Raw genomic sequence first — 54,593 nt, forward strand, 5'->3', positions numbered from 1 at the left:
AGCTAAGCCTTTCAGCGCCGATGGTACTGCAGGGGGGACCCTGTGGGAGAGTAGGACGCCGCCGAACAATCATTGTGGGAAAGCCCCGCACCAGGTAACTGGTGCGGGGCTTTTCTGCGTTTACGGGCCGCTCGGGCGACTCGTGGACTCCTGTAGGGTCAGGGGGCACCGATTCGACCATTTCTAGCGTCACAGTGGAGGCCCCCGGGTGGAGGTCCAGGAGACTCGGGTTCAGACTGACCGAATTTTCACCATTCCGAACATCCTGAGCATGGCTCGTCTCGCCGGCGTACCCCTGTTCCTCTGGCTGATCCTGGCGGGTCACGACGGGTGGGCGCTGGCCGTCCTGATGTTCAGCGGGATCAGTGACTACCTCGACGGGAAACTCGCGCGGCGCTGGAACCAGATCAGCAACCTGGGGCGGGTGCTGGACCCCGCGGCGGACCGGCTCTACGTCCTGACCACGCTGTTCGGCCTCACCTGGCGGGGAATCCTGCCCCTGTGGCTCACCGGATTGCTGCTCGCCCGGGAGGCAATGCTGCTGGTCATGGTGTGGATCCTGCGCCGGCACGGCTATCCGCCGCCCCAGGTGAACTTCCTCGGGAAGGCCGCGACCTTCAATCTGATGTACGCCTTCCCCTTGCTGCTGCTGAGCGACGGGTCCGGCTGGCTGGCCTGGGCGGCGTCCGTTTTCGGATGGGCGTTCGCAGGATGGGGTACAACGCTCTATTGGTGGGCAGGAATCCTATACGTGGTGCAAGTCCGTCGTCTCGTGAAGGCGGACGCCACGGCCGATTGAGCTTGCTCGGCGCCGGTACTGACGCGGAGGAGTAGCGGAAAGTCACCGTCCGGGACGGGTGAGGTCGGCCAGACCGTCATCTCTCTAGGAGGACTCTTCCGACATGAAGGCCGTCGTGATGGCCGGTGGCGAAGGTACGCGGCTTCGCCCCATGACCTCAAGCATGCCCAAGCCGCTCCTGCCGGTGGCGAACCGGCCGATCATGGAGCATGTGCTCAGGCTGCTCAAGCGGCATGGGCTCAGCGAGACCGTGGTCACCGTTCAGTTCCTGGCCTCGCTCGTCAAGAACTACTTCGGTGACGGCGAGGAGCTCGGAATGGAGCTCACCTACGCCAACGAGGAGAAGCCCCTCGGCACGGCCGGCAGCGTGAAGAACGCCGAGGAGGCCTTGAAGGACGACACCTTCCTCGTCATCTCCGGCGACGCGCTGACGGACTTCGACCTCACCGATCTCATCAATTTCCACAAGGAGAAGGGCGCACTGGTCACGGTGTGCCTGACCCGGGTGCCCAATCCGCTGGAATTCGGCATCACGATCGTGGATGAGGAAGGGAAGGTCGAGCGCTTCCTGGAGAAGCCGACGTGGGGCCAGGTGTTCTCGGACACCATCAACACCGGCATCTACGTGATGGAGCCGGAGATCTTCGACTACGTCGAAGCCGATGTGTCCGTCGACTGGTCCGGCGACGTCTTCCCCAAGCTGATGAAGGAAGGCCGGCCGATCTACGGCTACGTGGCCGAGGGCTACTGGGAGGACGTGGGCACCCACGAGAGCTACGTCAAGGCGCAGGCCGACGTGCTCGAGGGCAAGGTCCAGGTCGACATGGACGGCTTCGAGATCTCTCCCGGCGTGTGGATCGCCGAGGGGGCCGAGGTGAGCCCCGACGCCGTCCTGCGCGGGCCCCTGTACGTGGGGGACTACGCCAAGGTCGAAGCCGGGGTGGAGATCCGCGAGCACACCGTCATCGGCTCGAACGTCGTCGTCAAGAGCGGCGCCTTCCTGCACAAGGCGGTCGTGCACGACAACGTGTACATCGGGCCCCACAGCAATCTGCGCGGCTGCGTGATCGGGAAGAACACCGACATCATGCGGGCCGCCCGGATCGAGGACGGGGCCGTCATCGGTGACGAGTGCCTGGTGGGCGAGGAATCGATCGTCCAGGGGAACGTACGGGTCTATCCCTTCAAGACCATCGAGGCCGGTGCCTTCGTCAACACCTCGGTGATCTGGGAGTCGCGCGGCCAGGCCCACCTCTTCGGTGCGCGCGGCGTCTCCGGGATCCTCAACGTGGAGATCACGCCCGAGCTGGTGGTCAAGCTGGCGGGCGCCTATGCGACGACCCTGAAGAAGGGCGCGATCGTCACCACCGCTCGTGACCACTCCCGAGGCGCGAGAGCGCTCAAGCGCGCGGTCATCTCCGCCTTGCAGGCCAGCGCCATCGACGTCCGGGACCTGGAGAACGTACCGCTGCCGGTCGCCCGGCAGCAGACGGCCAGGGGGGCCGCCGGCGGCATCATGATCAGGACCTCTCCCGGAGTGCCCGACTCGGTGGACATCATGTTCCTCGACGAGCGGGGAGCGGACCTCTCGCAGGCGCAGCAGCGCAAGCTGGACCGGGTCTACGCGCGCCAGGAGTACCGGCGTGCGTTCCCCGGTGAGATCGGTGACCTCCAGTTCCCCTCCAGCATCTTCGACTCGTACACGGGCTCGCTGCTGCGCCGGGTGGACACCACCGGGATCGCCGATTCCGGCCTCAAGGTCGTCGTGGACGCCTCGAACGGCAGCGCCGGCCTCGTCCTGCCCAGCCTGCTGGGCCGGCTCGGGGTGGACGCGCTGACCATCAACCCCGGTCTGGACGAGTCCAGGCCGACCGAGACGCGGGAGTCCCGGCGGGCCGGGCTCGTGCGGCTCGGTGAGATCGTGGCCTCGGCGCGGGCGGCCTTCGGCGTGCGCTTCGACCCGGTCGGCGAGCGGATCTCCCTGGTCGACGAGCGCGGGCGGATCATCGAGGACGACCGGGCGCTGCTGGTGCTCCTCGACCTGGTGGCCGCGGAGAAGCGCAGCGGCAAGGTGGCGCTGCCGGTGACGACCACGCGCGTCGCCGAGCAGGTGGCGGCGTACCACGGCACCCAGGTGGAGTGGACGACGACCTCGCCGGACGACCTGACCCGGGTCGGCCGTGAGGAGACCACCATCTTCGGCGGGGACGGCCGGGGCGGATTCATCGTTCCGGAGTTCAGCAGCGTCTTCGACGGGTCGGCCGCGTTCGTGCAGCTGATCGGTCTGGTGGCGCGCACCCAGCTCACGCTGAGCCAGATCGACGCGCGCATCCCGCGGGCGCACGTGCAGAAGCGGGACGTGCCGACCCCGTGGGCGACGAAGGGTCTGGTCATGCGGCAGGTCGTGGAGGCGGCCGGGGACCGGCAGGTGGACACCACGGACGGGGTGCGTGTGGTCGAGACCGACGGCCGGTGGGCGCTGGTGCTGCCGGACCCGGCGGAGGCGGTCACCCACCTGTGGGCCGAGGGCCCCGACGACGCGTCCGCGCAGGCCCTGCTGGACGAGTGGGCCGCGGTGGTGGGCGGCGCCGGCGAGCACTGACCGGCGCCCGCGCCCGTACGCGGGTATGCGGGAGCCCGAGGTGGGCGGGCCGGGTACGGGGAGTCACCCGGCCCGGCCCGCCTTCGGGCGCATTCGGTGCGGGCGGCGGCGACATGCGACGATGTGGGGCATGTCGCAGCCGCCCAACAACCGGAGTTCGGCCACGCCGCCCGCGCGCCCGGACGCATCCATGTCGCTGCTGACGCACGTGATGGACCACAGTCTCGACGAGGGCTATGCGGAGGCGTCGGACCGCCGCCGGGCGGACGGTACGGCGGGTCTGCCCCGTACCCTCAAGGCCAAGCTGGCGCTCGCCGCCGGGCTCGTGCTCGCGGCGATGGTCGTCACCCTGGGTGCGGCCCAGGCGCGCATAGCGGCGCCCGTGCTGGCCAAGGAGCGCCAGGAGCTGATCGACCGGGTCGAGCGGGCCGACAGCCATGCGAACGGGCTGGAGCGGGACGTCGAGCGGCTGCGGACCGAGGTCGCGGACCGCCAGGGCGAGGTGCTCAAGCAGCCCGGCGGGGACCAGGCCCGGCTGCTCGCCCTGCTGTCGGGTGCAACCGAAGTGCGTGGTCCGGGCGTCAAGCTGGTGGTGGACGACGCGAAGGGATCTTCGCCGGGAGGTGGCGGCGGCCCGCGCGAGAGCGCCGGGTTCTCGGACACTGGACGGGTGCGCGACCGGGACATGCAGCGGATCGTCAACGGTCTGTGGCAGGCGGGAGCGGAGGCCGTCTCGATCAACGGACAGCGGCTCACGGCGCTGTCGGCGATCAGGGCCGCCGGTGACGCGATACTGGTCGACAACAGGCCTCTGGTGCCGCCGTACGAGGTCCTCGCGGTCGGGGACAAGAAACGGCTGGGCACCGCCTTCCAGGACTCCGTGGACGGCCAGTACCTGCACGTGCTGCAGGAGAGCTACGGGATCCGCTACACCTTGTCCGCCGTGGACCAGGTGAAGCTGCCGGCCGCGTCGAGCCTGACCGTCCACACAGCTACAGCAGCAGAGCAGAAGAAGGGTGCATCGTGATCGCGGTACTGGGCCTCGTGGCCGGAGTGGTGGTCGGACTGCTGGTCCGCCCCGAGGTGCCGGCCGTGGTGGAGCCTTATCTGCCGATCGCCGTGGTGGCCGCGCTGGACGCGGTGTTCGGCGGTCTGCGCGCGATGCTGGACGGCATCTTCGTCGACAAGGTCTTCGTGGTGTCGTTCCTGTCGAACGTGGTCGTGGCGGCGCTGATCGTCTTCCTCGGTGACAAGCTGGGCGTCGGCTCGCAGCTGTCGACGGGTGTGGTCGTCGTCCTCGGCATCCGGATCTTCTCCAACGCCGCGGCCATCCGCCGGCACGTCTTCCGGGCGTGAGGCCGATGAGTACGGACAACACCCCGCCGCAGGAGCCGAACGTCCCGCAGCCCCCGCCGCAGGGCGCGGGGGAGCCGGAGGAGACCGGGCGCCAGCGCCTGGCGGCCGGTCTGTGGCCGCCCCGGGTCAGCCGGGCCCAACTGATCGTCGCGCTGCTGCTGTTCGTGCTGGGCCTCGGGCTCGCCATCCAGGTACGGTCCAACAGCGACTCCAGTGCGCCGCTGCGCGGCGCCCGTCAGGAGGACCTCGTACGGATCCTCGACGAGCTGGACGGGCGGACCAAACGCCTGGAGGACGAGAAGCAGAAGCTGGAGGACCAGCGCAAGGAGCTGGAGAGCAGCTCGAACCAGGCGGAGGAGGCGCGTCGCCAGACGGTGGAGAAGGAGCGCCAACTGGGCATCCTGGCCGGTACCGTGGCTGCCCAGGGGCCGGGGATCACCTTGCGGATCACCGACACCAAGGGCCAGGTGCGCTCCGACCAGCTGCTGGACACGTTGCAGGAGCTGAGGGCGGCCGGGGCCGAGGCGATCCAGATCAACGGCGTGCGCGTCGTGGCGGGCTCGTACTTCTCGGATGAGGGAGGAGGGGTCTCGATCGACGGTAAGAAGATCACACAACCCTATGAGTTCAGGGTGATCGGCAAGCCGCAGGATCTGGAGCCGGCGCTCAACATCCCGGGCGGTGTCGTGCAGACCATGGAGAAGGAACAGGCCACGGTCGCCGTCACACGGTCGGCGAAGATCATCGTGGATGCCTTGCGGGCTGCGAAGCAGCCTGACTACGCTCGGTCGTCATCGTCGTGAGGCGGAGCGGAGTGTGGACAGGCTCACGTGGGCGGATGCCTGCGGGGGGTCGACGCACGGAAGTCGCCGTGCGTGGTGGAAACTGTCTGGTGGTTACGGACGTTGTGAGAATGTCCGGGTCGGCAGGTGTGTGCATGCAGAGTTCGTCCTGCCCCACGGGCGGGTCTGTTTCGGTCAAGGGGAATCGCCCGTGAAGTTGTTTGAGAAGTTGTTCGGCAAGAAGAACCGCGAGGAAAGCGGTTCGGCTCGGCACCGTGCTGGGCACGGCGACGTGGAGGGGCAGGGCGACCGGCCGCTCTTCCGTGACGAGGTGGCCGGTCCGGGAGACATTTCGGGCGCGCAGGGCGCGTCGAATGTTGACCCTGCCGGTTCCGGACGCATAGGTTTCGGTGAACCATCAACCTCAAGTGCGGGTGGAGGGTTTGCGCCCGACCCGTATGCCACCAACGCCTCCGCGGGGCACCCGCGGCGCGAGGAGCCGTCCATGTCGGCCGAGCAGGTTTGCAGCAGGTGTGGCCACCGCAGCGATGCGGCGAGCCGCTTCTGCTCCAACTGCGGGGCGCCGCTGCGGGCGGGTCTGACGCCGGAGCGTGCTTCGGAGACCACGTCCACCATCTCGATCTCGGGCCTTGAGGCCTACGAGGCCGAGGTGTCCGGACAGGCGCATGCGTCGTCCTCGCTGTCCCCCGAGGCCCAGGCCGCGGTGGAAGCGCTGCCGCCCGGTTCCGCCCTGCTGATCGTGCGGCGCGGCCCCAACTCCGGCAGCCGTTTCCTGCTGGACGGCGAGCTGACCACGGCGGGCCGGCACCCGCAGAGCGACATCTTCCTGGACGACGTCACCGTCTCCCGGCGCCATGTCGACTTCCGCCGGGGCCAGGACGGTGGCTTCACCGTCTCCGACGTGGGCAGCCTCAACGGCACGTACGTGAACCGAGAGCCGATCGACTCCGTCGCCCTGCACAACGGCGACGAGGTGCAGATCGGCAAGTACCGGCTGGTCTTCTACGCGAGCCTGCGGGGCGTCTGACCCTCTCCCGGACTCCGTCCGGGAGAACCCGAGGGAAGGTCCCATGCTGCGTACCCCGACCGGCGGTGCCCCGAAGAACGGCACCGCCGGGACCGGCGGGCGGCTGGTGAGCATCGGCACGGTGCTGACCATGCTGCGCGACGAGTTCCCCGAAGTCACCATCTCGAAGATCCGCTTCCTGGAGGCGGAGGGGCTCGTCGAGCCCGTGCGCACCCCGTCCGGATACCGCAAGTTCAGCACGGGCGACGTGGAACGGCTGGGCCGGATCCTTCGGCTCCAGCGGGACCACTACCTCCCGCTCAAGGTCATCAGGGAGCAGCTCGACGCCCTGGAGCGGGGTGAGCAGATCCGTATCCCCGGGCCCGCCGCGCACGGGGAGTCGATGGATCCGGCCGGTCCCGCCGCCCTGTACGGGGAGGTCGGCCGGGAGCGGCCCACCGTGGCCCGGGTCGGCCGCGCCGAGCTGATCGCCGCCGCCGAGGTGGACGAGGTGCAGCTCGTCGAATGGGAGTCGTACGGGCTCATCTCCGAGCTGCCGGACGGCGGGTTCGACGCCGAGACGGTGACCGTGGCCCGCCTGATCGCGGATCTCGGCCGGTTCGGGCTGGAGCCGCGCCACCTGCGTGCCATGAAGGCCGCCGCGGACCGGGAGGCCGGTCTGATGGAACAGCTCGTGGCACCGTTGCGCCGTCACCGCAACCCGCAGACCCGGGCGCACGCCGAGGCCACGATGCGGGAGCTCGTGGGACTGTCCGTACGGCTCCACGAGGCGCTCGTGCAGACGGCTCTCGGTGCCCGGCAGCACTGACCGGACCGGCAGTCGGGGGGCCCCGACTACCCAAACCGGCCGGGCAGGTCCTAGGGTTGCTGTGTGAACGAGCTCGACGTTGTGGGTGTCCGGGTGGAAATGCCCTCCAACCAACCGATCGTGCTCCTGCGTGAAGTGGGAGGCGACCGGTACCTCCCCATCTGGATCGGTCCTGGGGAGGCGACCGCCATTGCCTTCGCGCAGCAGGGGATGGCCCCTGCCCGGCCGCTGACGCACGACCTGTTCAAGGACGTGCTGGAGGCGGTCGGTGAGGAGCTCACCGAGGTCCGGATCACGGATCTGCGGGAGGGCGTCTTCTACGCGGAGCTTGTCTTCGCCAGCGGGGTCGAGGTGAGCGCGAGGCCGTCCGATGCCATAGCGCTGGCCCTGCGCACGGGGACGCCGATCTACGGCAGTGACGGCGTGCTCGACGACGCCGGCATCGCCATTCCCGACGAGCAGGAGGACGAGGTGGAGAAGTTCCGCGAGTTCCTCGACCAGATCTCGCCCGAGGACTTCGGCACCGGCCCGCAGTGAGGGCGGGGGGCGGAAGAAGGCGCGGCGGCCGCGAAACGCGGGCCGTGTTGCCCACCGGGAACTTTCAGCCCATTCGAGTAGCCTTTCCCCGCAATGGGGTACGGGAAACCACTCTCAGGGTGATTATCACTCGGCGTGCCGAGTGTGGCGATCGTTGACGCACCCCTGGTCACTGCCTACCTTCGAGGTGGCAGGTCAAGGACGGAGGGTCGGCGTGAGGATCACGGGCGACGGTACGACCGGGGGCATCCCCGCACGGAGTGATGGTGGGCCGTACCCGCTGCACGGCGGCGCGGCGAGTTCCGCGCACCGTCAGCCGGCGTCGACGCCGGTCGGACCGGTGAACGACGCCCCGGCGCCCGAGCAGGTCGGCTACCGGGGACCGACGGCGTGCGCCGCCGCCGGGATCACGTACCGGCAGCTGGACTACTGGGCGCGGACCGGGCTGGTGGAGCCCAGCGTGCGGCCCGCGTACGGGTCCGGCACGCAGCGGCTCTACAGCTTCCGGGACGTGGTCGTCCTCAAGATCGTCAAGCGCTTCCTGGACACCGGGGTGGCGCTGCAGAACATCCGCACCGCCGTCCAGCACCTGCGCGACCGGGACTTCTCCGATCTGGGCCGGATGACGCTGATGAGCGACGGCGCGACCGTGTACGAGTGCACCTCCCCGGACCAGGTGGTGAGCCTGCTGGAGGGCGGTCAGGGCGTCTTCGGGATCGCCGTGGGCGTGGTGTGGCGGGACGTCGAGAACGCCCTGTCCCAGCTGCACGGGGAGCGGGTGGACACCGGGGAGACCCTGGTGGGCCACAACCCCGCCGACGAGCTGGCCGCGCGCCGCAACCGGGCCGTCTGAGCGGCGCGGACGCCGCCGTCACCGCGATGTCAGTGGCGTAGGGCAGCATCGGTGCGGTGAGAGCCGCCCCGACCATCATGCATCTGGACATGGACGCCTTCTACGCCTCGGTCGAGCAGGGGTCGAAGCCCAGTCTGCGGGGCAAGGCCGTCATCGTCGGCGGCCTCGGGCCGCGCGGGGTGGTGGCCACCGCCTCCTACGAGGCCAGGCGCTTCGGGGTGCACTCGGCGATGCCGACCGCCCAGGCCCGCCGGCTCTGCCCGAACGGCGCGTACCTGATCCCCCGCTTCAGCCTCTACCGCGAGGTCAGCGAGACGGTCATGGGCCTGCTGCGGGAGCTGTCGCCGCTGGTGGAGCCGCTCAGCCTGGACGAGGCCTTCGTGGATCTGGAGGCGGGCGGCACGGCCTTCGATTCGGCGGGTGCCCGCGCGGCCGGGGAGCGGCTGCGGGCCGACATCACGGCCGCCACGGGGCTCAGCGGATCGGTGGGGCTGGCCGGCTCGAAGATGCTGGCCAAGGTCGCCTCGGAGGAGGCCAAGCCGGACGGGCTGCTGCTGATCGAACCGGGGACCGAGCGCGAGCTCCTCGCGCCCATGTCGGTGCGGACGCTGCCCGGGGTGGGGCCGGCCACCGGGGAGCACCTGAGGCGGGCCGGGATCACCACCGTCGGGGAGCTGGCGGAGGCCGGCGAGGACGAGCTGGTCCGGATGGTGGGCCGGGCCCACGGGGTCGGGCTGTACCGGATGGCGCTCGGGCTGGACGACCGGCCGGTGGTCGCGGAGCGGGACGCGAAGTCGGTGTCCGTGGAGGACACCTTCGACGTGGACCTGCACGACCGGGTCCGGATCCGCTCCGAGGTGCAGCGGCTCGCCGACCGCTGCGTGGGGCGGCTGCGCGCCTCCGGGCACTCGGGGCGGACCATCGTCCTGAAGGTGCGGCGGTACGACTTCTCCACGCTGACCCGGTCCGAGACCCTGCGCGGGCCGACGGATGACCCCTCGGTGGTCCGGGAGGCCGCGGCGCGGCTGCTGGAGGGCGTGGACACCACCGGCGGGGTGCGGCTGCTGGGGGTCGGCGTGACGGGCCTCGCGGACTACACGCAGGAGGACCTGTTCGCCCAGGCGCTCGGCGCCGGGGCCGATGCGGACGGGGAGGGCGCGGAGGCGGAGGCGGAGGCCGTTGCGCCGGACGGGGCGGCCGGGGCCGCTGATGCCGGTGAGGTGGGTACGGCTGGTGGGGGCGAGGGCAGTGCCGGTCCCGTGGTGGCCCTCGCGGCGCCGGGGGAGGCGGGGCGGCAGGCCGCTCCCGTACGGCACTGGGCCGCGGGGAGCGACGTACGGCACGCGGTGTACGGGCCCGGCTGGGTACAGGGCAGCGGGGTCGGGCGGGTCACCGTACGGTTCGAGCAGCCGGGATCGCCGCCCGGGCGGGTGCGCACCTTCCGGGTGGACGATCTCGAACTGGAGGCCTCCGACCCGCTTCCGCTGGTGGGACGGCGGCCGGAGGGCGGGGACTTTGCGGAATCGCCCTAGGCCCGCTGCTCGGGGGGCGGGTGGTGGAAGCTGCCGGGCAGGGTGACGTCCAGGCCGTAGTGGTGGTAGAGCTGCAGCTCCTGTTCGGGGGAGAGGTGGCGGCCGACGCCGAAGTCGGGGGCGTCCTTGATCAGGGAGCGCTCGAAGGGCACCCGCAGGGTGTCGTCCACCACCTCGCTGGGCTCCAGCGGGACGAAGGCGTCCCGGCCGAAGAGGCCGGTGCGGACGGCGGCCCATTCCGGTACGCCCGTGGCGTCGTCGAGGTAGACCTCGTCCACGGTGCCGATCTTGGCGCCGTTGCGGTCGAACGCCTTGCGGCCGATCAGGCTGCGCGGATCGATGTCGGTCTGCACGGTCCCTCCGTACGGTCGCAGTGGTACAACTCATCCGTTATCACTACAGAAGTGCATATTGGGAGAGGGGGCCACTCGAGGGAGTCGCGAGATCCTCGCTGGTAGGCTGGGTGATGGCTGTTGACCCTGTGCGGGAGAGTCCTCCGAGTGAGTACGACGGGGGCGCCGAAGGAGCAAATCCTCCCCGGAATCTCTCAGGCATACGTACCGCACGTGGTGAGGCCACTCTGGAAAGCAGGGGCGGGTACCGGGCACGCAGTACCGGTCCCTCTCCTCACCGACGGTGAAAGCCGGACCTCAGGGGCGATCCCCTTGCGGCCCGGTGAAGCTCTCAGGTTGAGATGACAGAGGGGGAGGCCGTCCGGGTGCCCGCGCCGTGGTGCCCCTCGCAGGTCATACGACCAGGAGGCCTCCGTCATGACCGCCAACCGCATTCCGCTCTCCCAGCTGGAGCGAGGCATCCCCTTCGAGCAGCGCCACATCGGCCCGGACGCCGAGGCGCAGGCCAAGATGCTCGCCCACGTGGGCTACGGCTCGCTGGACGAGCTCACCGCCGCCGCGGTGCCGGATGTGATCAAGACCGCCGACGCGCTGGACCTGCCCGACGCGCGCACGGAGGCGGAGGTGCTGGCCGAGCTGCGCTCGCTCGCCGACCGCAACCAGGTGCTGTCGTCGATGATCGGCCTCGGTTACTACGGCACCTTCACGCCCCCGGTGATCCTGCGCAACGTCATGGAGAACCCGGCCTGGTACACGGCGTACACCCCGTACCAGCCGGAGATCTCGCAGGGCCGCCTGGAGGCGCTGCTGAACTTCCAGACCGTCGTCGCCGAGCTGACCGGGCTGCCGACCTCCGGCGCCTCCCTGCTCGACGAGGGCACCGCCGCCGCCGAAGCCATGTCCCTGGCCCGGCGCGTGGGCAAGGTCAAGGGCGGTGTCTTCCTGATCGACGCCGACGCGCTGCCGCAGACCATCGCCGTGATCGAGACCCGTGCCGAGCCCATCGGGATCGAGGTCGTCGTCGCCGACCTGTCCGGGGGCATCCCGGCCGAGATCGCCGAGCGCGGCGTCTTCGGCGTGCTCCTGCAGTACCCCGGCGCCTCCGGTGCCGTGCGCGCGATCAAGCCGGTCATCGACCAGGCCCACGAGCTCGGTGCCATCGTCACCGTCTCCGCCGACCTGCTCGCGCTGACCCTGCTCACCTCCCCGGGCGAGCTCGGCGCCGACATCGCGGTCGGCACCACCCAGCGCTTCGGCGTCCCGATGGGCTTCGGCGGACCGCACGCCGGCTACATGGCCGTCCAGCAGAAGCACGCCCGCTCGCTGCCCGGCCGCCTCGTCGGCGTCTCCGTGGACGCGGACGGGAACAAGGCCTACCGTCTGGCCCTGCAGACCCGCGAGCAGCACATCCGCCGCGAGAAGGCCACCAGCAACATCTGTACGGCCCAGGTGCTGCTCGCCGTCATGGCCGGCATGTACGCGGTCTACCACGGTCCGGACGGCCTGCGCACGATCGCCCGCCGCACCCACCGCTACGCCACCCTGCTCGCCGCGGGCCTGACGGCCGGCGGGGTCGAGGTGGTGCACGGCTCCTTCTTCGACACCGTCACCGCCCGGGTGCCCGGCAAGGCCGCCGAGGTCGTCGCCGCGGCCCGCGAGGGCGGGGTCAACCTCTTCCAGGCCGACGCCGACCACGTCTCCGTCGCCTGTGACGAGACCACCCTGCGCGCCGACCTCGACGCCGTCTGGGCAGCCTTCGGCGTCAGCGCCGACATCGAGGCCCTGGACGAGGCCACCGCGGACACGCTGCCCGGGGAGCTGCTGCGCTCGGACGCGTACCTGACCCACCCGGTCTTCCACCAGCACCGCTCCGAGACCGCGATGCTGCGCTACCTGCGCAAGCTCGCGGACAAGGACTACGCGCTGGACCGCGGCATGATCCCGCTGGGCTCCTGCACCATGAAGCTCAACGCGACCACCGAGATGGAGCCGGTGACCTGGCCGGAGTTCGGCCAGCTGCACCCGTTCGCCCCGGTGGAGCAGGCGGAGGGCTACCTCACGCTCATCACCGAGCTGGAGGAACGTCTCTGCGAGGTCACCGGCTACGACAAGGTCTCGATCCAGCCGAACGCCGGTTCCCAGGGCGAGCTCGCCGGTCTGCTGGCCGTGCGCGCCTACCACCGGTCGAACGGCGACGAGCAGCGCACCGTCTGCCTGATCCCCTCCTCCGCGCACGGCACCAACGCGGCCAGCGCCGTGATGGCCGGCATGAAGGTGGTCGTCGTCAAGACCGCCGACGACGGCGAGGTGGACGCGGAGGACCTGCGCGCCAAGATCGAGCAGTACCGCGACGAGCTCGCCGTGCTGATGATCACCTACCCGTCCACGCACGGCGTGTTCGAGGAGCACGTCGCCGACATCTGCGCCCAGGTGCACGAGGCCGGCGGCCAGGTGTACGTCGACGGTGCCAACCTGAACGCCCTGGTGGGCCTCGCCAAGCCGGGTCACTTCGGCGGCGACGTCTCGCACCTGAACCTGCACAAGACCTTCTGCATCCCGCACGGCGGCGGCGGCCCGGGCGTCGGCCCGGTGGGTGTCCGGGCGCACCTCGCCCCGTTCCTGCCGAACCACCCGCTCCAGTCGACCGCCGGCCCGGAGACGGGCGTCGGGCCGATCTCGGCCGCTCCCTGGGGTTCGGCCGGCATCCTGCCGATCTCCTGGTCGTACGTGCGCCTGATGGGCGGCGAGGGCCTCAAGCGCGCCACCCAGGTGGCGGTGCTGGGCGCCAACTACATCGCCAAGCGCCTGGAGCCGCACTACCCGGTGCTCTACACCGGCCCGGGCAACCTGGTCGCGCACGAGTGCATCATCGACCTGCGTCCGCTGTCGAAGGCCACGGGAGTGAGCGTCGACGACATCGCCAAGCGTCTGATCGACTACGGCTTCCACGCCCCGACCATGTCCTTCCCGGTGGCCGGCACGCTGATGATCGAGCCGACGGAGTCCGAGGACCTCGCCGAGATCGACCGTTTCTGCGACGCGATGATCGCCATCCGCGCCGAGATCGAGCGGGTCGCGGGCGGCGAGTGGCCGCTGGAGGACAACCCGCTGGCCAACGCCCCGCACACGGCGGCGGCGCTCGGCGGCGAGTGGAACCACCCGTACAGCCGCGACGAGGCCGTCTTCCCGGCCGGTGTCACGCCCGCCGAGAAGTACTGGCCGCCGGTCCGCCGGATCGACGGTGCCTTCGGCGACCGCAACCTGGTCTGCTCCTGCCCGCCGCTGGACGAGTACGACAACTAGTCCCGTGACGGCATGAAGGGGCCGGTCCGCGGAGCTCGCGCTCCGGGGGCCGGCCCCTTGTCGTTCGTCCCTCGCTCGTCGGTTCCTTCGTTCGCCGGTTCGCCGGTTCGCCGGTTCGTCCGTGCTCCGTACGAAGTCTCCTAGGCCGCCGCGAGCGGGCGGTGCGGGGCGATGATCTTGCCGTCGGGCAGCAGTTCACCGGTGTCCTCGAAGAGCAGGACCCCGTTGCACAGCAGGCTCCAGCCCTGTTCCGGGTGGTTGGCCACCGGGCGGGCGGCCTCCCGGTCTGCGGACTCTGACGACGGGCAGGCAGGCTGGTGCTGGCACATGGATGCGTTCTTTCGCTGCGGTGTGGTCTGTTCGCTACGGCTCGATGCGTGATTCATGGCCGTCCCCCTGTGTCGTCCCCGCACCTGCGGGGAGGATGTCCTCAGTGTTCCCCCACGACGGCTGCTTCGCAGGTATTTCCCGGCAGCTGTCCTCATGGATTGAGGACGCATCACCCGTGCGGGCGGTTCAAGCCAACTCCCCTGTCATTTCGGATGGTTCGCGGGTGGCCCATCCGGGCTAGGCCGTATGGGCCGACCGGGTCAAGCCGAACAGGCCACCGCCGGGCAGCGGCTCAGGCCGCCGGCGCGGCCAGCGACGGCGGTACGGGTGGGGCGGGCGGGGTCAGCCGGTGGGTCAGTACGGGCAACAGTTCCGAGACGGGGTGCGGCCGGAACGGGGCGATCCCCGGCGGGGCCGGCGCCAGCGGGACCAGCAGGTCGGAGGCGGCGGGCAGGCCGGCGGAGGCGTCGGCGCCGACCGCCCCGTGCAGCCACAGGGTCAGCATGTACAGCTCCGGCACGGACAGCAGCCGGGGCTGGTACCCCTTGCCCAGCGACTCGGCCTGGCGCAGGGCCCGTTCGGTGGCGGCGACGTAGGGGCCCTCGAAGAAGTGGGAGAAGGCCCAGCCGTCCGGGGTCAGCCGGGTGTCGGCCGCCGCGACGAAGCGGTCGCCGCTGCGGATCAGGAACCGCCAGCCGGTCAGCCTGGTGCGGGGAGGGCGGCCGCCGGCGGCGAGGCCCCCCACGTTCAGCCGGTCGAGCACGTGCACCGGGAGCGGGAGTTCGGCGGTGAGGGGTCCCTGGATCGCGCGCAGGGACGGGGTGTGCGCCTCGTGGACGGCGGTGGGAGAACCGAGTGCCGCGAGGACGCTGCGCAGGGCGGGCGCGGGGGCCGGGGGGACATGCAGCGGCATGGTGGGTCGCCTCTCGATTGGGAGACCTGTGGTGCGGGGGAAGGTGCGGACGGCGCTGTCGCATTCTGGGGTCAGAGGGGGGCTGAGGGGCAATGGCCGCGCGCCAACTCTCTGCCTCGTTTGCGGAGTTTATACGACATGTGTTCACGCGGTGTTTCGGCTAGCTGTCCCAGCTATTGCCGACAAGGAGCTTACCGGTCCCGCTGACATGGTATTCGTGCCGGTTGCACGCGAACGCGGCGCGCTGACCTCGGAGGTTACCCGACAGGGGCTCGGCTGGAAAGCGCCGGTTATGGGGAATCGGCAAAGTCGACGGGGAATGTGCAAAAGGAGAGTTGCCAGGTGAATGTGCCGAAGCGCCCATCTGGCCATACCGGCGCGCGCTCCCCGCCAGACCGCCGGGACCGGCGTTATCGATCACGGCGCATGGGCATCATCGACCGTACGCGCGCCCGGGTGCACCGCGCCGGGCACTGGAGGAGGGACGATTCGATGGGGGAGAAGGTCGTGGCAGGCGGATTCGACCTGTCCGATCGGCATCGGTATCGGAGGAAGCTTCACGAGTGCCTGGAGGGACTGGAGCGGCTTCTGGCGGAGAAGAGGTTCGATCGGCCCAAGAACATGATGGGGCTGGAGATCGAGCTGAATCTCGCGGGTGCCGACGGTTTGCCGCGCATGGTGAATGCACAGGTACTGGAGCGGATTGCCAGCCCCGATTTCCAGACCGAACTCGGAATGTTCAATCTGGAGGTCAACGTACTCCCGCACCGGCTCGGCGGCCGGGTTTTCGACCAGCTCGCCGAAGAGCTGAGCGCCGGGCTCCACTACGCCCACCGGCAGGCGGCCGGAATCGAGGCGGGGGTGGTGATGATAGGGATCCTGCCCACCCTCTCCCGCGCGGACCTGGCGCCGGCCAACCTCTCGGCCGTGGACCGCTACTCGCTGCTCAACGAGCAGATCCTGATGATGCGGGGGGAGGACTTCACGCTCGACATCGAGGGGGTCGAGCGGCTGACCTGGAGCACCGGGTCGATCGTTCCGGAGGCCGCCTGCACCTCCGTACAACTGCACCTCCAGGTCACCCCGGCCCGGTTCGCGGACGTGTGGAACGCGGCGCAGGCGGTGACCGCCGTACAGATAGCGGTGGGCGCCAACTCGCCGTTCCTGTTCGGGCGGGAGCTGTGGCGGGAATCGCGGCCGCCGCTGTTCACCCAGGCGACCGACACCAGGCCGCCCGAGCTTCAGGCCCAGGGGGTGCGGCCGCGCACCTGGTTCGGGGAGCGCTGGGTCGACTCGGCGTACGAACTGTTCGCGGAGAACGTCCGCTTCTTCCCCTCCCTGCTGCCGATCTGCGACGAGGAGGAGCCGCTGCGGGTGCTCGCCGAGGGCGGGGTGCCCGGCCTCCAGGAGCTGGTGCTGCACAACGGCACCGTCTACCGGTGGAACCGGCCCGTCTACGGGGTCGCCGACGGGGTGCCGCACCTGCGCGTGGAGAACCGGGTGCTGCCCGCCGGACCCACGGTGGCCGACGTCGTCGCCAATGCCGCCTTCTACTACGGGCTCGTACGGACCCTCGCGGACGAACCGCGCCCGGTGTGGAGCCGGCTGCCGTTCGCGGAGGCCGAGGCCAACTTCGACGCGGCCTGCCGGTACGGGATCGACGCGCGGATCCGCTGGCCGCGCCGGGGCCGGGCCGGGGGGCTGGTGAGCCTGCCCGCGGTGCGGCTGGTGCTGGAGGAACTGCTGCCGATGGCCGCGGCCGGGCTGGACGCCTGGGGCATCGAACCCGCCGACCGGGACCACTACCTCGGCATCATCGAGGAGCGCTGCCGGCGCCGGGTGAACGGCGCCACCTGGCAGGTCGACACCTACCACCGGGCCCGCGCCGGCGGACTGGCACGGGACGACGCCCTCGCCGCCACCACCCGGCGCTACACCGAGCTGATGCACAAGGGTGACCCCGTGCACACCTGGCCGGTCGGCCTGGAGGGCCAGGAGGTGGACGCCACCGCCGCCGCCCGGCGCTGAGCCGGTGCTCCCGTCCGACCGCCGAGGGGGCAGTATGGGTGGTCGCAACAGGATGCCGCCGTGGGACGGCAGGACGGCAGGACGGGAGTCGGGCGTGCGGGCGGAGCCGGAGCCGGTGTGCGTGGAACAGAGCGGGGACGGGCGGCGGCGTCTGCTGAGGACCGAGACGCTGCTGGTCCTCGCGCTGTCGCTGGGGGCGAGCGGCGTCTCGGCGCTGATCAGCTTCATCGGGTCGCTGACCAAGCCGGGCGGCCTCAAGGACCAGGCCGCCACGCTGAACGGCTCGTACGCCCCCGGGCGGCCCTGGCTGGACCTGGCCTGGCAGCTGTTCGGGATCGCCTCGGCGCTGGTGCCCGTCCTGCTGGTCGCGCACCTGCTGACCCGCGAGGGCGCGCCGGGCCTGCGCGTCCTGGGCTTCGACCGAAGCCGTCCCGGCTGGGACCTGGCCCGGGGGGCGCTGGTCGCGGCCGGGATCGGGAGCGCGGGACTGGCGTTCTACTTGGCGGCCCGGGCCTCCGGCTTCAACCTGACGGTGGTGCCGGAGGCGCTGCCCGACGTGTGGTGGAAGTTCCCGGTGCTGATCCTCTCCGCGGTGCAGAACGCCGTGGTGGAGGAGGTCATCGTGCTGGCCTACCTGCTGCGCCGGCTCGGCCAGCTCGGCTGGTCGCCGACGGCCGCCCTGCTGGCCAGCGCGGTGCTGCGCGGCTCGTACCACCTGTACCAGGGCATCGGCGGCTTCCTCGGCAACGTCGTGATGGGCGTCGTCTTCGTGCTGGCCTACCGGCGCTGGGGCCGGGTGGGGCCGCTGGTCGTCGCCCACGCGCTGCTCGACATCGTCGCCTTCGGCGGCTACGCGCTGCTCGCGGGCAAGGTGGGCTGGCTGCCCACCCCGTAGCCGCGGGCCTCAGGGCCGGGTGAGCAGTTCGCCGTCGATCACGGTGACCGCGCGGCCGCTGAGCAGGGTGCGCTCGCCCGCGAGGGTGACTTCGACCAGGCCGCGGCGGGCGCCGCCCTGGAGGCCGGTCAGCGTGGTGCGGCCCAGGCGGGCCGCCCAGAAGGGGGCGAGGGCGGTGTGGGCGCTGCCCGTCACCGGGTCCTCGTCGATGCCGTGCAGCGGGAAGAAGCCGCGGGAGACGAAGTCGTAGCCGGCCGCCGGGTCCTCGGCTGCCGCGGTGACGATCACCCCGCGCCGGGCGCGGTCGCGCAGGGCGGCGTGGTCGGGCCTGAGCTCCCGTACGGTCCGCTCGTCCGCCAGCTCCACCAGCAGGTCGCCGATGTGCGCGGCGGTGTCGTGGACAGAGACGACGGGGGCGCCCAGGGCGCGGGCGATCTCGGGGGACGGCTCGACGGGGGTCAGGGACGAGGTCGGGAAGTCCAGGGTGATGGCGCCGTCCGCACCCGCGCCGGCCGTGAGGATCCCGCAGCGCGCGGCGAAGCGGACGGGGCCCTTGGCGAGCCCGTTCTCGATCAGTACGTGGGCGGTCGCGAGCGTGGCGTGCCCGCACAGGTCGACCTCGCCGACCGGGGTGAACCAGCGCAGCGCCCAGTCGGCCTCCCCGCCGGGCGGCAGGGGCCGCACGAACGCGGTCTCGGAGAGGTTGACCTCGGCCGCGACCTGCTGGAGCCAGGTGTCGGCGGGGAAGGGGCCGTCGAGGACGAGGACTCCGGCGGGGTTGCCGTGGAAGGGGCGGTCGGTGAAGGCGTCGACGATTCGGATGCGCATGGCTCCGACGGTAGGGGAGCCGGCCGGGGGCGGGCCAAGGCCAATCCGGGATGACTGGCCTTGCCACGCCCCCGGGGCGGGCGGCGAGGGGCGTGGCGGGTGTGGGCGTGAGGCGAGGTGGTCACCGATGCGTTCAAGCCGCCGGCTGCAAGCCGCCAGCCGCCTGCGGCCATGGCCGCATCGTCCAGGTCGGGCCGACGTGCCCGCCGGACCGGAAGACGGCCGACACCGCCAAGTCTTGGTCGCGGGTCTGCCAGTTCCGCTCGCCTTCCCATCCCCGGTAGTCGGCGGTGACCCCTTCCGGGAACGGGACGAGATCGCTGTCCCGGATCCGGGCGACTTGGATTCGTCGTCAGCCGCGCGACTGTCGAAGATAGGTTCCGATATATCGTTGACGCATCGCGATGGGTCAGCGATAGTGGAGGAGTCGAAACGACGACGAGCGATGACGAAAGGAGCGCAGTGATGCGTTCACGTGGACAGCACGACCATGGACATGAGCACGGACGGGGTCACGGCCACTGCGGGCCGGACCGTCGGGAGGAGTTCCAGGGGCGGCGTGCCGCCTTCGGGCCGTTCGGGCCGCCCTTTGGCGGCGGGCCCTTCGGGGGGCGCGGTGGGCGGGGTGGCCCCCGGGGCCGGGCGCGGCGCGGTGACGTGCGCGCCTCCATCCTGGCGCTGCTCACCGACCGTCCGATGCACGGCTACGAGATGATCCAGGAGATCGGCGAGCGCAGCGGCGGGGCGTGGAAGCCCAGCCCCGGCTCGGTGTACCCGACCCTCCAGCTGCTGGAGGACGAAGGGCTCATCACCAGCGAGAGCGAGGGCGGCAAGAAGCTGTTCACGCTCACCGACGCGGGCCGCGCCGAGGCCGAGTCGGGCCCGGACGCCCCCTGGGCGGATGCCGGGCGCGGCTTCGACTTCGAGGCGATGCACGAGATCCGTGCCGCCGGCGTCGGGCTGATGGAGGCCTTCGGGCAGGTCTTCAAGACCGGCACGCCCGAGCAGCGCGAGAAGGCCCTCGCGGTCGTCAACGACGCCCGCAAGAAGCTGTACCTGATCCTGGCCGACGAGCACTGAGTCCGGATACGTGTACGGCGCGCCCCGCGAGACCGCTCGCGGGGCGCGCCGTATGTGTGTCCGGGGTCAGGCGACCAGGCCGGCCAGTTTGCGGAGGGACTCGTTCAGTGCGGCGGTCGCGGAGTCCTTGAGCTTGCCCGCCATCAGGGAGACGGCCGCGCCGGTGAACTCGCCGTCGATGCGGACGGTGGTGGCACCGCCGTCCGGGATCAGGGTGTAGCGGGTCAGTACGGCCACGCCCATCGGGCCCTTGCCGGTGATGGCGAAGAGGCGCTGGTCCTCCAGCTCCGACACGGTCCACAGGACCTCGGCCGGGAAGCCCATCATCTTCATGTTCTCGGCGAAGGTGGAGCCGACGGCCAGGGTCTCGGGGCCGCCCTTCGGGAAGTTGGTGTGGGTCGCGCTCCACTGCCCGTACGCGTCCCAGTCGGTCAGCTGGGCCCAGAGCTTCGCGGCGGGCGCCTCGATGCGTGATTCCGCGGTGACTTCAGCCATGCGTCCACCCCTTCTCGTCGGGTTCGTGCGGCGGAAGGTAGCCCCGGCGGGTGGAACATTCAATACTGACGACCAGTCAGATATGGCGGGGTGCGGCCGGCCCGGCGCCGGGTCCGTCTCAACAGGCGTCACGCGTGTGACGCTCCTGACCGGCCCTGCCATGATGGCCCGATGCAAGCGTCAGGGAAGAACGCCGGGCTGGGCCTCGCCCTGGTCTCGGCGTGTGCGTTCGGTGGTTCGGGTGTGGCGGCGAAGCCGCTGATCGAGGCGGGTCTGGACCCGCTGCACGTGGTGTGGCTCAGGGTGGCCGGGGCGGCGCTGGTGCTGTCCCCGCTGGCCTGGCGGCACCGCGCTCTGCTGCGGCGCAAGCCCCTGCTCCTCGCCGGTTTCGGCCTGGTCGCGGTGGCCGGCGTACAGGCCTTCTACTTCGCCTCCCTGTCACGGATCCCGGTCGGCGTGGCCCTGCTGCTGGAGTACCTGGGCCCGGCCCTGCTGCTCGGCTGGATCCGCTTCGTGCAGCGCAAGCCGGTGACCCGGGCGGCCGCGGCCGGTGCGGCGGTGGCCGTCGTGGGCCTGGCCTGCGTGGTCGAGATCTGGTCGGGGCTGAGCCTGGACCCGCTCGGCGTGCTGCTCGGCCTCGCCGCGGCCTGCTGCCAGGCCTTCTACTTCGTCTTCGCCGACCAGGGCACGGACGGGGACGACGTGCCCGACCCGATGGGCGTGATCGCCTACGGGATGATCATCGGTGCGGTCGTCATGACGGTGATCGCGCGGCCGTGGGGGATGGATTGGGGGGTGCTGGGCGGCTCCGCGGCGCTCGGGCAGACGCGGGTGCCCGCCCTGGTGCTGCTGGGCTGGGTGGTGCTGGTCGCCACGGTCTTCGCGTACCTGACCGGGGTGGTCTCGGTGCGCAAGCTCTCCCCGCAGGTGGCGGGCGTGGTGGCCTGCCTGGAGGCGGTCATCGCCACCGTCCTGGCGTGGGTGCTGCTCGGCGAGCACCTCTCGACCCCGCAGATCGTGGGCGGGGCGCTGGTGCTGGGCGGTGCCTTCATCGCGCAGTCCTCGCGGCCCACCCCGCCGGGCGCCGCCGATCCGGCCGTGCTGGCCCCGGAGCCCACGAAGGCGTAGGCGCGGGCGGGGCAGGGGGGCAGGGGGGCCGGGTGGGCCGGGCGGGCCGGGCGGGCCGGGGCTTGGTCCGGCGCGGGAGCAGCCCGTAGGGTGCTGTGCATGCCGTCGACCGTGCTTCCGCCTCCCGCCGCCTAGCGCGGGCGGCCACCACTCGTACGAGGATCCCGCCCGGGAGTTCCCGGGCCGGTTCGCGCTGCCCGCGAAGCGATGACCTGCTTCCCTCATCCTTCACGCATGCGCGGAGACACACGTGTCGAACCATTCGCCCGCAGCCGGGCGCAGTCTGCTGTACCTCGTCGTCGCCGGAGCCGCCTGGGGCACCGCCGGGGCGGCCGCCTCCCTCCTCTTCCTGGCCAGTGACCTCGGCCCGATCGCCCTGTCGTTCTGGCGGTGCGCGGGCGGGCTGGTGGTGCTGCTGGGGGTGCTCGCCGTACGCCGTCCCGCGCGGGTGCGGGCGCGGCGGCCCTCGGCGCGCTCGCTGATCGGGACGGGGCTGATGTTCACCCTGTTCCAGGCCGCCTACTTCGCCGCCGTGCGCGACACCGGCCTGGCGGTCGGCACCGTGGTCACGCTGGGGGCGGGCCCCGTGCTGATCGCGCTGGGCGGCCGGTACTGGATGGGCGAACGGCTGGGGCGGGGCGGGGTGGCCGCCGTCGTCGGGGCGCTGGCCGGGCTGGCCGTGCTGGTGCTCGGTTCCGGAGGCGGCGAGGTGCGGCCGGCCGGGGTCGGCTGGGCACTGCTGTCGGCCGCCGGGTACGCGGCGATGACCCTGCGGGCGCGCTGGCTGGGCCGGCGCGGGGCCGGCGGGGACCCGCTGGTCACCACCGCCTGGTCGGTGGGGGTGGGCACGGTGTGCCTGCTGCCGCTCGCCCTGCTGGAGGGGCTGCTGCCGCATGCCGCCGACTGGGGCCGGGTGCTCTGGCTGCTGGTCTACGTCGCCACCGTGCCGACGGCGCTGGCGTACGCGCTGTACTTCACCGGCGCCGCGGCGGTGCGGGCCGCGACGGTGTCGGTGATCATGCTGATCGAGCCGGTCAGCGCGGCGGTGATCGCCGTCGGGCTGCTCGGTGAGCGGCTGACCGGGCCGGTGGTGCTGGGCACCGTACTGCTGCTGTCGGCGGTGGGCGCGCTGATCGTGGCCGAGGCGCGCGGTGCCGGGGCCGGGGACGGGGCCGGGGCCGGGGAGGGGGGCGAGGGCGGTGCCGGGCCGGTGGCCGGGCCCGCCCCGCGGCCTCAGAGCGCGGTGAGGTAGTCCGGGGCCGGGACGCCGGGGGCCAGGTCGGCGGCCGGGACGGGGGTCCCGTACGCCGGCGCGACCGGGACGACGCCCGCCCAGAACGGCAGGCCCAGGTCCTCGGCGTCGTCGTTGGGGCCGCCCGTGCGGATCTTCGCCGAGACCTCGGTCAGATCCAGGCGGATCACGGCCGTCGCCGCGAGCTCCCTGGCGTTGGCGGGCCGCGAGTCGGCCGAGCGGCCCGGGACGACCTGGTCGACCAGGGCGTCCAGCGCCATGCGGCGCTCGTCCTCGTCGGTGACCTGGTGGGCGGTGCCGTGGACGACCACCGAGCGGTAGTTCATCGAGTGGTGGAACGCGGACCGGGCCAGGACCAGCCCGTCGACGTGCGTCACCGTGAGGCAGACCGGCAGGCCCGGGTCCGTCTGGCCGGCCGCCAGCAGCGGGCGCGAGCCGGTCGAGCCGTGGACGTAGAGGGTCTCGCCCACCCGGCCGAAGAGGGTGGGCAGGACCACCGGCGCGCCGTCGCGGACGAACCCGAGGTGGCAGACGTAGGCCTGGTCGAGTATCGAGTGCACCGTCTCGCGGTCGTAGCTCGCCCGCTGGCGGGCGCGGCTCGGGACGGTGCGGTCGGTGGGCGCGTAGGCGGCGGGCGTGGCGGTCATGGTGCGGACTCCGTTGTACTAGTGCATAATGAGGTTTGTGCTAGAAGAGTATCGGATCACAGGCCGTCGTGCATCGGATATCGCGGCGAGCGTGGAGTCGGGGGTCGGATCCGGCGCGCTCGCGCCCGGGTTCCTGCTCCCTCCCATGCGGGAGCTGGCCGGGGAGCTGGGCGTCAACCCCAACACCGTCGCCGCCGCGTACCGGACGCTGCGCGAGCGCGGGGTCATCGAGACGGACGGCCGGCGCGGCAGCCGGGTGCGGGCCCGCCCGGCGACGGCCCCGCGCGACTCGCTGCGGATCCCCGTCCCCGAAGGCGTACGGGACCTCACGCAGGGCAATCCCGACGTCTCGCTGCTGCCGTCGCTGGACGGGGCGCTGGCCGCCGCCGCCCGGCGGTACGCGCAGGCGCCGACCCTCTACGGACAGGACCCGGTGCTCCCGGACCTCGCCCGGCTGGCCCGGGCCGGCCTTGAGGCCGACGGGGTCCCGGCCGGGCCCGTGGCCGTGACCTCCGGGGCGCTGGACGGCATCGAGCGGGTGCTGGCCGCCCACCTGAGGCCCGGAGACGCGGTCGCCGTCGAGGACCCGGGCTGGGGGGCGCTGCTGGATCTGGCGCCCGCACTGGGGCTGAAGGTGCTCCCGGTGGCCGTCGACGACGAGGGGCCGGTGCCGGCGGCGGTGGCCCGGGCGCTGGCCGACGGGGCGCGGGCCCTGGTGGTGACGGCCCGCGCGCAGAACCCGACGGGGGCCGCCGTCGGCGCGCAGCGGGCCCGGGAACTGCGGGCTTTGCTCGCCGCCCACCCCGGGGTGCTGCTCATCGAGGACGACCACGGGCACGGCATCGTCGACCTGCCGCTGTGTCCGCTGGGCGGGGTGACCCGGCACTGGGCGCTGGTCCGCTCCACGGCCAAGGCGTACGGGCCCGACCTGCGGGTCGCGGTGCTCACCGGCGACGCGGTGACCCTGGACCGGGTCCGGGGCCGCCAGCGGCTGGGGCCGGGCTGGGTCAGCCGGCTGCTCCAGTACGCGGTGGTGGAGCTGTGGAGCTCCGGCGCCGTGGACCCGCGGGCGGTGGCGCGCGCGTACGGGCTGCGCCGGGACGGGCTGATCACGGCGCTCGCGGAGCGGGGCGTACGGGCGCACGGGCGCAGCGGAATGAACGTCTGGCTGCCCGTCGCCGACGAGACGGCGGCCGTCACGAGGCTGCTGGCGGCCGGGTGGGCGGTGTCGGCGGGGGCCCGGTACCGGGTGGAGGCCGGGCCCGGCGTGCGGATCACCGTCTCCGGGCTGTCTCCGGCGGAGGTCGTCCCGCTGGCCGACGCGGTGGCCGCCGCGGCCCGGCCGTCCTTTGGCGGCCGCTTCGACTGACGGGCCTGCCTTCGGGAGGCCTCAGGCGGCCCGGCGGGGGCGGGACTGGGTGAGGGCCGCGCCGGCCAGGACGACGGCCGCGCCGACCGGGGTGTTCCAGTGCAGCTGTTCGCCGAGGACCAGGACCCCGGCGGCCGTCGCGATCACCGGGATGAAGTAGGTCACCATCTGTGCGGTGGTCGGTCCGATCTCCGTCACCAGCCCGTACTGCATCTGCAGGGCCATCCCCGTGCCGAGCGCGCCCAGGGCGGCCACCGCGAGGGTCGGCCACAGCGGGAAGGCGGCCGGGGCCGGGGTGAACAGGGCGCTCACGGCCGCCAGCTGGAGCGTGGACACCATGAGCTGCGCCCCCGTCAGGGCCACCGGGGAGCCCGGGGTGCCCGCCAGGGTGCGGCGGACGTAGATCCAGCCGATCGGGTAGCAGAGCGAGGCGAGCAGGGCCAGGGCGGTGCCCTTGCCGTCGATGCCCGCGAAGCCCTGCCAGGCGCCGAGGACGGTCAGGACCCCGAGGAAGCCCAGCCCGAGGCCCGCGAAGCGGCGCCGGGTCGGGCGGTCCTCGGAGAGCGCGACCAGGGAGAGCGCCATGCCCCACAGCGGGGAGGAGGCGTTGCAGATCCCGGCGAGGCTGGAGGGGATGGTCTGCTCGGCGTACGCGAAGAGCGAGAAGGGGGCCGTGTTCAGCAGCAGCGCCGCCACCGTGAGGTGCCCCCAGGTCCGCCGGCCCCGGGGCAGGCGTTCGCGCCGCACCAGCAGGACGGCCAGCAGGGCCAGCGCGCCGAAGAAGACCCGGCCCAGGGCGACCTGGAAGGGTGCGAACGCCTCCGTGCCCACCTTGATCAGGAGGAAGCTGAAGCCCCAGACCACCGAGAGGAGGGCGAAGCGCAGCCGCCAGTCCAGGGTGCCGGCGCCGTTCTTGGGCCCGGTGCGGGGCGTCGTGGCGGGCGGGGCGGGTGTGGGGGAGGGGGCCCGGCGGGGAGTGGTGGGTGCGCTCATGCGCTCACTGTGCGCCGGATGATCTCGTAGGACAAGCGAGACTTCCTCCGGCCGACCGCGTAGCATCGCTTACATGTTGAACCTGGAGCGGCTGCGCACCCTCGATGCCCTCGCCCGGCACGGCTCGGTCAGCGGCGCGGCCGACGGCCTCCACGTCACCACGTCCGCCGTCTCCCAGCAAATGGCCAAGCTGGAACGGGAGGTGGGCCAGCCGCTGCTGGCCAAGAACGGCCGCGGGGTCCGCCTCACCGACGCCGGACGGCTGCTCGCCGGTCATGCGGCCCGGATCATCTCGCAGGTGGAGCTGGCCCAGGCCGATGTCGAGGCGCAGCGCGGCTGCGCGGTCGGCGAGCTGCGGATCGGCGCCTTCCCGACGGCGATGCGCGGGCTGCTGCCGGGGGCGCTGACCGGCCTGCGCGCGGACCATCCCGAACTGCGGGTCATGGTGCGGGAGCAGGAGCCCGAGGAGGCCATGCTGGCGGTCGTGCGCGGGGACCTCGACATGGCCCTGGCCATCGACTGGCACAACAAGCGGATGCCGGTGCCCGCCGAGCTGACCCGCGCCCACCTGCTGGACGACGCGGCCGACGTCGCGGTTCCGGCCGGCCATCCGCTGGCGGACCGCGAGCGGAGCTCGCTGGCCGACTTCGCCGCCGACGACTGGATCTCCTGGAACGAGGGCCAGTTCTGCCACGAGTGGCTGGTCTTCACCCTGCGCGGCACCGGCGTCGAGCCGCGCATCGCGCACATCGCCGAGGAGCACCACACCCAGCTGGCCTTCGTGGAAGCCGGGCTGGGCGTGTGCGTGACGCCCCGGCTGGGGCGCGGGCCGGTGCCGCCGGGGGTCAGGCTGCTGCCCGTGAGCGATGCCGTACGCCGCCACGTGTACGCCGTCTGGCGCTCGGACGCGGGCCGCCGCCCCTCCATCCGGGCCGCCGTCGAGGCCCTGCACGCGGCCGCGGCCGCCGTGGAGGCGTAGGCCGGGGCGGGCCCGCCCCGCGCCGCGGCGGGCCTGCCCCGCGCCGCGGCGGGCCTGCCCCGCGCCGCGGCGGGCCTGCCCCGCGCCGCGGCGGGCCTGCCCCGCGCCGCGGCGGGGGCCCCGGGCGGGCTCAGAGCTTGCGGAAGTCCCAGGAGACGATCGCGTCGGGGGTGAGGCGGATCCAGGCGTGCCGGCCGTCGTGCGGCATCTCCTCGATGCCGAAGTTCTTGACCGGGAAGATCCGTTCCGGCTCGGCCAGTTCCGGGCAGGGCTCGCCGGTGCGCGGGGCCTCGCCCACGAACACCGCGGTGCCGGACAGTTCGACCCCGCGCAGCTCGTCGTACGCCTCCCCGGAGTCCACCACCACCGAGATCCGGGGGTCCTTGCGCAGGTCGGACCAGCGGCGGCTGCGCGTGATCGAGTACAGCCACATCGAGGTGCCGTCCCAGGCGAACCACAGGGCCCCCACGTGCGGCCGCCCGTCGGGGGAGACCGTGGCCACCCGGCAGGTGCGCTGCTCGCGCAGGAAGGCGTCCCGTTCCTCGTCCGTCATCATGATGCGGCGGCCGCGCCGCTGCGTCCCGCCCCCAGGTGTCCCGCCCCCAGGTGTCCCGTCCATCGCGCCCACGCCCCTTCACATCTGACTGTGTGTCAGGAATCATGCGGGCTCCGCCGCCACCACGCCAGGGGGAGCCATGCCGGACTTCGATCCCGCCACCACCGCGCTGCTCACCGTCGAATGCCAGAACGGTGTCGTCGGGGAGGAGAGCGCCCTGCCCGAGCTGGCCGAGGAGGCCCGGAAGTCCGGGATGCTGGAGCGGGTGGCCGCGCTCGTCGACGCCGCCCGCGCGGCCGGCGTACAGGTGCTGCACGCCGTCGCCGAGCGCCGGCCGGACGGACTCGGGGCCAGCACCAACGCGCGGCTGTTCCGCGCCGCCGGGAAGCTGCCCGTGCGCCAGCTCAGCGGGAGCCGGGCGGTCGAGATCGCGGCCCCCGTCACCGTCGCCGAGCAGGACCTCGTGGTGCGGCGGCTGCACGGGCTCTCCCCGATGGCGGGCACCGATCTGGACGCGCTGCTGCGCAACCTCGGCGTGCGCACCCTCGTCGTCACCGGGGTCTCCTCGAACATCGCGATCCCGAACACCGTCTTCGACGCGGTGAACCTCGGCTACCAGGTCGTCGTCCCCGCCGACGCCATCGCCGGGGTGCCCGCCTCCTGCACCGCCGAGGTGATCCGCAACTCCCTCGCGCTGGTGGCGGCCGTCACCACCACCGAAGCCCTCCTCGAACAGTGGACCGCCGCGCGCTGATCTCCAGGGCCTCATCGGGGAACACCTGGTCCGCGCACGGTGAAGGCCGCATCGGCCGCCAGCAGTTGCTGCATCGTCTCCGCCGCCCGGACGGACGCGTCGGCACAGCAGTTGTTGAACAACACGTGGACGGAGGCGGCCCGGTCCGCCATGTCCCGCAGCCGCGGCAGCCACTCGGCCAGCTCCGCCTCGGTGTAGGTGTGGCGGTACTTCGCCTCCTTGGCGCCGGGGCCACTGGAACCCCATGCGGGGCTCCGCCCGTGGAAACGCACCACGGCGAGGTCCGGAGAGGTGACGCACGCGACCGGAGGGACGGACGTGGGCAGTCCCTGGGCCGTGTCGACGGCCACGGTCGCGATCGCGTGCCGCGCCAGCAGGGCGGCGGTGGCCGTCCGCCGCTCCTCGCCCCACCACCCCGGATGGCGCAGCTCGACGGCCAGCGGCCAGTCGGCCGCCCGTTCGGCGCACTCCTCCACCACCGCCTCGCCGCGGGCCCCGGGGGTGAGCGAGGCCGGGAACTGGAACAGCAGCGTCCCCAGCCGTCCGGCCTCGCGCAGCGGCGCGAGCGCCCCGCTGAAGCGCTCCCACACTTCCTTGCGGAGTCCGTCGTCGGCCCGCACCCAGGCGCTGCCCCCCGCGGGGCGCAGATCGGCGGGGAGGGCGGCCGTACGGGTCGGCTGGCCGGTGAGCAGGGAGAACGCCTTGACGTCGAACCGGAAGTCCGGCGGGGTCCGTTCGGTCCACAGCCGGCTGTTGCGGGCACTCGGCAGCCCGTAGTAGGTGGAGTCGACCTCCACGACGGGAAAGCGGGTGGCGTAGTGCCTCAGCCGCCCCTCCGCGTCCCGCCGCCCCGCCGGGTACCAGCCGCCGGCGACCAGCGCCGGATCCGTCCATGAACACGCGCCCACCGATACGTCACCCATGCGTCGTCGTATGCCCCGCCCTGCCGCCGGCACCGGGGAGTCCGTCCGCGCCGGCCCCCTCGTCCATGAGCCTGGCGGACCGAGGCCGGCGTGATGCGGGGCGCCGGGCCGTCGCCGTTCGGGAAAAACCTTGGATCGTGACGCGCGTCTGCCCGCTAGCCTGGGAAAATGCTCACAGAAGTGATCGCGACCCGCTACGTCACGCCCCTGCGTGAGGGCGGCTCGCTCCCGGGAATCGTCGAAGCCGACGATCTCGGTACCTACGTCATGAAGTTCACCGGCGCCGGCCAGGGCCGCAAGACCCTGGTCGCCGAAGTCATCTGCGGGCGCCTCGCCCAGCGGTTGGGCCTGCGGGTCCCGCGGCTGGTGCAGATGCAGCTCGACCCCGTCATCGGACTCGGCGAGCCCGACCAGGAGGTCCAGGAGCTGCTCAAGGCCAGCGGTGGGCTCAACCTGGGCATGGACTACCTGCCCGGCTCGATCGGCTTCGATCCGCTCGCCTACCAGGCGGACCCGGCCGAGGCGGGCCGCGTGGTCTGGTTCGACGCCCTGATCAACAACGTCGACCGGTCCTGGCGCAATCCGAACATGCTGGTCTGGCACGGCGACCTGTGGCTCATCGACCACGGCGCCACGATGATCTGGCATCACAACTGGCCCACCGCCCAGGCGGCCTCCGCCAAGCCCTACAACGCCTCCGACCACGTCCTGGCCCCCGTGGGCCCCGACATCGCCGCGGCCGCGGCCGCGCTCGCGCCGCTGGTCACCGAGGAGCTGCTCACCGAGGTCACCGCGGACGTGCCCGACGAGTGGCTGGTCGACGAGCCCGGCTTCGACTCCACCGACGCGGTGCGCCGCGCCTACGTGGAGGCGCTGCTCCCGCGCGCCGCGACGATCCACGAGCGGATCACCATGGAGGCCGAGGTCCGGCCGCGGTCGGGCCCGCCCGGCTGGCTCGCCGAGCGCCTCGCCCCCCAGCCCCACACGACCAAGAAGAAGAGCGGCGACGAGTGACCGAGCGGGACGTCTTCGAATACGCGCTGGTGCGCGTGGTGCCCCGGATGGAGCGCGGCGAGTGCTTCAACGCCGGCGTCATCGTCTACTGCCGCGCGCACGGGTACGTCGCCGCGCGCACCCACCTCGACGAGGCGAAGCTCGCCGCGCTGGACCCGGGGGCCGACGTGGCCGGGATCCGGGCGGCGCTGCGCGGGGTCGAGGGACTCTGCGCGGGCGGCGAGACGGCCGGGCAGGCGGCCGGCGACGACCCCGGCCGGCGGTTCCGCTGGCTGATCGCGCCCCGCAGCACGGTGGTGCAGCCCGGTCCGGTGCACACCGGCCTGACCGCCGACCCGGCGGCGGAGACGCGGCGGCTCTTCGACCTCCTGGTCCGCTGACCGGACGGCCCTCGTCGCGGAGCCCCCGGGCGTTGCCCGGGGGCTCCCGTGCGCCACGGACGGCATGCTGGCGTTGACACCCGCTGCCGGGGCTCCTAGCGTCTCCTCAGCTGAAGCTACTAAGCGGTTGCTCACCTCTGGGCGGCCGTCTCTCAAGGGCGAGGAGATCCAGCATGTCCACCACCGAGCAGCGCGTAGCGATCGTCACCGGGGCGGCCCGGGGCATCGGCGCCGCCACCGCCGTGCGCCTGGCCGCCGAGGGCCGTGCGGTCGCCGTACTCGATCTCGACGAGGCGGCCTGCAAGGACACCGTGGAGGCGATCACCGCGGCCGGCGGCAAGGCCCTGGCGGTCGGCTGCGACGTCTCCGACAGCGCCCAGGTGGAGGCGGCCGTCGAGCGGGTGGCGAGCACGCTCGGCGCCCCGACGATCCTGGTCAACAACGCCGGCGTGCTCCGGGACAACCTGCTCTTCAAGATGAGCGACACCGACTGGGACACGGTCATGAACGTGCACCTGCGGGGCGCGTTCCTGATGGCGCGGGCCTGCCAGAAGTACATGGTGGAGGCCAAGTTCGGCCGCGTCGTGAACCTCTCCAGCAGCTCGGCGCTGGGCAACCGCGGCCAGGCCAACTACGCCGCCGCCAAGGCGGGGCTCCAGGGCTTCACCAAGACCCTGGCCATCGAGCTCGGCAAGTTCGGCGTCACCGCCAACGCCGTCGCCCCGGGCTTCATCGTGACGGAGATGACCGCCCAGACGGCCGCCCGGGTGGGCATGGGCTTCGAGGAGTTCCAGGCCGCCGCCGCCACCCAGATCCCCGTCCAGCGCGTCGGGCGCCCCGACGACATCGCCAACGCCATCGCGTTCTTCACCGGCGAGGCCGCGGGCTTCGTCTCCGGCCAGGTCATGTACGTGGCCGGCGGCCCGCTCAACTGACCCGTCCACGAGAGGCAGGGCGTACGGCATGACGTACAACGGCATCGACAGCGGCAAGGTCGCGCTGATCACCGGCGCGAGCCGGGGCATCGGCCACGGCATCGCCGAGGCGCTGGTGGCCCGGGGCGACCGGGTCTGCATCACCGGGCGCAACGAGGACGCGCTCAAGGAGGCCGTCGAGCGGCTCGGCGCGGACCGGGTGATCGGCGTGGCGGGCAAGGCGCACGACGAGGCCCACCAGGCCGTCGCCGTGGAGCGGACGATGGAGGCCTTCGGCCGCGTCGACTTCCTGGTGAACAACGCCGGGACCAACCCGGTCTTCGGGCCCATCGCGGACCTGGACCTCGGCGTGGCGCGGAAGGTCTTCGAGACCAACGTGATCTCGGCCCTGGGCTTCGCCCAGCGGACCTGGCACGCCTGGCAGAAGGACAACGGCGGGGCGATCGTGAACATCGCCTCCATCGCCGGTGTCTCCGCCTCGCCCTTCATCGGGGCGTACGGGATGAGCAAGGCCGCGATGATCAATCTCACCCTCCAGCTCGCCCACGAGATGGCCCCCCGGGTGCGGGTGAACGCCATCGCCCCGGCCGTGGTCAAGACCAAGTTCGCGCAGGCGCTCTACGAGGGCCGGGAGCAGGAGGCCGCGGCCGCCTATCCGCTGGGCCGGCTCGGCCTCCCGGAGGACATCGGGGGCGCCGCCGCATTCCTCACATCTGCACAAGCGGAATGGGTAACTGGACAAACTCTCGTCGTCGACGGGGGAATGTTCCTCAATGCCGGAGTGCACTGACCGATAACCGGACGCATTTGCCTCCCGAAGGGAGGCAAATGCGTATCGAATACGCACGTAATCGGTCAAGTGCCTCACGAAACCTGCCCATTGGATTTGTGACGCACTGAGGTAGGGTCTGCCGCACCCCTGGCTGATCGAGGAGCGTGCACGTGTTCAACCGGACCAGATGCCTGCAGATCACTGCGGCCCTTGCGTCCATATCCCTGCTCGCCGGATGCAGTCTGTTCTCCGACGACAGCGGTGACAAGACGAAGAGGATCGTCGTCGGCACGACCAGCGCCCCGAGCACCCTCGATCCCGCGGCGGCCTGGGACGGCTCCTGGGAGCTGTACCGGAACATCTACCAGACGCTGCTGGCGTTCCCCACCGGCAGCACCAAGCCCCAGCCGGACGCGGCCCAGAGCTGCGACTTCACCGACTCGGCGAACGAGTCCTACCGCTGCACCCTGCGCAAGGGCCTGAAGTTCTCCAACGGCGAGCCGCTGGACTCCAAGGCGGTCAAGCACTCCCTCGACCGGATCAAGACGATCAACTCCCAGGTCGGCCCCAAGGGCCTCTTCGCCTCCCTGGAGAAGATCGAGACGCCGGACCCGCTCACGGTCGTCTTCCACCTGAACACCCCCGACGCGACCTTCCCCTTCGTGCTCGGCTCCCCGGCCGCCTCGCTGGTCCCGCCGAAGGAGTACCCGGCCAACAAGGTGCGCTCCGACGGCAAGGCCACCGGCTCCGGCCCCTACGTCCTCACCTCCTACGAGGAGAACTCCGAGGCCGTCCTCGGCCGCAACAGCAGCTACCAGGGCTTCGCCAACCGCCGCAACGACGGTGTGACCATCCGCTACTTCGCGAAGTCCGACGCGATGGTCGCGGCCCTGAAGTCCAAGGAGATCGACGCGACCTACCGAGGCCTCTCGGCCCCGGAGATCAAGGACCTGCAGAGCACGGCCTCGCACAACGCGGGCGTCCAGGTCGTCGAGAACGTCGGCGCCGAGATCCGCTACCTGGTCTTCAACCCCAAGGACCCGCAGGTCGCCAAGCTCCCGGTGCGCCAGGCCATCGCCCAGGTCGTCGACCGCGGGGCCCTCGTCACCAAGGTCTACCAGGGCACCGCCGAGCCGCTGTACTCGATGGTCCCCAAGGGGGTCGTCGGCCACAAGACGCCCTTCTACGACCTCTACGGCCAGCCCGACGTCGCCAAGGCCAAGAAGCTCCTCACCGCGGCCAACATCCCCGTGCCGGTGGACCTGACGTTCTGGTACACCACGGACCGCTACGGCGGCTCCACGGCGGACGAGTTCACCGAGCTCAAGCGGCAGCTGGACGAGAGCGGCCTCTTCAGGATCACCCTGCGCAACAAGCCCTGGAAGGACTTCCAGGTCGGCTACAAGAACGGCGAGTACCCCGTCTTCGGCCGCGGCTGGTTCCCCGACTTCCCGGACCCGGACAACTTCATCGCGCCGTTCGTCGGCAAGGACAACGCGGTCGGCACCCCGTACGAGCCCGCCGAGATCCTCAACGACCTGCTGCCCAAGTCCCGCCGCGAGGGCGACCGGTCGGCCGGCGTCAAGGAGTTCGAGACGGCGCAGCAGATCTTCGCCCAGGACGTCCGGCTGCTGCCGCTGTGGCAGGGCAAGCTGTACGTCGGCGCGCGCGAGGACATCGCCGGCGCCGAGCGGGCGCTGGACCCGCAGACCGCCATGCAGATGTGGGAGCTGTACCGCAAGATCAGCTGGTGACGCCCGCGGGCGGTGCCCGGGCCACGGCGTTGTCAGTGGCCCCCGGTAGGTTCTGAGCAGTTGCACGAACTTGTACCGGAGGTTGTCGACGTGACCCAGATGCTGCCCGAGTCCTGGCTCCCCGTTCTCGGCGGGGAGCTGGACCAGCCCTACTTCAGGGAACTCACCGAGTTCGTCGAGAAGGAGCGGGCGAACGGGCCCGTCTACCCGCCCCGGGAGCAGGTCTTCGCCGCCCTGGAGGCCACGCCGTTCGACCGCGTGAAGGTGCTGGTCCTCGGCCAGGACCCGTACCACGGCGCGGGCCAGGGACACGGCCTGTGCTTCTCCGTGCAGCCCGGGGTCAAGACCCCGCCCTCGCTGCGCAACATCTACAAGGAGATGAAGGAGGAGCTGGGCCTGCCGGTCCCGGACAACGGGTACCTGATGCCGTGGGCCCGCCAGGGCGTCCTGCTCCTCAACGCCGTCCTCACCGTCCGCGAGGCCGAGCCCAACTCGCACAAGGCCAAGGGCTGGGAGAAGTTCACCGACGCGGTGATCCGCGCGGTGTCAGAGCGCCCCGACCCGGTCGTCTTCGTCCTCTGGGGCGCCTACGCCCAGAAGAAGATCCCGCTGATCGACGGGGAACGGCACGTCATCGTCAAGGGCGCCCACCCCTCGCCGCTCTCGGCGAAGAAGTTCTTCGGCTCCCGCCCCTTCACCCAGATCAACGAGGCCGTCGCCGCCCAGGGCCATGAGCCGATCGACTGGCGGATCCCCGACCTGGGCTGACGCCACACCGCGCCTCGGCGGCAGAGCCGGTGCCTGCGGCTAGCTTCGTGCTGACCGGACCGGAGCGGGTCCGGCGGAACGAGCCGGAGGCCGCGTTGAGGGAGCAGCAGGAGGCGTCGGAGGACGCCGTCATGACCAGGATCGGACAGGCGGTCATCCTGCTGCACGCCGGCGACCGCGAGGAGGCCCGCAACCGGCTCGGCGAGATCTGGTCCGAGATCGGCGCCGACGGGGACTCCCTGCACCGCTGCACCCTCGCGCACTACCTCGCCGACGCCCAGGACGACCCCGCCGACGAACTGGCCTGGGACCTGCGCGCCCTGACCGCCGCCGACGCCTTCGGGGAGGGGCCGCGCGAGGCGGTGCGTGTCTTCTACCCCTCGCTCCACCTCAGCCTCGCCGCCGACTACGTCAAGCTCCGCCGCCCCGATGCCGCCCGGGTGCACCTCGCGCGGGCCCGGGCGGCCACGGTCGCCCTGCCCGACGACGGGTACGGGAACGGGGTACGGGCCGCCATCGCCCGGCTGGAGCGGCGGCTCGCGACGGAACCGGGCCCGGGGCGGCGGCCGTTCCCGGAGCAGTCCCCGTAGCACGCGGACCGGGCCCGCCCGCCTCAGCCGTCCCGGACGCCCGCGCAGATGCGCGCCTCGGGGCTGTCGGGGTGCCAGTGGCCGTGCCGCCGGCCCAGGGCGCACACGTCCGCCGGGCTGACCGGAAGCTGCCGCGCCAGCTCGCGCGGCACCCGGACGTCGTGCCGTGCGGAGTCCGGACGGTCCTGCGCGTGCCGCTGCGGCGGCCGGGCCTCCTCGTGGGGCTCCGGGATGTCCGGGACCGGCGGCACGGCCTCCCCGCGCCCCGAGGGGGTACGCGGGGCGGTGCGCCCCGTGCCCCGGGCCGTGGCCGTCGGCCCCGAGGGCCGCGCCCCCTCCCGCGGCACCGCCGCCAGCGCCTCCAGCGCCGGCGCCTGGACGACCACCGGCAGCGACCCCGGCGCGCCGCGCGGCTCGTACTGGGGCGGCAGCCCGGCCGAGGGGGCCGTCGCGGGCCGCCCCGGCGCGGGGGCCACGTTCACGCAGCCCGAGACGGCGGAGACGGCACAGGCGGCGCCGAGGAGCAGTTTCGCGGAGGTTCGGGTGGGAAGCACCCGCGCAACTCTGCTGTGCGAGGACCCCGTTGCGAAAATCCTGCGCCGATATTCACCCCGCACGGGTGACGGCCGGGCGGTGTCCGCAGGACACCGCCTACTCGCCGGTGGCGCCGTCGATGTGCTCCCGCAGCAGGTCCGCGTGCCCGTTGTGGCGCGCGTACTCCTCGATCATGTGGGTGTAGATCCAGCGGAGGCTGAACACCTCGCCGCGGTGGTGGCTCGCGGCGTCCGACACCGCGTCGAGGGAGCGGCCCGCGGCCGCCTTCCGGGCCAGCTCGACCTCCGTGCGCCACACCTGCTCGGAGGAGGCCCAGGTCTCGGCTCCGGTGAAGTGGAAGTCCCCGTCGCGGTCCTCGCTCGTGCTGTACAGATCGGGCAGGTCCGCGCCGAGGGAGATCTCCCGGAACCAGTACCGCTCCACCTCCGCCATGTGCCGGACGAGGCCCATCAGGCTCAGTCCGGAGGGTGCGAGCGGGGTGCGGCGCAGCTGTTCCTCCGTCAGCCCGGAACACTTCCAGGCGAGGGTGGCGCGGTGGTAGTCGAGCCAGCCGTCCAGCATGTCCCGCTCGTTCGCGGTGGTGGAGGGTTCGAGGCGGTGTGATCCGTCGGAAGTCATGGCCGCCATCCTCGCCCGAACGCTGCCCCTCCCACCAGGGATTAAGCTGCCGGTGTCCCGTCCGGCACAGATCAGGAGGCACCCGGTGAAGGTCGGCGTCATCGGACTCGGCGACATCGCCCAGAAGGCGTACCTGCCCGTCCTCACCACCCGCCCCGGCGTGGAACTGCACCTGCAGACCCGCACCCCGGCCACGCTGGAGCGGATCGGCGCGCTCCACCACATCCCCGCCGAGCGCCGCCACACCACGCTGGACGCACTTCTCGCGCAGGGCCTGGACGCCGCCTTCGTGCACGCGCCGACCGCCGCCCACCCCGAGATCGTGGCCCGGCTGCTTCAGGCGGGCGTGCCGACGTACGTGGACAAGCCGCTGGCCTACGAGTTCGCCGACTCGCGGCGCCTGGTGGAGCTGGCCGAGGAGCGCGGGGTCGCGCTCTGCGTCGGCTTCAACCGCCGGCACGCGCCCGGCTACGCGCAGTGCGCCGAGCACCCGCGCGAGCTGATCGTCCTGCAGAAGAACCGGGTGGGCCTCCCCGAGGACCCGCGCACGCTCGTCCTCGACGACTTCATCCACGTCGTCGACACCCTGCGGTTCCTGCTGCCCGGCGAGGCCGACCACATCGACGTGCGGGCCGTGGTGCGCGAGGGGCTGATGCACCAGGTGGTGCTCCAGATGTCCGGTGACGGTTTCACCGCCCTCGGCATCATGAACCGGCTCTCCGGGTCCACCGAGGAGGTGCTGGAGGTCTCCGGCCAGGACTCCAAGCGTCAGGTCGTCAACCTCGCCGAGGTCATCGACCACAAGGGCCAGCCGACGCTGCGGCGGCGCGGGGACTGGGTGCCGGTGGCCCGCCAGCGCGGGATCGAGCAGGTCGTCGACACCTTCCTGGAGGCCGTGGCGGCCGGCCAGGTGCTCAGCGCCCGGGACGCACTGCTCACCCACGAACTGTGCGAGCGGGTGGTGCTGACCGCTCTGGAGCAGGCATCGGCGGCCTCGCCCGCCTGACGGTCCGCCCCCACCGGAGCGCGCAGTACGCGGCGAGCGCGGCCACCGAGGCGCCGCCCGGCCAGTTGCCGAAGCGGACGAAGGGGGTGGTCCCCCGGGCGAGGGGGACCTCGTACACGGCCGCCGTCCGCTCCCGCGTGGACAGCGGCCGGCCGATCCGCTCGCCGGACGGGCCGTACACCGCGCTGACCCCGGTGAGGGTGGCGTGCACCATCGGGCGGCCGGTCTCGGCGGCGCGCAGGGCCGCCAGCGAGGCGTGCTGGGCCGGGGCCCAGCTCTGCTGGAACGAGGACGTCGAGGACTGGGCGACCAGCACCGCGGCCCCCTCCCGGGTCAGTTCGCGGCTCATGTCGGGGAAGGCCGACTCGAAGCACACCAGCGGCCCGAGCCGGCCGCCGCCGGGCAGCTCCATGATCACCGGGCCCGCGCCGCGCACCCGGTCCTCGCCGGCCGCCTTGCCGACCGAGGTGGCCCAGCCCAGCACCGCGCGGGCCGGTACGTACTCCCCGAAGGGCACCAGCCGCGTCTTGTCGTACCGGTCGCCGGTGGGACCCTGCGGGCCGATCAGGACGGAACTCTTGTATATCCCGGGCCGGTCCGAGCGCCGCGCGTCCACGTTGACCAGCAGCGGGGCGCCGGTGTCGGCGGACAGGCCGGCCAGCCGGCGCGCGAGGTCGGGCCGCGCCGCCAGGTCCGCGCCGACGCTGCTCTCGCCCCACACCACCAGGTCCACCCGCTGCCCCACCAGCGCCCGCGTCAGCCGTTCCTGGGCGTCGAACCGCCGCTGCGCGCCGTCGCCCGGGAGCGGGCCGTCCGCCACCGGACCCGGCTGGACCACGGCCACCCGCAGCACGCCCGCGGGCTCAGGGCGCGGCAGCCACAGCCACACCACCCCCGTCAGCACCGCGCAGCCCGCGACGGACGCCACCGCCGGGACCCGCGCCCGGGGCGCCGCGACCAGCAGAACCAGCGCGCAGTTCACCGCCACCACCAGCAGGCTCACCAGCCACACCCCGCCCACCGAAGCGAGCCGCAGCACCGGCGCCACCTGCCACTGGCTGGCCCCGAGCAGCCCCCACGGCCCGCCCAGCCCCTGCCAGGACCGGGCCAGCTCCGAGAGCAGCCACCCCGCCGGTACGAGGACCAGCGCGGCTCCCGCCCGGCCCCGGCCCGGCGCCCCGCCGAGCAGCTCCCGTACCAGCAGGGCCCAGGGGATCCAGAGCAGCCCCAGCAGCGCGGCCAGCGGCACCAGGAACACGTGCAGGCTCGGCAGCAGCCAGTGGTGCACCGCCACGATGAAGCCCGCGCCGCCGAGCCAGCCCTCCAGGGCCGCCCGGCGCCCGGTGGGGGCGGAGCGCAGCAGCAGCATCCAGGGCACGAGGGCGACGTAGGCGAACCACCACAGGGCCGGGGCGGGGAAGGCCAGGCAGGGCAGCGCTCCGGCGGCCACCGCGGCCGCCGCACGCCACCACCGGATCCGATTCGTGACCAAGACGCGCCTCCCTCTCCAGTGTGGGACCCCCTGCCCCGTCCTTCACGCCGTCATGTGCCGCCACTTCTCCTGCACGGTGACCCGGGTCAGGCGCCAGCCGTCGGGAGTGCGGGCCAGCGCGAAGGCGTAGCGGCCGGCGGCGACGAAGTTGGGGGCGGTCGGGGCTGCGTCGGAGCGCCCGTCCGCCAGCAGCATGGGGTTGAGGAAGTCCGCCCGGACCCGTGCCGTGTCGCCGGGGGCGCCGCCCGGGTCCTCGTCCAGCCGGATCAGCCGGTTGACGATCAGGTGCTGGCGCACCGGGAAGAGCGTCATGGTCCGCTCCAGCCAGTCCGCGACCTCCCCGGCCGGCCCCTCGACGCCGCCCGCCGAGGTGTAGTCGGCCCGTCCGGAGGGGGTGAAGAGGGCGCGGTAGGCGGCCCAGTCGCCGTCGTCGACGGCCGCCGCGTACCCCGAGACCACCTCGTCGACGGCCAGCCGGTCCATTACCGTCGCGAGGTCCACGCGCTGCGTCATCGGGACAGTGTGGGGCTGCGGGGCCGCGAGGCCAAGGGGCGTGCGGACACGGGGCGTGCGGCGGCCGGATCGCGCACGGGGGCCGTCAGCGACCGCAATGGGCCTCCCGCTGGCGGACCACCACCAGGAACGCATCGCTGTCGAGGTCCATCACCACCTCCGCCGGGACGCCCTCGCGCATCCGCTGGGCGGCGTACTCCTCGGCGGGCCAGCTGCCCCTCGGGCTTCCGGCCGGAAAACGTTCAAGTACCACACGGCTCATGCGGGACACCCCCTGCTGCTTCGTCTTGCTCCAGTCACAACGACGCGGAGGCCGCCCGGGAACGTTCCCGAGCGGCCTCCGGTTCACGCGAAGCGGTGAGCGAGAGCCCCGTCAAGAACCCGACTCGCCGGCGTGGGGGCTGAGCACACCCGCGCCGATCAGGGCGAACAGCACGATGCCGAGGAGGATGCGGTAGATCACGAAGGGCATGAAGCTCTTGGTGGAAATGAACTTCATGAACCAGGCGATCACGGCGTAGCCGACGAAGAAGGCGATGACCGTCGCGAAGATCGTCGGGCCCCAGGTGATGTGCCCGGGGGTCTCGATGACGTCCTTGATCTCGAAGGCGCCCGAGGCCAGGACGGCCGGGATCGCGAGGAGGAAGGAGTAACGGGCCGCGGCCTCGCGGGTGAAGCCCAGCAGTAGACCGCCGGAGATCGTCGCGCCGGAGCGGGAGACGCCCGGGATCAGGGCCATGGCCTGGCAGGCACCGAAGATCAGGCCGTCCTTGACGCCCAGTTCCTTCAGCGTCTTGCGCTGGTGGACCACCCGGTGGCGGCCGCCTTCCGCGTCGCGCGAGGCCTGCCAGTCGGCGAAGCCGAGGACCAGGCCCATCACGATGAGGGTGGTGGCGGTCAGCCGCAGGTCACGGGCGGGGCCCTCGATCTGGTCCTTGAACAGCAGGCCCAGCACGCCGATCGGCAGGGAGCCGACGATGACCAGCCAGCCCATCTTGGCGTCCTGCTCGGAGCGCAGCGCCTTGGTGAACAGCGAGCGGAACCAGGTGGAGACGATCCGCGCGATGTCCTTGCGGAAGTAGATGAGGACGGCGGCCTCGGTGCCTATCTGCGTGATGGCCGTGAAGGCCGCACCGGGGTCGTGCCAGCCGGCGAACGCCGCGGTCAGCCGCAGGTGGGCACTGGAGGAGATCGGGAGGAACTCCGTAAGCCCCTGGACGAGACCGAGGATTAGGGATTCGAACCAGCTCATGTCGGGGTGCGCTCGTCCTTGTGATCGTCGGGCAGTTCGGGTCCGATGCTAGGGCCCGTGGGGAGCGGCCGTGACCACAGGGGGGTGCCCAGCCGGGGGCCGGTCCGCCGGCCGGTCCGCGGGGGAGGGCGCGAGCCGGTGCCGCTTGCGCCAGGCGACGGCGGCGGCGAGCACCGCGGACAGGCCGATGAAGCCGGCCGAGACGAGGAACGCGGGCGATCCGGGGGAGGCCGCGCTGGCCCCCGCGATCACGTACGCGGCGGTGTTGGGGACCGTGCCGAGCGCCGTCGCGAGGAGGAACGGCAGCCAGCCGCAACGGGAGACCGCCGCCAGGTAGTTGGCCGCCGCGAACGGCACTCCGGGGAAGACGCGCACCGCGAGCACCGACCGGAACCCGTGCCGGCTGAGCTGTTCGTCGCCCGCCCGCAGCCAGCGTCCCCGCAGGTACGGGCGCAACGCGTCCTGGCCCAGGGCCCGTCCCAGGCCGAAGGCGATGGCGGCCCCCAGGACCGTCCCGCCGAGGGCCGCCACCAGCCCGAACGCGGCGCCGAACACCGCGCCGGCGGCCAGGTTGAGCAGGGGGCGCGGTACGAACGCCGCCGTGCACAGTCCGTACGCACCCGCGAACAGCAGCACCCCCGTGCCGAGCGGCAGCTCCGGGGGCCAGCCCTGGGAGAGCAGCCGCTGGGGCTCGTAGCGCACGACGCACACCCCGGCGCCGGCCAGCAGCACGACGAGCAGCGAGAGCCGGGTGCGCGGCGCGAGGAGGAGGGACATTCCGGGAGACTAGCCGAGATGTCCGGCGCCCGGCCGTAATCTGGGCCTCATGCGGCCGAACACCCGACGCCCCCCGGGCATCCCGCACAGCGCCCTCGCGGACCTCCTCCTGGAGCGGCTCACCGCCGCGTACGGGGCCGCCGCGGACCCGGCGCAGGCCGCGCCCATGGCCGCGTACATGAAGGACGTCGCCCCCTTCCTAGGGATCCGCACCCCGCTGCGGCGTCAACTGTCCGCGGCCGTGACGAAGGACACTCCGCGCCCCACGGAAACGGACTGCGCGGCGCTCGCGCTGCGCTGCTGGGAGCTCGCGGAACGTGAGTACCGGTACTTCGCCGTGGACTACCTGCGCCGGCACGTCCCGTGCTGCTCCTCCGGTTTCCTGCCGGTGGTCCGGCACCTGATCGTCACGCAGCCGTGGTGGGACACCGTGGACCTGCTCGCCGCGCACACGGTCGGCCCGCTGGTGGCCGCCGACCCGGAGCTGACGGCGGTCATAGACGCCTGGATCGGGGACGAGGACCGCTGGCTGGTCCGCGCCGCGCTGCTGCACCAGCTCGCCTGCAAGTCCGCCACCGACGCCGGGCGGCTGTTCGCGTACTGCCGCCGGCAGGCGGGGCATCCCGACTTCTTCGTCCGCAAGGCCATCGGCTGGGCCCTGCGCGAGTACGCCAAGACCGACCCGGGCGCCGTCCGCGCCTTCGTCGCCTCCGCGGGGGACCTGCTGTCACCGCTGTCGGCGCGCGAGGCCCTCAAGAACCTCTGAGGGGACGGGCGTCGGGCGCCCGGCACGCGGAAAACCGTTCGACGCCCGCGCGCCCGTCCGGCAGGATCGGCCCCATGTTCCGGCACGCCTTCCCCACAGCACCGTCCGCAGTCGCGGACGCGCCGAAGGCTGCCGTCCTCTCCGTCCTCTCCGTCCGCGTTCCCGGCCTTCCCGCCGCCCCCGCCTTCCCCGCAGCAGGCTTCGTCGCCGATGCCTTCGCGGCATACGGCGGCGCACGAAGCTGACCCTTCCCGGATCGTCCGGCGGACCCCGCAGGGGGAGGGTCGGTCCGCTCCGGGGGTCCCGTTCCACGCTTCGAGCCACGGGAAGAACATCATGGCCAAGACGGCCTTCACCCGCACCAAGCCGCACCTCAACATCGGCACCATGGGTCACGTCGACCACGGCAAGACCACCCTCACCGCGGCCATCACCAAGGTCCTCGCCGAGCGCGGCGGCGCCTCCTACGTCCCGTTCGAGCGCATCGACCGGTCCCCCGAGGAGGCCGAGCGCGGCATCACCATCAACCTCACGCACGTCGAGTACGAGACCGACACCCGGCACTACGCCCACGTCGACATGCCCGGCCACGCCGACTACATCAAGAACATGGTCACCGGCGCGGCCCAGCTGGACGGGGCGATCCTCGTCGTCTCCGCCCTCGACGGGATCATGCCGCAGACCGCCGAGCACGTGCTCCTCGCCCGCCAGGTCGGGGTCGACCACATCGTGGTCGCCCTCAACAAGGCCGACGCCGGGGACCCGGAGCTGACCGACCTCGTCGAGCTGGAGGTCCGCGAGCTGCTCACCGCGCACGGCTACGGCGGGGACACCGCTCCGGTCGTACGGGTCTCCGGGCTCAAGGCGCTGGCGGGCGACCCCCGGTGGACCGGGGCGGTCCAGGCGCTGCTGGACGCGGTGGACACGTACGTCCCGGTGCCCGTGCGCTACACCGACGCGCCGTTCCTGCTGCCCGTCGAGAACGTCCTGACCATCACCGGGCGCGGCACCGTCGTCACCGGCGCCGTCGAGCGCGGCACCGTCCGCACGGGCGACCGCGTCAGCGTGCTCGGCGCCGCCGGGGAGCCCGTCCTGACCGTGGTGACCGGCCTGGAGACCTTCGGGAAGCCGATGGAGTCCGCCGAGGCCGGGGACAACGTCGCGCTGCTCCTGCGCGGGGTGCCGCGCGACGGCGTGCGCCGCGGGGACGTGGTCGCCGCGCCCGGCAGCGTGACGCCCCGCCGTCGCTTCACGGCGCGGGTGCACGTGCTCTCCGCCCGGGAGGGCGGGCGCACCACGCCCGTCTCCTCCGGCTACCGGCCGCAGTTCTACATCCGCACCGCCGACGTGGTCGGCGACGTGGACCTGGGCGCGGCCGCGGTGGCCCGGCCCGGCGAGACGGTCACCATGACCGTCGAGCTCGGACGGGACGTCCCCCTGGAGGCGGGCCTCGGCTTCGCCGTCCGCGAGGGCGGCCGCACCGTGGCCGCGGGCACGGTGACCGAGGTCGGCTGAGCCCCGGTGTGGTGACGGCGGCGGTCCTGCGCCAGACTGCCGTCACAGCGTGCGGACCGGCGAAGGGCGGCGGCGATGAGCGGCGACACGGCACTGGTGCTCGGCGGCGGAGGACTGACCGGCATCGGCTGGGAGACCGGCATCCTCTACGGGCTCGCCCGCGCCGGAGTGGACCTGACCGGCGCCGACCTCGTCGTCGGCACCTCCGCCGGCTCGGTGGTCGGCGCCCAGCTCACCTCCGGGCTGTTCACCCCGCAGGAGCTGTACGAGCGCCAGCTCGGCGACGCCGCCGGGGAGGCGGCGGCGCGCATCGGCGCGGGCACCGTGGCCCGGTACGCCCTGGCCTTGGCCCGCTCCCGCGACGCCGCCGGCTACCGCAGGCTGGTCGGCGCGATGGCGCTCGCCGCCCGCACCCCGGACGAGGCGGAGCGGCGCGCCGTGCTGGAAGCCCGGCTCCCCTTGCGCGAGTGGCCCGAGCGGCGCCTCGTCGTCACCGCCGTCGACGCGCACAGCGGGGAGGCCGCCGCCTTCGACCGGGAGGGCCCCGCCGGACTGGTGGAGGCCGTCTCCGCGAGCTGCGCCGTCCCCGGGGTCTGGCCCCCGGTGACGGTGGGCGGACGCCGCTTCATCGACGGCGGGGTCCGCTCCGCCACCAACGCCGACCTCGCCGCCGGGTACCGCAGGGTGGTCGTCCTGGCCCCGCTGGCGCTCGGCGCCGGCAAGGTCCCCTCGCCCGCCGCGCAGGCCGCCCGGCTGCGCGCCGACGGCGCCCGGGTGCTGCTGATCACCCCGTCCGCCGAGGCCCGCCGGGCGTTCGGGCGCAATGTGCTGGACCCCGCCCGCCGCGACCCTGCCGCGCGGGCCGGGCTGGCGCAGGCCGCCGCCCACGTGACGGCGGCCAGGGAGGTCTGGGAGGGTCCGGCGGCGCCCTGACAATGGTGGGGTGAGCGACGAACAGATCCCGGTGATCCGGGAAGTGGGCCAGGGCACCGCCAAGCTGATGCCGGACGTGGACCGGGAGCGGGCCTGGCTGCTCACCGTGGACGGGGCCCCGCAGTCGTACGTCGACCTCGACGAGCCGGAGCACCTGGAGTTCGAGTACGTCCGCCGCCTCGCGCACGTCCTGGACTGCGCGGCGCGGCCGGGAGCGCCGCTGGACCTGCTGCACCTGGGCGGTGGCGCCCTGACCCTGCCGCGCTACGCCGCCGCGACCCGGCCGGGCTCCCGCCAGACGGTGGTGGAGTTCGACGCCGGGCTGGTGGCGCTGGTCGCCGAGCACCTGCCGCTGCCCGCCGGGGCGGAGGTGGACGTGCGCGCAGCCGACGCGCGGGCCTGGCTGGGCTCCGCCCCGGCCGGCAGCGCGGACGTGATCGTCGCCGACGTCTTCGGGGGCTCGCGGGTACCCGCCCAGCTGACCTCGGTGGAGTACGCGCGGGAGGCGGCCCGGGTCCTGCGGCCCGGCGGGCTGTACGCGGCCAACCTGGCCGACGGGGCGCCGTTCGGCTTCCTGCGGGCCCAGCTGGCGAACTTCGGGGCCGTCTTCGGGGAGCTGGCGCTGATCGCGGAACCGGGGGTGCTGCGGGGGCGGCGCTTCGGCAACGCGGTGCTGCTGGCCTCGGACACCGCCCTGCCGGTGGCCGCGCTGGCCCGGCGGTGCGCCGGTGACGCATTCCCCGCCCGGGTGGAGTCGGGCGCGGCGCTCACCCGCTTCGCGCGCGGGGCCCGGCCGGTGGTGGACGCCGACGCGGTCGCCTCGCCGGAGCCGCCGCACGGCGCGTTCAGCCTGGGCTGAGGCCGCCCCGGGGCCGGCCGGCCTCCGGCGCCTGCCCGGATCCCCCCCCGGGCCGTCAGGCGGCGGCGTCGGCCGGGGCGGCCCTCGGGGATCCGGCGGGCGGGGCGGGGGACGTCGCGACGGGCCGCGCGGGCGGGGGCTTTCGGGTCATGCGGCGGACGTCGGGGACGAACAGCACCGCCGCCGTGCCCGCCACCACGAGCGCCGCGCAGCCCCACAGGGCCGGAGTACGGCCGAAGGCGGTCTCGGCCGGGCCCGCCAGGGCGGTGGCCAGCGGGAGCATGGACACCGAGCCGAACCAGTCGTAGGCGCAGACCCGGGAGAACTTCTCCTCCGGTATCTCCTGGTGCATCGTGGTCATCCAGTTCACGCCGAACACCTCGATCGCGGCGCCGCTGACGAACATCACCGCGCACAGCCCCCACACGGGCAGCGGCACGGCCAGCCCCGCGGAGGGCAGCGCCAGCGGAAACACGCACAGGGTGCCCACCAGCAGCAGACGGCGTGGTTTCCACACCATCATCAGCAGCGCCCCGGCGATGGTGCCCGCGCCGAAGAGGGCCAGCGCCAGGCCCCAGGGGGCCGGCCCGCCCAGCTCGTCCCGGGCGACGAGGGGACCGTAGACCGCCTCGGCCGCGCCGACGACGGCGACGACCACGGAGAACTGGAGCACGATGCTCCACAGCCAGGGCCGGGTGCGCACCTCGGTCCAGCCCTCGCGCAGGTCGGCCAGCAGACCCCCGCCGGGCGCCCGGTCGGCGACGTGGCTCACGTCCAGGAAGGCGCGCAGGGCGCCGGCGAGCGCGAAGGCCACCGCGTCCACGGCCAGGACCCAGCCCGGCCCGATCGCCGCGATCATCGCGCCGCCCAGGGCCGCGCCGCCGATGCCCGCGCCGTTCATGGCCATGCGGAAGAGCGCGAAGGCGCGGTTGGAGTGCTCGCCCGAGACGCTGGAGAGCAGCATGCCCTCGGCGGCCGGGTTGAAGAAGGCCGTTCCCGTGCCGCAGAGCGCGGTGAGCAGCATCATCTGCCACAGCTGGGGGTCCCCGGCGAGGACGAGGACCGCGAAGGCGGCCTGCGAGACGCAGTTGAGGGCGTTGGCGGCGACCATCACCCGGTGCCGCGGCAGCCGGTCGGCGAGCGCGCCGCCCACGAGCAGGAAGAGGACGAGGGGCAGCGTACGGGCGGCCGCCACCAAGCCGACGTCCCCGCCGGAACCGCCCGCCTCCAGCACCGCGAACGCGGCGGCGATGAGCGCCCCGTGGCTGCCGAGGTTGGTGATGACGGCGGCGCCCGTGAGGAGGGTGTAGTTGCGGCCGGCCCAGGCGGGCCGGCGGCCGCGCGCGGACGTGCCGGAGGCGGGGGAGGCGGGGGGAGGACTCACCCCCGGACTATCCCCCGCCGGGGGCCGGGAATCCAATCCGATGACCGGGAATCCGATGACCGGGAATCCGATGACCGGGAAGAGGGTGACCGGCCCCCGGCGGCGGGGTGCGCGGCGCGGGTCAGCCCGTGGTGAGGCGGACCGAGCTCAGGATCTTCTCGTACGTGGTCTGGTCGACCTCGCCCGGCACGTTCGCGGCGCCGTAGAGGACCCAGCTGGAGAAGTCACCGTTGGTGGTCTTGAAGCTGAACGCGATGCTCTTGCCGTCCGAGGAGCACTTGTCCGTCTTCGGCTGGCCGCTCACGGTCGCGGTCGCCACGTGCCCCTTGAGGCCCGAGGAGGTCGTGTACTCCTTGGGGTCGGTGACCTTCACGGTGCCCTTGGGCGCCTTCTGCGCGTAGCCCGCGAACACCCAGTTGCCGGCCTCGTTGCGCGCGGCCTCGGCGGTGTCCTTGGCGCCCTGGCCGCCCTTGGTGCCGGTGGCCGCCAGCGAGGTGGTCTCCTCGTGGCCGTCCTTGTTGGAGTCGACCTTGCACCACTCTTCCTTCAAGTAGGCGGGTGCGGAGAAGGAGACGAGCGGCGAGCCGTCGTTCTTGTTCGCGTCCTCGATGCCGGAGATGTAGCCGGAACCGAGCACCTTCCACTCGGGCGGGACGTCGAAGGCGGTGCCGTACTTCGGGTTGATCACGACCTTCCAGCCCGGGATGACCGGCTTGACGTCGCCGCCGGCGCGCGGGTTCGAGCCCGGCGCGGAGGGCGAGGCCGGGGCGGCCGGAGCGGACGCCGAGGAGGAGGCGGCCGGCTTGCCGTCGGCCTGGTCGTTCTTCTTGTCGTCCCGGGTCAGGACGAAGGCCGCGGTGGCGGCGGCCGTCACCACGACGGCCGAGGCCGCGACGATCGCCACGGTCCTGGTCGCGAACGGGCTGCCACCGCGCTGCGGGGGCGGCGGGGGCTGCTGGCCCCACGGCTGGACCGGGGGCGGCGTCTGGTAGCCCGCCTGCGGGTACCCGTAGCCGGGCTGCTGCTCCCCGAACCCCGGCTGCGGCTGCTGCTGGTACGGGTTCGGCTGTCCCGGCTGCTGCTGGTACGGGTTCTGTTGCGCGCCCTGCGGGTTCTGTTCGCCCCCGGGCGGCTGCTGCTGTCCTGGCCACATGGCCGGTAACGATAGTGGGCGTGGGGGGCCGGAGCCACGGCCGCCCCCCGGACAGGTCTGGCCAGACCTGCCTACTCGTGGGTAACATCGCGTTCCATGAGCGCAGACCAGATGAACGTGGGCGAACTGCTCGCCCAGACCGTGCCGATGGCGGCCACCCTCAACCTCGAGTTCCTGGAGACGACCCCGGAGCGCGCGGTCGTCCGCCTGCCGGACCAGCCCGCCTTCCACAACCACGTCGGTGGCCCGCACGCCGGCGCGATGTTCACCCTCGCCGAGTCGGCGAGCGGCGCCATCGTCCTGGCCGCCTTCGGCGACCAGCTCTCGCGCGCCGTGCCGCTGGCCGTCCGTGCCGAGATCGGCTACAAGAAGCTCGCCAAGGGCGTCGTCACCGCCACCGCCACCCTCGGCCGCCCGGCCGCCGACGTCGTGGCCGAACTCGACGCGGGCGGCCGCCCCGAGTTCCCCGTCGCCATCGCCATCCAGCGCGAGGACGAGGCCGTCACCGGCGAAATGACCGTCATCTGGACGCTGCGCCCCAACGCGTGACGGGACGGGCCCCCTGGACGGTCCGCGTCCGGCTCCGCGGCCACCCGCGACGCGGCGGCGGAGCCGGGCCGCAGCGGCCGCGGGGCTGAACCTCGGCCGGCCAGGGCGCGTCCTCGCGGGCCCCGCCGCGCGGGCGGCGCACAGTGGGCCCGGGAGCGGTCCGGCGCGGGCCGCTCCCGTCAGCCCAGGGAGCGCCGTTGAGCCAGCCCGTGTCCAGACGGTTTGCGATCCGGCTGCTCGGCGCGCTGGGCGCCGCCGCCGGGCCCCTGTTCGGCGCGACGGGCTGCGTGGCCACCGTGCCGCCCGGCGCCCTGCCCCGTACGCCGGCCCCGGCCGCCGGGAAGGCCGCAGGCGGCAAGAGCGCCGCCGGCGCCCGCGTCGACGCCCTGCTGGAGCGGCTCACCCTCGACGAGAAGACCGCCCTGCTGCACGGCGCCCGCGACCCGGCTCCGCTGGGCCAGGCCGGATACGTGCCCGGCGTGCCCCGCCTCGGGATCGCACCGCTGCGGATCGCCGACGGCCCCGCCGGGGTCCGCGTCGCGGAGCCCGCCACCGTACTGCCCGCGCCCGTCCTGCTCGCCTCGGCCTTCGACCCGGCGCTGGCCCGCGAGTACGGCCGGGTCCTGGGCCGTGAGGGACGTGCCCTGGGCCAGGACGTCCTGCTGGCCCCGGCGGCCGGCCTCATCCGCACCCCGTACGGGGGACGCAACGCCGAGAGCTTCGCCGAGGACCCCCGGCTGACCGCAGACCTCGTCGGCGAGGTGGTCCGCGGGATCCAGGACGAGGGGCTGATCGCCGCCGCCACGGGCTTCGCCCTCGCGAGCCAGGAGCAGGGCCGCGACACCGTCGACGTCATCGCGGACGAGCAGACCCTCCACGAGACGGCACTGCGCGGCTTCGAGGCCGCGGCCGCCGCCGGAGCGGGCGCCGTGGCGGGCGCCCACAACAAGGTGAACGCCGGCTACGCCTGCGAGAACCGGCCGCTCATCGAACACGTGCTGCGCGGTCTGTGGGGCTTCGACGGCTGGGTGCTGTCCGTCCGGGACGCCCCCCACGGCACCGTCGCCGCGATCGCGGCGGGCCTCGACATGGAACTGCCCTCCGGCAGCCGCTTCGGCGCCCCGCTGCGCGAGGCGGTGCACGGCGGCTCGGTCCACGAGGAGGCCGTCGACGCCGCCGTGCGCCGGATCCTGACCACCATGGACCGCTTCGGGCTGCTGGCCCCGCGCCCGCCCGCCCGGCCCGCCCGCGACCCCGCCGCCGGGGCCCGCACCGCCCGCAAGGTGGCCACCGCCGGCGCCGTGCTGCTGCACAACGCCCGGGCGACCCTGCCCCTGACGGGGCCCGCCGCCCGGTCGCTGGCGGTGATCGGAGCCACCGGCCTGGTGCCCTGCACCGGCGGGGGCGCCGGCGCGCGGGTACCGCCCGAGCGGGCCGAATCCCCGCTCACCGCGATCGAACGCCGGGCCGGGAAGGGCGCCACCGTCCGCTTCGCCCTCGGCGAGGACGTCTACGGACGGCCCCTCCCCGCGGCGTCGCTGACCCCGGCCGCCGACCTGGAGGACCGAGCCGTCGCCCCCGGCCGCACCTGGAGCCACGACGCCCGCTTCACCCTGGCCGCCGAGGACGAGTGGACCCTCCTCGTCCACCACACCGGCGCCCGGCCGTCCGTACGCCTCGACGGCAAGGAGCTCTTCCCCGTGCTCCGGGGCGCGGCCGAGGCCCCCGCCGGGGGCCTGCCGGGAACCGCCCCCGACGGCAGGACCGTCCGCCGCGCCAGCGTCCGGCTCGCGGCCGGGACGCACCGCCTCCAGGTCAGCGCCCGGGGCGGCGCCGCCGGCCAGCGCTTCCGGCTGCGGCACACCACCCGCGCCACCCGGGCCGCCGACCTCGCCGAGGCGGTGCGGGCCGCCCGGGAGGCGCACAGCGTGGTGCTGTTCGCGTACGAGGACACCGCCGAGGGCCGGGACCGCCCCTCGCTCGGGCTGCCCGGCGGCCAGCCGGCCCTGATCGAGGCCGTCGCCGCCGTCAATCCCCGCACCACGGTGGTCCTGAACACCCCGTCCGCGACGGCCATGCCCTGGCTCGCCCGTACCGGGGCCGTCCTCCAGATGTACTACCCGGGCCAGGAGGGCGCGGGCGCCACCGCCGACGTCCTCTTCGGGGACGCGGACCCGGGGGGCCGGCTGACCCAGACCTTCCCGGCCGACGAGCGGGCCACCCCCGTCGCCGGGGACCCGGCGCGCTACCCGGGCGCGGGCGGCCGGCTGGAGTACGCCGAGGGCGTCCACGTCGGCCACCGCTGGTACGACGCACGGCGGGTGGCCCCGCTGTTCCCCTTCGGCCACGGGCTCTCGTACACCACCTTCGCCTACGCGGACCTCGCCGTGCGCCCCGAACACGGCGGCCTGCGCGTCGAGTTCACCGTCCGCAACACCGGCGGCCGGCGGGGCACCGAGGTGGCGCAGGTCTACGTCGGCCCGTCCGCGGAGCTGCGGGCGGAGCAGCCGGCGCGCGCCCTCGCCGGGTACCGGCGGCTGGCCCTCGCGCCGGGGGAGTCCCAGCGGGTCACCCTCGACGTGGACGCGCGGACCCTGTCCTCCTGGGACCCGGGGCGGCAGGCGTGGGTGCCGGGTTCAGGACTCCGCGAGGTGTTCGCCGGTCGTTCCTCCCGCGAACTCCCGCTGCGGGGGAAGGCTGTGGTGCGGAGCGGATAGGCTGCCCGTTCGGCGTGTCACGGGGGCGCGCCGGTGAGGACTCGGGAGGACGTTCCGGTGCACATCCAGGAATGGCTGGAGACGATTCCGGCGATCAGTGTCTATCTCCTGGTGGGCCTGGTCATCGGACTGGAGAGCCTCGGCATCCCGCTGCCGGGGGAGATCATCCTGGTCAGCGCGGCCCTGCTGGCCTCGCAGCAGGGCCACATCGACCCCGTGGTGCTGGGCCTGTGCGCGATCGCGGGGGCGATCGTCGGCGACTCCATCGGGTACGCGATCGGCCGCCGGGGCGGCAAGCCGCTGCTGGAGCGGCTCGGCCGGCGTTTCCCCAAGCACTTCGGGCCCGAGCACGTGGCCCTGGCGGAGCGTTCCTTCGACAAGTGGGGCATGTGGGCCGTCTTCTTCGGCCGCTTCGTGGCCCTGCTGCGGATCTTCGCGGGCCCGCTGGCCGGTGTGCTGCGCATGCCGTACTGGCGGTTCCTGATCGCGAACGTCCTCGGCGGCGTCCTGTGGGCCGGCGGCACCACGGCCGTCATCTACAGCGTCGGGATCGTCGCCGAGCCGTGGATCAAGCGGTTCTCCTGGCTGGCGCTGGTGGTGGCCCTGCTGATCGGGCTCACCGTGACGCTGGTCCTGCGCCGGCGGGTCAAGAAGGCCGCCGCCGCCGTCCGCGAGGAGACGGCGGCGCAGACCGGGGCGGCCACGGCCGCGGCGGTCACCTCCGACTGAGGTCCACCTCCGACTGAGGTCCGCCGCCGCGCCCGCGCCGTCCCCGTACCGCCGCCCGCTGCCCGCTCAGGCGTCCGGCGTCACCGAGGCGCGGTGCTGCTCGGCCAGCTCGTTGTACATCAGGGCGTTGACCTTGATGCCCTCGCGTTCCTCCGCCGTGAGCTCCCGCCGCACCTTGGCCGGCACGCCCGCGACCAGCGAGCCGGGCGGGACCACCATGCCCTGCGGGACCAGGGCCTGCGCGGCCACCAGCGAACCGGCGCCGATCACGGCCCCGTTCAGTACGGTCGCGCCCATCCCGATCAGGCAGTCGTCCTCGACGGTGCAGCCGTGCACGACGGCGTTGTGCCCGATGGACACGCGCGCGCCGATGGAGACCGGGAAGCCGGGGTCGACATGGACCGTGCAGTTGTCCTGCACGTTGCTGTCCGGGCCGAGCGTGATCGGTCCGCAGTCGGCGCGCAGCACCGCCGAGTACCAGACGCTGGCCCCCGCGGACAGGGTGACGTCGCCGACGACGACGGAGGTCGGAGCGGTGAAGGCCGCCGGGTCCACGGACGGCTGCCGGTCGCCGACGCCCGCGATGAGTCCTGCCTGGCCCTGGTGTGCCTGATGCGCCATGGGTCACTTCCCTCTGGTTCCGTATGCCGCGCTACGGGCACCGTAGGGCACGCCCCGCCGCGGCCCGGCGATGGGGTGAAGATCACAGGAAGGCGGCCGGGCCGTCCGGGGCGGCGGCCACTACCGTGGCCGGGTGCCGAAGAACCAGAACACGTTCTCATCGCTGACGGCCCTGCGCCGCCGGGTCGCCAGCCGTGCGGTGCACGCGGGCTGGCGCTGGATGCAGCGGGCGGGCGCGGTCACCGCGCAGCACCCGGGGCGGCTGCGCTTCGGCGCGATCGGCGAGGGCACCCGGCTCGCCTTCCCGCAGGGCACCGTCTTCGGCGAGCCGTGGATCCGGCTCGGCGCGCACTGCATCATCGCGGAGCAGGTCACCCTGACCGCCGGGATGATGCCGGACCTCGACCTCGGACCCGATCCGGTGCTGGTGCTGGGCAACGGGGTGGTGCTGGGCCGCGGCAGCCACGTCATCGCCGACACCCGGATCACCATCGGCGACGACACCTTCTGCGGTCCCGGGGTGTACATCACCTCCACCAACCACAGTTACGACGACCCGCACGAGCCCGTCGGCAGGCAGTGGCCCCGCAGCGAGCCGGTGGAGATCGGGCCGGGCTGCTGGCTGGGCACCGGCGCGGTGATCCTCCCGGGGGCGCGGCTGGGCCGCAACGTCGTGGTGGCCGCGGGCGCCGTCGTACGGGGCGAGGTGCCCGACCACGCGGTGGTCGCGGGCGCGCCGGCCAGGATCGTGCGCCGCTGGGAGCCCGAGACCGGCTGGCAGCCCCCGCTGCGCACCCCGGCCCCGGTGCCGATCCCCGACGGGATGACGCCGGAGCAGCTGCGCGGGCTGGCGCTGCTCGCGGAGGCAGAGCAGTCCTGAGGGCGGGCCGGACGGGGCCGGTCGTCCGGGGCCACGTCGTAGGGGCCGCTCCTGCGGGGGCCGGTCGTGCGGGGCCGCGTCGAGGGGGCCAGGTCGTACGGTCGGTCCGGCGGCGCCGCGCCGGCGGGGTCAGCCCGCCGCCAGCAGGACCGTGCCCGCGAGGGCCAGCCCGGCGCCCGCCGCCTGGATGCCGCGCAGCCGTTCCCGGAGCACGGCGAAGGCGGCGAACGCCGTGACCACCGGGTAGAGCGAGGACACTACGGCGGCCACGGTCACCGGGCCGCTCTGGGCGGCGACCGCGTACGTGCCGTTCGCGGCGACGTCCGCCAGCCCGACGAAGGCCAGGGCCGGCAGCAGGCTCCACAGCAGGCGCGGTCCGGTGCCGGCGGGCAGGGCCGGGGCGCCGCGCCGGACCTGCGCCCACAGGGCGGCGCCGCCCACGGCGACGTTGGTCACCCGCTGGACGAAGAGCGCGAGGAACAGGCCCGTCAGCGTGGTGGAGGCCTGGGCGATCAGGGCCATGACCGCGCCGAAGCCGAAGGCCGCGAGCAGGGTCAGTACGATCGCCTGCCGCTGCACGGGAGCTCCGCGCAGTTCGGGACCCCCGGCGAGGATGATGCCGACGAGGGCCACCGCGATGCCCGCGAACTGGCCCGCGCCCGGCCGTTCGCCCAGGGCCAGCCCCGCCCCGACCGGTACGACGACGCCGATGGAGCCGAGCGGGGAGACCACGCCCATCGGGCCGAGGGCGAGCGCCTTGTAGAAGGCGAGCATGGCCGCCGGGCCGACCAGCCCCGCGCCCACCGCGAACCACAGCTGCGGCCCGGTCTCCCGCCAGGCGCCGGTGGCGATCACGATCGTCCCGAGGACCAGGACGGCGACGATCTGGGAGGCCACGACCACCGTCAGCGCCGGTAT

56 protein-coding genes and 1 riboswitch (1 of these 57 running past the window's edge) are annotated in these 54,593 nt (G+C 73.1%); of the genes, 35 read left to right on the forward strand and 21 right to left on the reverse strand.

Features of this window, described 5'->3' with window-relative positions:
- Positions 1-208: 208 nt before the first annotated feature.
- The 10 genes from ACFYYT_RS00005 (at position 209) to ACFYYT_RS00050 (ending at position 10,317) form a co-directional block, all read left to right on the forward strand.
- Positions 209-799 (forward strand): CDP-alcohol phosphatidyltransferase family protein, encoded by a 591-nt coding sequence (locus tag ACFYYT_RS00005; RefSeq protein WP_351828506.1) that lies wholly within the window; start codon positions 209-211, stop codon positions 797-799.
- A gap of 103 nt (positions 800-902) precedes the next feature.
- On the forward strand, positions 903-3,401 hold the full coding sequence (locus ACFYYT_RS00010) for a mannose-1-phosphate guanyltransferase (RefSeq protein WP_351828504.1): 2,499 nt from the start codon (positions 903-905) through the stop codon (positions 3,399-3,401).
- Positions 3,402-3,522: 121 nt separating this feature from the next.
- The gene (locus ACFYYT_RS00015; RefSeq protein WP_351828501.1) at positions 3,523-4,428 is read left to right on the forward strand and encodes a DUF881 domain-containing protein; all 906 of its coding nucleotides are present in this window, start codon (positions 3,523-3,525) and stop codon (positions 4,426-4,428) included.
- The gene (locus ACFYYT_RS00020) at positions 4,425-4,757 is read left to right on the forward strand and encodes a small basic family protein (protein WP_030158423.1); all 333 of its coding nucleotides are present in this window, start codon (positions 4,425-4,427) and stop codon (positions 4,755-4,757) included. Before ACFYYT_RS00015 ends, ACFYYT_RS00020 begins: the two co-directional genes overlap by 4 nt.
- A 5-nt stretch (positions 4,758-4,762) precedes the next feature.
- Positions 4,763-5,560, forward strand: a complete 798-nt coding sequence (locus ACFYYT_RS00025) for a DUF881 domain-containing protein (protein ID WP_351828498.1) — start codon at positions 4,763-4,765, stop codon at positions 5,558-5,560.
- A 130-nt stretch (positions 5,561-5,690) separates the two neighbouring features.
- Positions 5,691-6,587 (forward strand): FHA domain-containing protein, encoded by an 897-nt coding sequence (locus ACFYYT_RS00030; protein WP_351828495.1) that lies wholly within the window; start codon positions 5,691-5,693, stop codon positions 6,585-6,587.
- A gap of 43 nt (positions 6,588-6,630) precedes the next feature.
- Positions 6,631-7,395 (forward strand): MerR family transcriptional regulator, encoded by a 765-nt coding sequence (locus ACFYYT_RS00035; RefSeq protein WP_351828492.1) that lies wholly within the window; start codon positions 6,631-6,633, stop codon positions 7,393-7,395.
- Positions 7,396-7,458: 63 nt separating this feature from the next.
- Entirely contained in the window at positions 7,459-7,932 is a 474-nt protein-coding gene (locus ACFYYT_RS00040; RefSeq protein WP_007262890.1) for a bifunctional nuclease family protein, read from the forward strand.
- A gap of 214 nt (positions 7,933-8,146) precedes the next feature.
- Positions 8,147-8,785: a MerR family transcriptional regulator gene (locus tag ACFYYT_RS00045; RefSeq protein ID WP_351828489.1), complete on the forward strand. Its 639-nt coding sequence runs from the start codon at positions 8,147-8,149 to the stop codon at positions 8,783-8,785.
- 56 nt (positions 8,786-8,841) lie between these two features.
- Entirely contained in the window at positions 8,842-10,317 is a 1,476-nt protein-coding gene (locus ACFYYT_RS00050; RefSeq protein ID WP_351828487.1) for a DNA polymerase IV, read from the forward strand.
- On the opposite strand, the gene ACFYYT_RS00055 is transcribed toward ACFYYT_RS00050, so the two are convergent.
- The gene (locus ACFYYT_RS00055; protein ID WP_351828484.1) at positions 10,314-10,670 is read right to left on the reverse strand and encodes a PRC-barrel domain-containing protein; all 357 of its coding nucleotides are present in this window, start codon (positions 10,668-10,670) and stop codon (positions 10,314-10,316) included. The two genes, ACFYYT_RS00050 and ACFYYT_RS00055, sit on opposite strands and share 4 nt — an antisense overlap.
- Positions 10,671-10,791: 121 nt before the next feature.
- A riboswitch (glycine riboswitch) is annotated at positions 10,792-10,890 on the forward strand.
- 197 nt (positions 10,891-11,087) lie between these two features.
- Between ACFYYT_RS00055 and gcvP the strand changes: the two genes are divergently transcribed.
- Positions 11,088-13,973, forward strand: a complete 2,886-nt coding sequence (gene gcvP, locus ACFYYT_RS00060; protein ID WP_351828481.1) for an aminomethyl-transferring glycine dehydrogenase — start codon at positions 11,088-11,090, stop codon at positions 13,971-13,973.
- Positions 13,974-14,113: 140 nt separating this feature from the next.
- On the opposite strand, the gene ACFYYT_RS00065 is transcribed toward gcvP, so the two are convergent.
- Entirely contained in the window at positions 14,114-14,302 is a 189-nt protein-coding gene (locus ACFYYT_RS00065; protein WP_042809437.1) for a DUF5999 family protein, read from the reverse strand.
- 293 nt (positions 14,303-14,595) lie between these two features.
- The gene (locus ACFYYT_RS00070; RefSeq protein ID WP_351828477.1) at positions 14,596-15,216 is read right to left on the reverse strand and encodes a hypothetical protein; all 621 of its coding nucleotides are present in this window, start codon (positions 15,214-15,216) and stop codon (positions 14,596-14,598) included.
- Positions 15,217-15,708: 492 nt separating this feature from the next.
- Between ACFYYT_RS00070 and ACFYYT_RS00075 the strand changes: the two genes are divergently transcribed.
- Together ACFYYT_RS00075 and ACFYYT_RS00080 are read left to right on the forward strand one after the other, a co-directional pair.
- Entirely contained in the window at positions 15,709-17,244 is a 1,536-nt protein-coding gene (locus ACFYYT_RS00075; RefSeq protein ID WP_351828510.1) for a glutamate-cysteine ligase family protein, read from the forward strand.
- Positions 17,245-17,296: 52 nt separating this feature from the next.
- Positions 17,297-18,139 (forward strand): CPBP family intramembrane glutamic endopeptidase, encoded by an 843-nt coding sequence (locus tag ACFYYT_RS00080; protein WP_388606876.1) that lies wholly within the window; start codon positions 17,297-17,299, stop codon positions 18,137-18,139.
- Between the two features lie 9 nt (positions 18,140-18,148).
- Here ACFYYT_RS00080 and ACFYYT_RS00085 read toward each other — a convergent pair whose 3' ends face one another.
- Together ACFYYT_RS00085 and ACFYYT_RS00090 are read right to left on the reverse strand one after the other, a co-directional pair.
- A complete protein-coding gene (locus ACFYYT_RS00085) occupies positions 18,149-18,967 on the reverse strand; it encodes a PhzF family phenazine biosynthesis protein (protein ID WP_351828471.1) in 819 nt (272 codons plus the stop codon).
- Positions 18,968-19,100: 133 nt separating this feature from the next.
- On the reverse strand, positions 19,101-19,313 hold the full coding sequence (locus tag ACFYYT_RS00090; RefSeq protein ID WP_388606878.1) for a DUF6228 family protein: 213 nt from the start codon (positions 19,311-19,313) through the stop codon (positions 19,101-19,103).
- A 119-nt stretch (positions 19,314-19,432) separates the two neighbouring features.
- Between ACFYYT_RS00090 and ACFYYT_RS00095 the strand changes: the two genes are divergently transcribed.
- Positions 19,433-20,047, forward strand: coding sequence for a PadR family transcriptional regulator (locus ACFYYT_RS00095; RefSeq protein WP_351828468.1), 615 nt, complete (start codon positions 19,433-19,435; stop codon positions 20,045-20,047).
- Between the two features lie 66 nt (positions 20,048-20,113).
- Here ACFYYT_RS00095 and ACFYYT_RS00100 read toward each other — a convergent pair whose 3' ends face one another.
- Positions 20,114-20,542, reverse strand: coding sequence for an SRPBCC family protein (locus ACFYYT_RS00100; RefSeq protein ID WP_351828465.1), 429 nt, complete (start codon positions 20,540-20,542; stop codon positions 20,114-20,116).
- Between the two features lie 171 nt (positions 20,543-20,713).
- Here ACFYYT_RS00100 and ACFYYT_RS00105 point away from each other — a divergent pair, with 171 nt between their 5' ends.
- Positions 20,714-21,670, forward strand: a complete 957-nt coding sequence (locus tag ACFYYT_RS00105; RefSeq protein WP_351828463.1) for an EamA family transporter — start codon at positions 20,714-20,716, stop codon at positions 21,668-21,670.
- A gap of 250 nt (positions 21,671-21,920) precedes the next feature.
- A complete protein-coding gene (locus ACFYYT_RS00110; protein WP_351828461.1) occupies positions 21,921-22,922 on the forward strand; it encodes an EamA family transporter in 1,002 nt (333 codons plus the stop codon).
- On the opposite strand, the gene ACFYYT_RS00115 is transcribed toward ACFYYT_RS00110, so the two are convergent.
- Positions 22,904-23,569: a pyridoxamine 5'-phosphate oxidase family protein gene (locus ACFYYT_RS00115; protein WP_351828458.1), complete on the reverse strand. Its 666-nt coding sequence runs from the start codon at positions 23,567-23,569 to the stop codon at positions 22,904-22,906. The genes ACFYYT_RS00110 and ACFYYT_RS00115 overlap by 19 nt on opposite strands.
- A 37-nt stretch (positions 23,570-23,606) precedes the next feature.
- Between ACFYYT_RS00115 and ACFYYT_RS00120 the strand changes: the two genes are divergently transcribed.
- Positions 23,607-24,938 carry an aminotransferase class I/II-fold pyridoxal phosphate-dependent enzyme gene (locus ACFYYT_RS00120; protein WP_351828455.1) on the forward strand — a complete coding sequence of 444 codons (1,332 nt, stop codon included), beginning with the start codon at positions 23,607-23,609 and terminating at the stop codon, positions 24,936-24,938.
- Between the two features lie 21 nt (positions 24,939-24,959).
- On the opposite strand, the gene ACFYYT_RS00125 is transcribed toward ACFYYT_RS00120, so the two are convergent.
- On the reverse strand, positions 24,960-25,931 hold the full coding sequence (locus tag ACFYYT_RS00125; RefSeq protein WP_351828452.1) for a DMT family transporter: 972 nt from the start codon (positions 25,929-25,931) through the stop codon (positions 24,960-24,962).
- Between the two features lie 73 nt (positions 25,932-26,004).
- Between ACFYYT_RS00125 and ACFYYT_RS00130 the strand changes: the two genes are divergently transcribed.
- On the forward strand, positions 26,005-26,910 hold the full coding sequence (locus tag ACFYYT_RS00130; RefSeq protein WP_351828449.1) for a LysR substrate-binding domain-containing protein: 906 nt from the start codon (positions 26,005-26,007) through the stop codon (positions 26,908-26,910).
- A 130-nt stretch (positions 26,911-27,040) separates the two neighbouring features.
- Here the strand turns inward: ACFYYT_RS00130 and ACFYYT_RS00135 are convergent, their stop codons facing one another.
- Positions 27,041-27,529, reverse strand: a complete 489-nt coding sequence (locus ACFYYT_RS00135; RefSeq protein WP_351827571.1) for a pyridoxamine 5'-phosphate oxidase family protein — start codon at positions 27,527-27,529, stop codon at positions 27,041-27,043.
- A 76-nt stretch (positions 27,530-27,605) separates the two neighbouring features.
- On the opposite strand from ACFYYT_RS00135, the gene ACFYYT_RS00140 reads away from it, so the two are divergent.
- Entirely contained in the window at positions 27,606-28,220 is a 615-nt protein-coding gene (locus tag ACFYYT_RS00140; RefSeq protein ID WP_351827568.1) for a cysteine hydrolase, read from the forward strand.
- A gap of 11 nt (positions 28,221-28,231) precedes the next feature.
- Here ACFYYT_RS00140 and ACFYYT_RS00145 read toward each other — a convergent pair whose 3' ends face one another.
- Entirely contained in the window at positions 28,232-29,143 is a 912-nt protein-coding gene (locus ACFYYT_RS00145) for a DUF72 domain-containing protein (RefSeq protein ID WP_351827565.1), read from the reverse strand.
- A 168-nt stretch (positions 29,144-29,311) separates the two neighbouring features.
- Between ACFYYT_RS00145 and ACFYYT_RS00150 the strand changes: the two genes are divergently transcribed.
- From ACFYYT_RS00150 to ACFYYT_RS00180, 7 genes are all read left to right on the forward strand, one after another.
- Positions 29,312-30,157, forward strand: coding sequence for a HipA family kinase (locus ACFYYT_RS00150; protein ID WP_351827562.1), 846 nt, complete (start codon positions 29,312-29,314; stop codon positions 30,155-30,157).
- Positions 30,154-30,537, forward strand: coding sequence for a DUF3037 domain-containing protein (locus tag ACFYYT_RS00155; protein ID WP_351827559.1), 384 nt, complete (start codon positions 30,154-30,156; stop codon positions 30,535-30,537). The genes ACFYYT_RS00150 and ACFYYT_RS00155 overlap by 4 nt, the downstream gene beginning before the upstream one ends.
- 173 nt (positions 30,538-30,710) lie before the next feature.
- A complete protein-coding gene (gene fabG, locus ACFYYT_RS00160; RefSeq protein WP_351827556.1) occupies positions 30,711-31,472 on the forward strand; it encodes a 3-oxoacyl-ACP reductase FabG in 762 nt (253 codons plus the stop codon).
- A gap of 28 nt (positions 31,473-31,500) precedes the next feature.
- Positions 31,501-32,262: an SDR family oxidoreductase gene (locus tag ACFYYT_RS00165; protein WP_351827553.1), complete on the forward strand. Its 762-nt coding sequence runs from the start codon at positions 31,501-31,503 to the stop codon at positions 32,260-32,262.
- A gap of 152 nt (positions 32,263-32,414) precedes the next feature.
- A complete protein-coding gene (locus ACFYYT_RS00170) occupies positions 32,415-33,998 on the forward strand; it encodes an ABC transporter substrate-binding protein (RefSeq protein ID WP_351827551.1) in 1,584 nt (527 codons plus the stop codon).
- Positions 33,999-34,097: 99 nt separating this feature from the next.
- On the forward strand, positions 34,098-34,766 hold the full coding sequence (locus ACFYYT_RS00175; protein ID WP_351827582.1) for a uracil-DNA glycosylase: 669 nt from the start codon (positions 34,098-34,100) through the stop codon (positions 34,764-34,766).
- Positions 34,767-34,897: 131 nt separating this feature from the next.
- A complete protein-coding gene (locus tag ACFYYT_RS00180; protein ID WP_385364897.1) occupies positions 34,898-35,356 on the forward strand; it encodes a hypothetical protein in 459 nt (152 codons plus the stop codon).
- Positions 35,357-35,379: 23 nt separating this feature from the next.
- On the opposite strand, the gene ACFYYT_RS00185 is transcribed toward ACFYYT_RS00180, so the two are convergent.
- Both ACFYYT_RS00185 and ACFYYT_RS00190 read right to left on the reverse strand, forming a co-directional pair.
- Complete coding sequence (locus tag ACFYYT_RS00185) at positions 35,380-35,910, reverse strand: hypothetical protein (protein ID WP_351827548.1); 531 nt, start codon at positions 35,908-35,910, stop codon at positions 35,380-35,382.
- Between the two features lie 97 nt (positions 35,911-36,007).
- On the reverse strand, positions 36,008-36,529 hold the full coding sequence (locus ACFYYT_RS00190; protein ID WP_351827546.1) for a DinB family protein: 522 nt from the start codon (positions 36,527-36,529) through the stop codon (positions 36,008-36,010).
- Between the two features lie 85 nt (positions 36,530-36,614).
- Between ACFYYT_RS00190 and ACFYYT_RS00195 the strand changes: the two genes are divergently transcribed.
- The gene (locus tag ACFYYT_RS00195) at positions 36,615-37,535 is read left to right on the forward strand and encodes a Gfo/Idh/MocA family oxidoreductase (protein ID WP_351827543.1); all 921 of its coding nucleotides are present in this window, start codon (positions 36,615-36,617) and stop codon (positions 37,533-37,535) included.
- Here the strand turns inward: ACFYYT_RS00195 and lnt are convergent.
- The 5 genes from lnt to ACFYYT_RS00220 all read right to left on the reverse strand — a co-directional run bounded on the left by lnt (position 37,465) and on the right by ACFYYT_RS00220 (position 41,569).
- Entirely contained in the window at positions 37,465-39,027 is a 1,563-nt protein-coding gene (gene lnt, locus ACFYYT_RS00200) for an apolipoprotein N-acyltransferase (RefSeq protein WP_351827541.1), read from the reverse strand. The genes ACFYYT_RS00195 and lnt overlap by 71 nt on opposite strands.
- A gap of 42 nt (positions 39,028-39,069) precedes the next feature.
- Positions 39,070-39,540 (reverse strand): nuclear transport factor 2 family protein, encoded by a 471-nt coding sequence (locus tag ACFYYT_RS00205; protein ID WP_351827539.1) that lies wholly within the window; start codon positions 39,538-39,540, stop codon positions 39,070-39,072.
- Between the two features lie 85 nt (positions 39,541-39,625).
- A complete protein-coding gene (locus ACFYYT_RS00210) occupies positions 39,626-39,802 on the reverse strand; it encodes a hypothetical protein (RefSeq protein ID WP_351827536.1) in 177 nt (58 codons plus the stop codon).
- Between the two features lie 111 nt (positions 39,803-39,913).
- Positions 39,914-40,792, reverse strand: coding sequence for an undecaprenyl-diphosphate phosphatase (locus ACFYYT_RS00215; RefSeq protein ID WP_351827533.1), 879 nt, complete (start codon positions 40,790-40,792; stop codon positions 39,914-39,916).
- Between the two features lie 48 nt (positions 40,793-40,840).
- Positions 40,841-41,569, reverse strand: a complete 729-nt coding sequence (locus ACFYYT_RS00220) for a VTT domain-containing protein (protein ID WP_351827530.1) — start codon at positions 41,567-41,569, stop codon at positions 40,841-40,843.
- 49 nt (positions 41,570-41,618) lie between these two features.
- Between ACFYYT_RS00220 and ACFYYT_RS00225 the strand changes: the two genes are divergently transcribed.
- The 4 genes from ACFYYT_RS00225 (at position 41,619) to ACFYYT_RS00240 (ending at position 45,642) form a co-directional block, all read left to right on the forward strand.
- Positions 41,619-42,335 carry a DNA alkylation repair protein gene (locus ACFYYT_RS00225; protein WP_351827527.1) on the forward strand — a complete coding sequence of 239 codons (717 nt, stop codon included), beginning with the start codon at positions 41,619-41,621 and terminating at the stop codon, positions 42,333-42,335.
- 336 nt (positions 42,336-42,671) lie between these two features.
- Complete coding sequence (gene tuf, locus ACFYYT_RS00230; RefSeq protein ID WP_351827525.1) at positions 42,672-43,850, forward strand: elongation factor Tu; 1,179 nt, start codon at positions 42,672-42,674, stop codon at positions 43,848-43,850.
- A 75-nt stretch (positions 43,851-43,925) separates the two neighbouring features.
- Complete coding sequence (locus ACFYYT_RS00235) at positions 43,926-44,783, forward strand: patatin-like phospholipase family protein (RefSeq protein WP_351827522.1); 858 nt, start codon at positions 43,926-43,928, stop codon at positions 44,781-44,783.
- A gap of 67 nt (positions 44,784-44,850) precedes the next feature.
- Positions 44,851-45,642, forward strand: coding sequence for a fused MFS/spermidine synthase (locus ACFYYT_RS00240; protein WP_351827577.1), 792 nt, complete (start codon positions 44,851-44,853; stop codon positions 45,640-45,642).
- 55 nt (positions 45,643-45,697) lie between these two features.
- Here ACFYYT_RS00240 and ACFYYT_RS00245 read toward each other — a convergent pair whose 3' ends face one another.
- Positions 45,698-47,026 carry an MFS transporter gene (locus ACFYYT_RS00245; RefSeq protein WP_351827519.1) on the reverse strand — a complete coding sequence of 443 codons (1,329 nt, stop codon included), beginning with the start codon at positions 47,024-47,026 and terminating at the stop codon, positions 45,698-45,700.
- A gap of 121 nt (positions 47,027-47,147) precedes the next feature.
- A complete protein-coding gene (locus ACFYYT_RS00250) occupies positions 47,148-48,179 on the reverse strand; it encodes a hypothetical protein (RefSeq protein ID WP_351827517.1) in 1,032 nt (343 codons plus the stop codon).
- Between the two features lie 96 nt (positions 48,180-48,275).
- Here ACFYYT_RS00250 and ACFYYT_RS00255 point away from each other — a divergent pair, with 96 nt between their 5' ends.
- From ACFYYT_RS00255 to ACFYYT_RS00265, 3 genes are all read left to right on the forward strand, one after another.
- Entirely contained in the window at positions 48,276-48,728 is a 453-nt protein-coding gene (locus tag ACFYYT_RS00255; RefSeq protein WP_351827514.1) for a DUF4442 domain-containing protein, read from the forward strand.
- 209 nt (positions 48,729-48,937) lie between these two features.
- On the forward strand, positions 48,938-51,445 hold the full coding sequence (locus ACFYYT_RS00260; protein WP_351827511.1) for a glycoside hydrolase family 3 C-terminal domain-containing protein: 2,508 nt from the start codon (positions 48,938-48,940) through the stop codon (positions 51,443-51,445).
- A 57-nt stretch (positions 51,446-51,502) separates the two neighbouring features.
- Positions 51,503-52,174: a DedA family protein gene (locus tag ACFYYT_RS00265; RefSeq protein ID WP_351827508.1), complete on the forward strand. Its 672-nt coding sequence runs from the start codon at positions 51,503-51,505 to the stop codon at positions 52,172-52,174.
- A 66-nt stretch (positions 52,175-52,240) separates the two neighbouring features.
- Here ACFYYT_RS00265 and ACFYYT_RS00270 read toward each other — a convergent pair whose 3' ends face one another.
- On the reverse strand, positions 52,241-52,795 hold the full coding sequence (locus tag ACFYYT_RS00270) for a gamma carbonic anhydrase family protein (protein ID WP_351827506.1): 555 nt from the start codon (positions 52,793-52,795) through the stop codon (positions 52,241-52,243).
- Positions 52,796-52,928: 133 nt separating this feature from the next.
- Between ACFYYT_RS00270 and ACFYYT_RS00275 the strand changes: the two genes are divergently transcribed.
- Entirely contained in the window at positions 52,929-53,675 is a 747-nt protein-coding gene (locus ACFYYT_RS00275; protein WP_351827504.1) for an acyltransferase, read from the forward strand.
- 129 nt (positions 53,676-53,804) lie between these two features.
- On the opposite strand, the gene ACFYYT_RS00280 is transcribed toward ACFYYT_RS00275, so the two are convergent.
- Positions 53,805-54,593: the 3' portion of a DMT family transporter gene (locus tag ACFYYT_RS00280; RefSeq protein ID WP_351827501.1), read on the reverse strand. The gene runs 78 nt beyond the window's last position; only the last 789 of its 867 coding nucleotides appear in the window; its start codon lies beyond the right edge, outside the window; the stop codon is at positions 53,805-53,807.

Source organism: Streptomyces sp. NPDC002032 (assembly GCF_042890765.1).
In the GTDB taxonomy this organism is placed as follows: domain Bacteria; phylum Actinomycetota; class Actinomycetes; order Streptomycetales; family Streptomycetaceae; genus Streptomyces.

What these genes read in the sequence shown, in the direction of transcription:
- ACFYYT_RS00210 (WP_351827536.1), bottom strand. Translation starts at nt 39,802, where the DNA reads ATGAGCCGTGTGGTACTTGAACGTTTTCCGGCCGGAAGCCCGAGGGGC.
- ACFYYT_RS00240 (WP_351827577.1), top strand. Translation starts at nt 44,851, where the DNA reads ATGCCGGACGTGGACCGGGAGCGGGCCTGGCTGCTCACCGTGGACGGG.
- ACFYYT_RS00270 (WP_351827506.1), bottom strand. Translation starts at nt 52,795, where the DNA reads ATGGCGCATCAGGCACACCAGGGCCAGGCAGGACTCATCGCGGGCGTC.
- ACFYYT_RS00250 (WP_351827517.1), bottom strand. Translation starts at nt 48,179, where the DNA reads ATGTGGCCAGGACAGCAGCAGCCGCCCGGGGGCGAACAGAACCCGCAG.
- ACFYYT_RS00165 (WP_351827553.1), top strand. Translation starts at nt 31,501, where the DNA reads ATGACGTACAACGGCATCGACAGCGGCAAGGTCGCGCTGATCACCGGC.
- ACFYYT_RS00010 (WP_351828504.1), top strand. Translation starts at nt 903, where the DNA reads ATGAAGGCCGTCGTGATGGCCGGTGGCGAAGGTACGCGGCTTCGCCCC.
- ACFYYT_RS00190 (WP_351827546.1), bottom strand. Translation starts at nt 36,529, where the DNA reads ATGACTTCCGACGGATCACACCGCCTCGAACCCTCCACCACCGCGAAC.
- ACFYYT_RS00080 (WP_388606876.1), top strand. Translation starts at nt 17,297, where the DNA reads ATGCCGCCGTGGGACGGCAGGACGGCAGGACGGGAGTCGGGCGTGCGG.
- ACFYYT_RS00075 (WP_351828510.1), top strand. Translation starts at nt 15,709, where the DNA reads ATGGGGGAGAAGGTCGTGGCAGGCGGATTCGACCTGTCCGATCGGCAT.
- tuf (WP_351827525.1), top strand. Translation starts at nt 42,672, where the DNA reads ATGGCCAAGACGGCCTTCACCCGCACCAAGCCGCACCTCAACATCGGC.
- ACFYYT_RS00085 (WP_351828471.1), bottom strand. Translation starts at nt 18,967, where the DNA reads ATGCGCATCCGAATCGTCGACGCCTTCACCGACCGCCCCTTCCACGGC.
- ACFYYT_RS00235 (WP_351827522.1), top strand. Translation starts at nt 43,926, where the DNA reads ATGAGCGGCGACACGGCACTGGTGCTCGGCGGCGGAGGACTGACCGGC.
- ACFYYT_RS00065 (WP_042809437.1), bottom strand. Translation starts at nt 14,302, where the DNA reads ATGTGCCAGCACCAGCCTGCCTGCCCGTCGTCAGAGTCCGCAGACCGG.
- ACFYYT_RS00125 (WP_351828452.1), bottom strand. Translation starts at nt 25,931, where the DNA reads ATGAGCGCACCCACCACTCCCCGCCGGGCCCCCTCCCCCACACCCGCC.
- ACFYYT_RS00015 (WP_351828501.1), top strand. Translation starts at nt 3,523, where the DNA reads ATGTGGGGCATGTCGCAGCCGCCCAACAACCGGAGTTCGGCCACGCCG.
- ACFYYT_RS00205 (WP_351827539.1), bottom strand. Translation starts at nt 39,540, where the DNA reads ATGACGCAGCGCGTGGACCTCGCGACGGTAATGGACCGGCTGGCCGTC.
- gcvP (WP_351828481.1), top strand. Translation starts at nt 11,088, where the DNA reads ATGACCGCCAACCGCATTCCGCTCTCCCAGCTGGAGCGAGGCATCCCC.
- ACFYYT_RS00150 (WP_351827562.1), top strand. Translation starts at nt 29,312, where the DNA reads ATGCTCACAGAAGTGATCGCGACCCGCTACGTCACGCCCCTGCGTGAG.
- fabG (WP_351827556.1), top strand. Translation starts at nt 30,711, where the DNA reads ATGTCCACCACCGAGCAGCGCGTAGCGATCGTCACCGGGGCGGCCCGG.
- ACFYYT_RS00175 (WP_351827582.1), top strand. Translation starts at nt 34,098, where the DNA reads ATGCTGCCCGAGTCCTGGCTCCCCGTTCTCGGCGGGGAGCTGGACCAG.
- ACFYYT_RS00215 (WP_351827533.1), bottom strand. Translation starts at nt 40,792, where the DNA reads ATGAGCTGGTTCGAATCCCTAATCCTCGGTCTCGTCCAGGGGCTTACG.
- ACFYYT_RS00135 (WP_351827571.1), bottom strand. Translation starts at nt 27,529, where the DNA reads ATGGACGGGACACCTGGGGGCGGGACACCTGGGGGCGGGACGCAGCGG.
- ACFYYT_RS00070 (WP_351828477.1), bottom strand. Translation starts at nt 15,216, where the DNA reads ATGCCGCTGCATGTCCCCCCGGCCCCCGCGCCCGCCCTGCGCAGCGTC.
- ACFYYT_RS00220 (WP_351827530.1), bottom strand. Translation starts at nt 41,569, where the DNA reads ATGTCCCTCCTCCTCGCGCCGCGCACCCGGCTCTCGCTGCTCGTCGTG.
- ACFYYT_RS00180 (WP_385364897.1), top strand. Translation starts at nt 34,898, where the DNA reads ATGACCAGGATCGGACAGGCGGTCATCCTGCTGCACGCCGGCGACCGC.
- ACFYYT_RS00025 (WP_351828498.1), top strand. Translation starts at nt 4,763, where the DNA reads ATGAGTACGGACAACACCCCGCCGCAGGAGCCGAACGTCCCGCAGCCC.
- ACFYYT_RS00225 (WP_351827527.1), top strand. Translation starts at nt 41,619, where the DNA reads ATGCGGCCGAACACCCGACGCCCCCCGGGCATCCCGCACAGCGCCCTC.
- ACFYYT_RS00255 (WP_351827514.1), top strand. Translation starts at nt 48,276, where the DNA reads ATGAGCGCAGACCAGATGAACGTGGGCGAACTGCTCGCCCAGACCGTG.
- ACFYYT_RS00095 (WP_351828468.1), top strand. Translation starts at nt 19,433, where the DNA reads ATGCGTTCACGTGGACAGCACGACCATGGACATGAGCACGGACGGGGT.
- ACFYYT_RS00100 (WP_351828465.1), bottom strand. Translation starts at nt 20,542, where the DNA reads ATGGCTGAAGTCACCGCGGAATCACGCATCGAGGCGCCCGCCGCGAAG.
- ACFYYT_RS00145 (WP_351827565.1), bottom strand. Translation starts at nt 29,143, where the DNA reads ATGGGTGACGTATCGGTGGGCGCGTGTTCATGGACGGATCCGGCGCTG.
- ACFYYT_RS00035 (WP_351828492.1), top strand. Translation starts at nt 6,631, where the DNA reads ATGCTGCGTACCCCGACCGGCGGTGCCCCGAAGAACGGCACCGCCGGG.
- ACFYYT_RS00140 (WP_351827568.1), top strand. Translation starts at nt 27,606, where the DNA reads ATGCCGGACTTCGATCCCGCCACCACCGCGCTGCTCACCGTCGAATGC.
- ACFYYT_RS00130 (WP_351828449.1), top strand. Translation starts at nt 26,005, where the DNA reads ATGTTGAACCTGGAGCGGCTGCGCACCCTCGATGCCCTCGCCCGGCAC.
- ACFYYT_RS00115 (WP_351828458.1), bottom strand. Translation starts at nt 23,569, where the DNA reads ATGACCGCCACGCCCGCCGCCTACGCGCCCACCGACCGCACCGTCCCG.
- ACFYYT_RS00105 (WP_351828463.1), top strand. Translation starts at nt 20,714, where the DNA reads ATGCAAGCGTCAGGGAAGAACGCCGGGCTGGGCCTCGCCCTGGTCTCG.